This is a genomic window from Arthrobacter sp. B1805 (assembly GCF_002929745.1).
Lineage (GTDB): Bacteria > Actinomycetota > Actinomycetes > Actinomycetales > Micrococcaceae > Arthrobacter_D.
The window spans coordinates 1-56,869 of sequence record NZ_PJIQ01000009.1 but is presented as its reverse complement, the minus strand read 5'-3'; the positions used below and the strand labels follow the sequence as shown (position 1 = coordinate 56,869).

Sequence of the window (56,869 nt, the reverse complement as noted above, 5' to 3'; positions counted from 1 at the left end):
GCAACGATGTGCACGTCGGCGGGCGCGACGTTGCGGGGCCAGATGATGCCGCGGTCGTCGTGGTTGGACTCCGCGAGTGCTGCGAGGGCACGCGTCACGCCGATACCGTACGAGCCCATGGTCACGGTGGCGAGCTTGCCGTTCTGGTCCAGGACCTTGAGCCCGAGCGCTTCGGCGTACTTGCGGCCGAGCTGGAAGATGTGACCCATCTCGATGCCACGAGCGGCGACGAGCGGCCCCGATCCGTCGGGAGCCTCGTCGCCCTCACGCACCTCGACGGCCTCGATGACGCCGTCCCAGCCGAAGTCCCGACCGGCGACCAGGCCGAAGACGTGCTTGCCCTGATCGTTGGCGCCGGTGATCCAGGTGGTCCCACTGACCACGCGGGGATCAACGAGGTACCGGAGGCCGGTCGAGGCTTCGATTCCGAGGACTGCGGACCCGACAGCGAGGCCGGGCCCGATGTAGCCCTTGACGAGGCCCGGGTGCTTCTTGAGGTCCTCCTCGTTCGCGGCTTCGACCGCCACCTCCCCGCCCGTCTCGAGGTGCCCCGCGATGTTCGCCTCGATCCGCTTGAGGTCCACCGTGCGGTCGCCGGGCACGCCGACGACGACGATCTCGCGCTCACCCGTGGGCAGCACCGCGGCGAGGACGACGTTCTTCAGGGTGTCCGCCGCTGTCCAGGGCCGGTCCTCCCGCGGAGCTGCAGAGTTGGCATGCTCCACCAGCGTGTCGATGGTCGGGGTGTCAGGTGTATCCCTGACCTCTGCCGCGGGCGCGTCCGTGAAGTCGATGGCGTCCGGGACGACGGTCGTGACGGCCTCGACGTTCGCCGTGTAGCCTCCGGCCGAGCGGACGAAGGTGTCCTCGCCGATGGGGGTCGGGTGGAGGAACTCCTCGCTCTTGGAACCGCCCATCGCACCCGCGGTGGCCGTCACGGGGACCACCTCGAGGCCGAGCCGTTCGAAGATGCGCAGGTACGCGGCGCGGTGGAGCTGATAGCTCGCCTCCAGCCCCTCGTCGTCGACGTCGAACGAGTAGGAGTCCTTCATGATGAACTCGCGGCCGCGGAGCAGCCCGGCGCGCGGGCGGGCCTCGTCGCGGTACTTGGTCTGGATCTGGAACAGGCTCACGGGCAGGTCTTTGTACGAGGTGTACAGGTCCTTGACGAGGAGGGTGAACATCTCCTCGTGCGTCGGCGCCAGCAGGTAGTCCGCGCCCTTGCGGTCCTTCAGCCGGAAGATGCCGTCGCCGTACTCCGTCCAGCGGTTGGTCGCCTCGTAGGGCTCCTTGGGCAGCAGGGCGGGGAAGTGCACCTCCTGTGCACCCATCGCCTCCATCTCCTCGCGCACGATCGCCTCGACCCGGGCGAGGACCTTCAGTCCCAGCGGCAACCAGCTGTAGATGCCCGGGGCCGCACGCCGGATGTAGCCGGCACGCACCAGGAGGCGGTGACTGGCCACCTCTGCATCGGCTGGGTCTTCACGCAGGGTGCGCAGGAAAAGGGTCGAGAGTCGTAAGACCACGCGGTGTCCGTTCGTATCGGTACTGCCATTCATCTCCCCGCCGTCCGGCGGGAAACAACAGGTACCAATCTAGCCGGTCCGTCCACCGCCGACCCGTCACGCAGCCGCCTGCGGTGCCTCCGCGCCTAGAAGAGGATGGTGGCGAAGGTGTCGACCTGCGCGAAGCCGACGCGCTTGTACGCGGCGATCGCCCGGGCATTGTAGGAGTTCACGTAGAGGCTCACGGTGGGAGCCAAAGAGCGCGCCGCGACGACGACGCCGGCCATGTAGGCAGCGCTGAGGCCCTCGCCGCGGCGGTCCGGGTGCATCCAGACCCCCTGGACCTGGACGGCCTGGGACGACACCGTGCCCAGCTCGGCCTTGAAGACCACGTTGCCGGCGTCGTCGAAGGCCGCGAGGGAGTATTTCCTGCTGATGAGGGATGCCACCCGGCGACGGTAGTGCTCGGACCCGCCGATGAACGGCGAGTAGCCGACCTCCTCCTCGAACATGGCAGCGCAGGCCGGGAGCACGCGGTCGAGTTCGTCCGGATGCGTGAAGCGCAGGTCCGCGGCAGGCTCGATCAGGGGATCGGTGTCGATGGTCATGAGCGGCTGGGTCGGACGTACGTCGAAAGGCTCCCCGCTGTAGTCCTCGAGCGTCGACCAGATGTCCATGACACCTTCGGACAGCCCGAAGATCGACGAGAAGGTCCGCCCCGACCGCCCGAGGTGATCACCGAAGATGGCGCCTGTCTCGTCGGTCACGCCGATCGGTACGAGGTTCACCCCCGCCCAGCAGGCCGCGCGCAACTCGTCGTGCCGGAACATCCCGATGATCTCGCCACCCGACATCGACGGCGCCGCACTGCCGACCGACTCGAGATGGGAGGCCACGAAGACATTCGCCACCGGGTCCTCGTTCACGATGGTCCAGAGGTCCCTCGTATCAGCCTCACCGAGCACGCGGAAGGACCAGGGGCCCTCCGGATCAGGCTGGGGTCTAGCTAACGGTAACCATGGGGCCACCCTGGCCAGCAGTTTCGCCATCAGCCTCACCCATTTCCTCTGCTAGCCGCATCGCTTCCTCGATGAGTGTCTCAACGATCTGGTCCTCCGGGACAGTCTTGATGACCTGCCCGCGAACGAAGATCTGCCCCTTGCCGTTACCGGAGGCGACGCCGAGATCGGCTTCGCGGGCCTCGCCGGGTCCGTTCACGACACAGCCCATGACGGCGACGCGCAGGGGCACCTCCATGCCCTCCAGGCCGGCCGTGACCTCTTCGGCGAGGGTGTAGACATCCACCTGCGCCCTTCCGCAGGACGGGCAGGAGACGATCTCCAGCTTCCGCGGCCGCAGGTTGAGCGACTGCAGGATCTGGTTGCCGACCTTGACCTCCTCGACCGGCGGAGCGGAGAGGGAGACGCGGATGGTGTCGCCGATACCCTTCGACAGCAGCGCTCCGAAGGCGGTGGCGGATTTGATGGTGCCCTGGAAAGCGGGGCCCGCCTCGGTGACACCGAGGTGCAGGGGCCAGTCGCCACGTTCGGCCAGGAGCTCGTAGGCCCGGACCATGATGACGGGGTCGTTGTGCTTCACCGAGATCTTGAAGTCGTGGAAGTCGTGCTCCTCGAAGAGCGACGCCTCCCAGACCGCGGATTCGACGAGCGCCTCCGGCGTGGCTTTGCCGTACTTCTCCATGAGCCGAGGATCGAGTGAACCGGCGTTGACACCGATCCGGATCGAGGTGCCCGCAGCCTTCGCGGCCTCGGCGATCTGCTTGACCTGATCGTCGAACTTCCGGATGTTGCCGGGATTCACGCGGACAGCGGCACACCCCGCGTCGATCGCCGCGAAGACGTACTTCGGCTGGAAGTGGATGTCGGCGATCACCGGGATCTGGGACTTCTTCGCGATGATCGGCAGCGCCGCGGCGTCATCGGCGGACGGGCAGGCGACGCGCACGATGTCACAACCCGTCGCCGTCAGCTCGGCGATCTGCTGCAGCGTCGCGTTGATGTCCGTGGTCGGCGTGGTGGTCATCGACTGGATGCTGATCGGCGAATCGGATCCGACTCCCACCGACCCGACCTTGATCTGGCGGGTCTTGCGCCGGGGGGCGAGGACGGGCGGGGGTGCTGCTGGCATTCCTAGGCTGACCGAGGTCAAAACTTCCTCCATGCTGGCGGTCATGACCGCACGTCTTTGGGATTCCTGATTTCATTATCCACCCGGTCAGACGCTTGAGGGGTCCCGGGGGATACAGGTCACACGTGGTGGCGGAAGGCCCCGATGACGGGGTTCCATCCTGTTGTCTTGACGGCGGAGATGGCACCCACCCGGGCAAAGGGGTCCTCGCTCACCAGCTGGTTGAGGTCCGCCTCCGAATCGGCGACGAACACCAGCAGCGCGCCCGTCCCGTCCGTGAACGGTCCGGAGGCCAGGACGGCGCCCTGGTCCACGAGCCCCTCGAGCCACGCCCGGTGTGCCGGGCGGTGCTCCGCCCGGAGGTCGTCGTGGTCGGGGTTGTATACGTACTCGACGGCGAAGATACTCATGATTCTCACCCTACGTGACGTGTAGCAGGTACACCTTGATGATGGTCGCCACGCCGGCTGCCCAGAGCATCGAGGCGAGCGTGCCGATGATGAAACGCTCCGACGCTGCGGGCGTCTCCTTGAGTTCGGCATACCTCCCGAGCGCCTTGACCGCGACCACGTAGGCGATGGCGACCGGCTGACCGCCGAGAATGGCGACGGTCACCGCCAGACGCTCGAGCACCCCGATGACGAGCCCGCCGCGAAGGACCCCGGGCGGTAGCGCATCGACCGGTGCCCTGGGCGGCTCCGCGGGAGGGTCCGGCATGTCGAGCTGGGGCTGGTCCGCGGGCTCCGGCAGTTCCTCCCGACGCCGTTCGGCGGTGTCCACCGAACGCGCGAGGCGCAGCACGAGCATGGTCACCGGAGAACCGACGCCACCCGCGACGACCAGGGCTACCGCTATCCAGAGCGCGTCCACGCAACCTCCTCCGTCTCCGATCGGCGGCGCCGATCCTGCTCCATGTCTACAGCACCGCGCCCCCATCGGGCGGCGGAGGGAAGGCTCCGTCCACCCAGGCCAGCAGGCGCGCGGCCGCGGGACGGACGGCCTGTTCCTCGTGCCAGGCTGCGCGGGCCGCGGCCTTGCTCACGGCCTGCGGGCTGATACCGAGGACGCGCGCCACCGCCGTCTGGGTTCCCCGCACCCCGGGCTGCAGCAGATCGAGGATGCGCCACTCCGCGTCCGAGCGGTCCATGACGTGTCGACCGAGCAACGCCAGGACCCCTTCCGCCTCTGCAGCCCCGCGCGCGCCGTCGGGTCCTTCGACGGCGAGCGGGGCCCGGTCCCCCGTCTTCTTCGCGCGGTCGACGGCCTTCCGCGCGGCGACGAAGGCGGAACCTCGCCCTTCGCGCGGTGACGCGGGCAGCGGTCGCTCGACCTCGCCGATGCCGACTCCGACGTACCAGCCACCATCGCGCAGGCAGAGGAGCACGGCGTCCACGACGTCGGCGGCAGCCGCCACGACTCCCTGCGCCTCGTCCCCCACCGAGCGCTCCCACGGGAGCACCGCGCTGATGGGCTGCAGGAGGTCGAGCAGGTCGGGGACGCGGTCCCGGGTCGAGCGGCTCCCGGCCTGGTCGATCGTGAGGACGAACATTCTTCAACCGTATGGGGTTGAATTTTGATTTACAACCACTTAGCCGAACAGATCGACCGGCTTCACGATGTCGGCGTAGATCAGCAGAACACCCATCCCCATGAGCAGGATCGCGACGGCATAGGTCAACGGCAGCAACCGGGCCATGTCGAACGGTCCCGGATCCGGCCGTCCGAACACACGGGCGACGCCGCGGCGGAATCCTTCCCAGAGCGCACCCGCCACGTGCCCTCCGTCGAGCGGCAGCAGAGGGATCAGGTTGAAGACGAACAGCGCGAGGTTGACGCCCGCGACAAGCCCGATGAGTGTCGCGGCTCGTGACGCCACCGGTATCTCTTCCATCGCGGAGATCTCCCCCGCGATCCTTCCGACGCCCACGACGCTGATCGGCCCCTCGGGATCACGCGGAGCATCCGAGAAGGCCGCCTGCCCCACCTCGACCACGCGCTGCGGGAGGTTCAGCACCACTCCGGCCACCCGGGCCAGCGAATCGCCGACCGCCGGCAGCACCTCGCTCGCGGGTTGCGGGACGAGCTCCTGAGTGGAGCCGACACCGATGAACCCGACCTCCTGCGTCACGGCGTTGCCGTCGTCGTCGACCTCGGCCGTACCGTCCGCGGTGGCGACGGGCCGCTCCGTCAGCAGCGGCGTGATCCTGGAGTCGATGGTCTCGCCGTCGCGCACCACGGTGATGCCGACCTCGCGGCCGGCCGCATCCCTGATCCAGCCCGACAGTTCGTTCCAGTCGGTCACCTGCCGACCGTCGAAGGCGATGACGCGATCCCCTGGCAGCAGGCCCGCCTCGTAGGCAGGTGCGGCGGGATCATCGGGCGTGCACTCGGTCTGGCCGGTCGCGGCCTGCTGGCTCGCCGGGACGACGCACTCGGACACGGACGCGATCGTGGTGGTGGCCTGCGCGGTGCCGAATCCCATGATCAGCACCGCGAACAGCACCGTACCGATCAGGAGGTTCATCAGCGGTCCGCCCAGCATGATGATGATCCGATTCCAGATGGGCAGCTTGTAGAAGACGCGGTCCTCGTCCCCCGGCTGCAGCTGCTCCGCTGCCGCCTGCCGCGCATCCGTGACCAGTTGCTGGAAGACGCCGGTGCTGGACTGCCGTACGGTACCGGTCTCCGTGGTGGCGGGCGGGAACATGCCCACCATGGAGACGTACCCGCCGGCCGGGATCGCCTTGAGTCCGTACTCGGTCTCGCCGCGCCGCCTGGACCAGAGGGTGGGACCGAACCCGACCATGTACTGCGTCACGCGGACACGGAAGAGCTTCGCGGGCACCAGGTGTCCCACCTCGTGCAGTGCGATCGACGCGCCGATCCCGACGACGACGAAGAGCACTCCGGCGATGAACAAGAGAACAGTCACAGCTTTTCCTTCTGGCCTTCCGAACCGGCTACCGCAGCGGGTAGCGGCGACTCCACGAGGCCACAACGGACCCGGGCGCTCCTGCGTGCCCAGCGCTCCGCCTCGAGGACGGCGTCGAGGCCGAGCTTCCTGCCCGCGTCGCTCGCAGCCTCGCTCGCACGCTGCTCGTCGACGACGGCGGACACCGTGTCCACGATGTCATTGAAACCTATGGCTCCCCTGTGGAAGGCGTCGACGGCCTCCTCGTTCGCAGCGTTGTACACGGCCATGCGCGTGCCGCCCTCGGCGGCGGCCCGCTTTGCCAGAGCGATCGCGGGAAATGCCTGCTCGTCCAGAGGCTCGAAGGTCCATTCGGCCGGCCGCGTCCAGTCGCAGGCGCGCGCTGAGCCCGGAACGCGGAACGGCCAACCGATGCCCAGGGCGATAGGGAGGCGCATGTCCGGCGGCGAGGCCTGGGCCAGCGTGGAGCCGTCGATGAACTGGACCATGGAATGGATCACGGACTGCGGATGCACGACGACGTCGATGCGGTCCAGGGGGATGTCGAAGAGGAGGTGCGCCTCGATCACCTCGAGCGCCTTGTTGACCATCGACGCCGAGTTGGTACTGATAACGCGCCCCATGTCCCAGGTGGGGTGCGCGAGTGCCTGGGCCGGGGTGACGCGCTGCAGCTGAGAGCGTGTCATGCCACGGAACGGGCCACCGGAGGCCGTCAGGACGAGCCGGTCCACCTCGTCCGCTGTTCCGCCACGAAGGGCCTGCGCGATCGCGGAGTGCTCGGAGTCGACCGGGACGAGCTGCCCGGGGGCCGCCGCCGCGCGCACGAGCGCTCCCCCGGCGATGAGCGATTCCTTGTTGGCGAGTGCGAGCAGGTGACCGGCCGCGAGCGCGGCGAGGGTCGGTTCCAGGCCGATCGATCCGGTGATGCCGTTGAGCACGACGTCGGCGTCGGGCCAGGCCGCCACCCTCGCTGCGGCGCCGTCGCCCGCGAACAGGTCCGGGGTGTACCCCGACACACCGGCGTCGTCCGCGGCCTGTCCGATCGCGCGCTCGAGCTCAGCCTCCGACGCGGAGGCCACACCGACGGCGGGAGCCCGGACGGCGACGGCCTGCCGCGCGAGGAGTTCCAGGTTCCGCCCGCCGGCGCTGAGCCCGGCAACACTGAAGCGCTCCGGTGCCGCCGCGATGACGTCGAGCGCCTGGGTACCGATGGAGCCCGTGGAACCGAGGATGGAGACGCGCCGGTGCTGCCGGGAGGGGTTGCTGAAATCCATGGCCCCAGTATCCCGCAGTTCACCTCCCCGCTCGTCCGTTTCGGGCGATGCCCGCGGTGGACGACGGCGAAGAGCAGAGGACGGTGGTCGGCGGAGTGGACAGCGCTAAGCGCCCGCCCTCGCGATGATGCTGCGCGCGTGGCGGAGGATCGGTTCATCGACCATGCGCCCCTGGTACGTGAAGACGCCGCGCTCGCTCTCGGCGGCTGCCAGGAGGGACCTCGCGTGCTCCACCTCGGCCTCGTCCGGGGCGAAGGCGGCGCGGATCGCGGAGACCTGCGCGGGATGGATGCAGGCCTTGGCGGAGAAACCCGAGGCGGCGGCGTCGTCGGCTTCCTCCTCGAGGCCCTCGATGTCCGCGATGTCCACGTAGACGGCATCGATGGCGCCCCTCCCCGCCGCTCCCGCCGCGAGGAGTACCTGCGAGCGCGCCTGGAGGGCCACGGCCCGGTAGGTGCCGCGCGAGGTCCGGCTCGACGTCCCGCCGAGCGAGGCGACGAGGTCCTCCGCCCCCCACATCAGCGCGGTGACGCCGTCGGCCCGGGCGATGTCGGCGGCCTGGACGACACCGCGTGCCGTCTCGCACAGGGCGATCACCCCGACGTCACCGAGTGCGGTCCGGACGGCGGCGATGTCCTCGGGCGACTCCGTCTTGGCGAGCATGACGGTGCGGTATCCCGTCCGGCGGAGAGCGGCGCAGTCGAGCGCGAAGTCGGCACTACCGGCGGCGTTGAGGCGCACGACGGTCCGCTCGGGATCGAGGGCGGAGCCGGCGAGCGCCGCGCGGGCCGCCTCCTTGGCGGCGGGTGCGACGGCGTCCTCGAGGTCGAGGATCACGGTGTCCGCGCGATCGGCGGCCTTGGCATAGCGCTCCGGCCGGTCGGCAGGGCAGAACAGCAGGGCCGGCCCAAGGACGGTCCCGCTCATGCCGTCCCCTCCCGCTGTGCGGTCGACGGTGTGGTCGACGACCACATGAGCACGGACCGGGTGGCCGTCGCCACGACGTCGCCGTGCTGGTTGCGCCCCGTGTGGGACATCGACACGACGCCCTGCCCCGGCCGGGAGGACGAGGGGCGGACGGCGATGATCTCGGTCTCGGTGTACAGGGTGTCTCCGTGGAAGAGCGGCTTCGGGAAGGCGACGTCGGTGAGACCCAGCTGCGCCACGATGGTGCCCTGCGTGAGCTGGGTGACCGACTGGCCGACGAGCGTGGCCAACGTCAGCATCGAGTTGACGAGGCGCTGCCCGAAAGGTTGCTCCGCCGACCAGGCTGCGTCGAGGTGCAGCGCCTGCGTGTTCATCGTCAGGGTCGTGAACAGGACGTTGTCGGCCTCGGTCAGCGTCCGCCCGGGGCGGTGGGCATACACGGCTCCCACCTCGAGCTCGTCGAAGTACAGCCCCCTCTGCTCGATCACGCGACGCCCACCCGGACCGTGACCACTCATGCTGTCGCGTCCCCGAGATCGATCCGCAGGGGCGCACCGGTTGCGGCGATGACTTCCTCGACGGTGACGCCGGGCGCGGTCTCGCGCAGCACCAGGCCGTCGGGCTCGACGTCGATCACCGCGAGGTCGGTGACGATCCTGTCGACGCACCCCTTCCCCGTGAGCGGCAGCGAGCAGGACTCGACGATCTTCGGACGACCCGCACGGTCCACGTGCTCCATCATGACGATCAGGCGCTTGGCCCCGAAGACGAGGTCCATGGCCCCACCCATCCCCTTGACCATCTTGCCGGGGACCATCCAGTTCGCGAGGTCTCCGTTCTGCGCGACCTCCATGGCTCCGAGCACCGCGACGTCGACGTGCCCGCCGCGGATCATGCCGAACGATGCCGCGGAGTCGAAGAAGGCGGCTCCCGGATTGGCCGTGACGGTCTCCTTGCCCGCGTTGATGAGGTCGGGATCGAGGGCCTCCTCCGCCGGGTACGGTCCGACGCCGAGGATCCCGTTCTCGGAGTGCAGCACCACCTCGACACCCTCGGGGACGTAGTTCGGAATGAGGGTGGGCATCCCGATGCCGAGGTTGACGTACTGGCCGTTCTCCAGCTCCCGTGCCACCCGGGCTGCGAGCTCGTTGCGGGTCAGCGCCATGGTCATGCTCCTTCCGGCGTGCGGTCGGCGGCGAGCGAGACCGTGCGCTTCTCGACGCGTTTCTCGGTGTCGGGCGCCACGACCACCCGCTGGACGAAGATGCCGGGCGTGTGCACCTGCCCGGGATCGAGATCGCCCGGTTCGACGAGCTCCTCCACCTCCGCGATCGTGATCCGGCCGGCCTGTGCGGCGAGCGGATTGAAGTTCATCGCCGTCGCGCGGAACACGAGGTTCCCGTGGCGGTCGCCCTTCCAGGCGTGCACCAGTGCGTAGTCCGGCCGCAGGGACTCCTCGAGCACGTACTGCACCCCCTGGAAGGACCGCACCTCCTTCGGCTTCGACGCCACCGCGACCTTGCCGGCGTCGTCGTACCGCTGGGGCAGCCCGCCCTCGCTGACCTGGGTTCCCACTCCTGCGGTCGTATAGAACGCGGGGATGCCCGCGCCTCCCGCGCGGAGCTTCTCGGCGAGGGTGCCCTGCGGCGTGAGCTCGACCTCGAGTTCGCCTGAGAGGTACTGGCGCGCGAACTCCTTGTTCTCCCCCACGTACGAACTGACCGTCCTGCGGATGCGGTGGTCGGCCAGCAGGATGCCGAGCCCCCAGTCATCCACGCCGCAGTTGTTGCTGACCGTCTCGAGGTCCGTGGTCCCCTGCGCGTGCAGCGCTTCTATCAGGGCCACCGGGATCCCGCACAGTCCGAAGCCACCGACGGCGAGGGATGCGCCGTCGGGTATGTCCGCGACCGCCTCCGCCGCGCTACCAACCACCTTGTCGATCACTGCTCCTCCTCCGCCGTGCCGATGTCCCGAGGTCGCCGCCCGTAGGCCGCAGCAGGCTAGAGCCCGAGTTCCCGTGCGATCAGCATGAGCTGGACCTCCGTGGTCCCCTCGCCGATCTCGAGGATCTTCGAGTCACGGTAGTGCCTGGACACCACGAACTCGTTGATGAAACCGTAGCCGCCGAAGATCTGCGTGGCGTCGCGGGCGTTGTCCATCGCGGCCTCGCCGGCCACCAGCTTCGCGATGGAGGCCTGCGTCTTGAACGGCTTACCCGCGAGCATGCGCGACGCGGCGTCGTAGTAGGCCAGGCGCGCAGTATGGGCGCGGACCTGCATGCGGGCGATCTTGAACTGGATGGACTGGTAGGCGCCGATGGTGCTGCCGAACGCCATGCGCTCGCCGGCGTACCTGATGGACTGCTCCACGCAGCCCTGCGCCGCACCGGTAGCCAGCGCCGCGATGGCGATGCGGCCCTCGTCGAGGATCTGCAGGAAGTTGGCATAGCCCCGACCACGCGTGCCGAGCAGGTTGGCCTCGGGGACCCGGACGTCCTTCAGGGTGAGGGGGTGCGTGTCGGACGCGTTCCAGCCCACCTTGTTGTAGGCCTTCTCCGCCGTGAAGCCGGGAGTGTCGGACGGCACGAGGATGGTGGAAATCTCCTTCTTGACCGTGCCGTCGGGCCGTTCGGACGTGCCCGTGACCGCGGTGACCGTGACGAGGGAGGTGATGTCGGTCCCGGAGTTGGTGATGAATTCCTTCGTGCCGTTGACGACCCACTCGGCCCCGTGCGGGCCTTCCTCGAGCACCGCGGTCGTCTTCGTACCCGACGCGTCCGAACCGGCCTCGGATTCCGTGAGGCCGAAGCCGCCGAGCGCCGTCCCCGCGGCGAGCGAGGGCAGCCACTGCTGCTTCTGCTCCTCCGTGCCGAAGCGGTACACCGGCATGGCGCCGAGGGAGACCCCGGCCTCCAGGGTGATGGCCACCGACTGGTCCACGCGGGCCAGTTGCTCGAGCGCCAGGCACAGGGCGAAGTAGTCGCCGCCCATGCCCCCGTACTCCTCGGGGAACGGAAGCCCGAAGAGCCCCATGTCCCCCATCTGCTTCACGACCTCGTACGGGAAGCTGTGCTCGGCGTCGTGCCTCGCCGACACCGGGGCCACCACTTCGTCCGCGAACTCGCGCACGGTGTCCACGAGGTCCTGGTATTCCTCACTCAGTTCGAAGTTCATGCTGCGTTCCCTTCCGTGGGACTGGCTGGAGCACCGGCTGGAGGACGTGCTGTCGAGGAGCTCGCGCCCGGAGTGGGGTCGATGGCCGCGACGACCTGCTGGGCCCTGACGAGGTCCCCCGGCTTGAGGGACAGGCGGACGACGCCGGACACCGCGGCAGTGAGCTGGTGCTCCATCTTCATGGCCTCGACGGCGAGGAGGACGTCCCCCGCCTCCACTGTGGCGCCCTCCTCGACGGACACGGACACGACGGTCCCCGGCATGGGACTGCGCACCAGTGGATCGGCAGTGCCCTCCTCGCGGGTGATGCGTGAGAGAGCCGCGTCGAGGAGTTCGCGCCTCCCGGGGCGGCGCAGCCGGGAAGACCAGCCGGCCTGAGCCAACCAGACGGTGTCGCCGTCGACGTGGTGCTGGCTGCTTGAGCGCACGCCGTCGATCGTGGCGCCACCGTGCTCGTCGACCCGGACGCTCAGCGATCGTCCCCCGACGGTCGCGGTCCATCCCGTGCCTGACGCCACGAGTTCCACCGTCTCCGATCCGCCCTGGAATTCGAGCGGCACGGCACGCGGACGCACCGCGCCGATCCGGAAGCCGTTCCCGCGGTGCCACGGTGACCCGCTGCGGACCGACGGTGTCGATTCGACCAGCAGGACGGCGGCGAGCGCGAGGTCGGGCGCGGTGATGGGCCTGAACGCGAGGTCCGGGAGCTTGCGTTCGATCAGGGTGGTATCGAGCCGCGCTGAGCGCACGTCGTCGTCGTTCAGGAGCAGGCGCAGGTACTCGATGTTCGTGTCCACCCCGAGCACCACCGTGCCGGCGAGCGCTGCGTCCAGGCGCTCCAGTGCCTCCGCGCGATCCGCCCCCCAGGCGACCACCTTGGCGAGCATCGGATCGTACGACGACGAGACGGCCCCACCGGGCAGCAGGGAGCTGTCGACGCGGATGCCGTCCCCCGTCGGTTCGGACAGTGCCAGGATGCGGCCCGTGGACGGGAGGAAACCGCCCTCGGGGTTCTCGGCGTAGACGCGCGCCTCGACGGCGTGACCCGAGAGGACGACGTCGTCCTGCGCGAGTGGCAGCCTCTCGCCGGCGGCGATGCGGATCTGCCATTCGACGAGGTCCACACCCGTCACGAGCTCCGTGACGGGGTGCTCCACCTGCAGGCGCGTGTTCATCTCCATGAAGAAGAATTCGTCCGGCGCGGTATCGGAGACCAGGAACTCGACCGTCCCGGCTCCCGTGTAGTCGACGCTCCGGGCGGCGTTGCACGCCGCCTCGCCGATTCGGCGGCGTGTGGACTCGTCCAGCAGGGCCGACGGCGCCTCCTCGATCACCTTCTGGTGGCGGCGCTGTAGGGAGCACTCGCGCTCGCCGAGGTGGATCACCGTGCCGTGGCTGTCGGCCAGTACCTGCACCTCGATGTGCCGCGGCCGTTCGATGAGCCGTTCGAGGAACAGGGTGTCGTCACCGAAGGCGCGTGCGGCGACGCGTCGGGCGGTTCCGAGCACCCCCGCGAGGTCCTCCGCCCGGTGGACGGCGTGCATGCCCTTTCCACCTCCGCCTGCCGAGGGCTTGATCAGCATCGGGAAGCCGACGTCGCCGGCCGCGCGCAGGAGATCGTCGTCGGTCAGGCCGGGTTCGGCGATGCCTGGCACCACGGGCACCCCGGAGGTCGCGACGTGGTTCTTGGACCGGATCTTGTCCCCCATCACGTCGAGCGCGTGCACGGACGGGCCAATGAAGACGATGCCGGCCTCCTGCAGGGCTGCCGCGAAGGAGGCGTTCTCGCTGAGGAACCCGTAGCCCGGGTGAACCGCTCCCGCCCCTGTGCGGCGGCAGGCCTCGACGACCGCAGGGATGGACAGGTAGCTCTCGGAAGGCGCTGCACCACCGATCCGTACCGCGAGATCTGCCTCGAGGACATGGCGGGCTCCGGCATCGGCGTCACTGTAGACGGCGACCGAGCGCAATCCGAGTGCGCGGACGGAACGGATGACACGGCATGCGATCTCCCCCCGATTGGCGACCAGGACGGTGTCGAAGGGCCACGAAGCGGTGGTCCGGGACTCGCTGTCCGTCATCGGATCGGGTTTCGTCTGGTGGGGTGTCATCGAGTCACATCCGGAAGAGGCCGAAGGAGGTATCGGGCAGGGGTGCGCCGGCGCAGACGTCCAGCGCGAGACCGAGGACGGTCCTGGTGTCGGCGGGGTCGATGACGCCGTCGTCCCAGAGCCGTGCCGTCGAGTAGTAGGGATTGCCCTGGGCCTCGTACTGGGCGCGGATCGGGGCGCGGAAGGCGTCCTCGTCCTCGAGCGACCACTGCTCCCCGCGGGCCTCCAGCTGGTCCCGTTTCACGGTGGCCAGGACGGACGACGCCTGGCTCCCTCCCATGACGGAGATACGGGCGGCGGGCCACATCCACAGGAAGCGCGGGGAGAACGCGCGGCCGCACATCGAGTAGTTGCCGGCGCCGAAGGACCCGCCGACGACGACGGTCAGCTTGGGCACCCCGCAGGTCGCGACGGCGGTGACCATCTTGGCACCGTTCTTCGCGATGCCGCCGGCTTCGTAGTCCCTGCCCACCATGAAGCCGCTGAGGTTCTGCAGGAACACCAGCGGGATGCCGCGCTGGTCGCAGAGCTCGATGAAATGCGCCCCCTTGAGCGCGGACTCGCTGAACAGCACGCCGTTGTTCGCGACGATGCCGACCCGGTGACCGTGGATCGTCGCGAATCCGGTGATGAGCGTGGTGCCGTACTCGCGCTTGAACTCGTGGAAGAGGGATCCGTCGACGATGCGCGCGATGATCTCGCGGGCGTCGTAGGACGCGTTGACGTCGATCGGGACGGCACCGTACAGCTCCTCCGGGTCGACGGCCGGTTCCGTGACCTCGACGGGCGGGATCGCCAACGAGGGAGCAGGAAGCGTGGCGATGATGTCCCGCACGATCTCCAGCGCGTGCTGGTCGCTCTCCGCGAGGTGGTCGGTGACGCCGGAGATGCGCGAGTGGATGTCGCCCCCGCCCAGCTCCTCCGCGGTCACGACCTCGCCGATCGCGGCCTTCACGAGGGGTGGACCGCCCAAAAAGATCGTGCCCTGGTTCCGGACGATCACGGTCTCGTCGCTCATCGCCGGTACGTACGCTCCTCCGGCGGTGCAGCTTCCCAGCACGGCGGCGATCTGCGGGATCTTCCGGGCGGACATGGTCGCCTGGTTGTAGAAGATGCGCCCGAAGTGGTTGCGGTCGGGGAACACCTCGTCCTGGCGCGGCAGGAACGCACCGCCCGAGTCGACGAGGTACACGCATGGAAGGTGGTTCTCGAGCGCTATCTCCTGCGCCCGGAGGTGCTTCTTGACGGTCATCGGGTAGTAGGTGCCGCCCTTGACCGTGGCGTCGTTCGAGATGACCAGCACATGGCGGCCGTGCACGAGGCCGATACCGGCGATGACACCGGCACCCGGGCACTCGTCGTCGTACATGCCGTTCGCGGCGAGCGGGGCGATCTCGAGGAAGGGACTGCCGTCGTCGAGCAGCTGATCGATGCGCTCGCGGGGAAGCAGCTTGCCGCGGGCTACGTGGCGCTCGCGCGACGCCTCCGGCCCGCCCAGGGCGGTGGTGGCGAGGCGACGCCGCAGGTCGTCGATGAGTTCAGCCTGCGCCGCGTGGTTGGCGGTGAATGACGGTGAGAGCGGATCGACCTTCGAAGTAAGGGTCTCCATCGACTACTTCCTCAAGCACTGATCGGTTAGCGATCGTTAACTGAACTCAGGTTAGTGGTCATTAACCTGGATGTCCATCAGAATGAGGGGATCACTCCCCTGCCGACGACGAGGACCTGCATGGAGGCACCGCCCACGGAAGACCGCGTGACCGGCCGAAGCCTCGCGAAGGCCAGCCGGCGCGCGGCACTCCTCGACGCTGCGGCCCAGCTGTTCGCCGACCGCGGGTACAACGGGGTGTCCATCGAGGACCTCGGCGCCGCTGCCGGGGTCAGCGGACCGGCTGTCTACCGCCACTTCACCGGCAAGCCGTCGGTGCTTTCCGCCCTCCTCACGGGGGTCAGTGAGGACCTGCTCGTTGGTGGGAGGAGCGTAGCCGCCGACGCCTCCTCCCCCGAGGACGCGCTTCGGGCGCTCATCCGCTTCCAGGTGGAGTTCGCCCTGAACAACGCCGACGTCATCCGCGTGCAGGATCGTGACCTGGCATCCCTGCCGCACGACGACGAACGAACGGTGCGTTCGCTGCAGCGCAGTTACGTCCAGGTATGGGTGGACCAGCTCGCCGACCACCTGCCCGACGCCGACCGTTCCCTCCTGCGGCGCAAAGTGCATGCAGTGTTCGGCCTCATCAACTCGACCCCGCACACCGCGCACGGCACCGGGTCGGGACGGGAACTGGCGCAGCTCCGGGATCTCCTGCAGGACATGGCTTGGGCTGCACTGACCGTATGACCCCCGCGCGCGGCCTGCCTCCGGGGAGGCCTGGCTGCCTAGTACGCTGAACCCACGAGAAGTTCCGGCCTCGCCGACCGCCCGGCCACTCCACCGACTGAAAGTACCGCTGTGATCACGCTACGTCCCGTTGAAGCTTCCGACCTCGACGAGTTCTTCTCGCACCAGCTGGACCCCAGCGCCAACCACATGGCCGCGTTCGGCGCGAAGAACCCGTCGGACCGTGGAGTCTTCGACCACCACTGGCAGGACATCCTCAATGACAGCAGGATCACGGTGCGCACCATCCTCTCCGACGGCGACGTCGTCGGCAGCATACTGGCGTACAACGATGACGAGACCCCCGAGATCAGCTACTGGATCGACCGCTCGCGCTGGGGCCAGGGCATCACCACGGCCGCGGTCGGGCAGTTCCTCAACGAGGTGACCCAGCGGCCGATCCGAGCGCGGGCGGTCGCCGACAATGTGAGCTCGATCCGTATCCTCGAGCGCTGGGGCTTCCGGAAGGTCGGTGAGACGCAGGGATTTGCACCTGCACGGGGTGCGGTCGTCCGGGAACTCATCCTCGAACTGCCGTAGGCACTCCCGCACGATGCGGAAGCGCCCACCCGCTCGTGCGGCGGCGTGCTGCGCCTTCAGACCATCGCCAGCACCATCGCCGGGTTCCGCAGGATGGTGCCGACGTCGGCCAGGAAACGTGACCCCTGCTCGCCGTCGACGAGACGGTGGTCGAAGGACAGGCTGAGCGTCAGGACGGACCGGAGGGCGACAGCCCCCTGGTACTCCCACGGCGTCCTCCGCACGGCTCCCATGGCGAGGATCGCGGCCTCGCCGGGATTGAGGATCGGCGTACCGGCATCGATTCCGAAGGTGCCGATGTTGGTGATCGAGATCGTCCCACCCGCAAGATCGGCGGGAGGCGTCCTGCCGGCACGCGCCGTCTCGGTCAGCGAGCGTAGAGCCACCGCGAGGTCCGTCAGCGTCATGGCGTGGGCCGATGCGATGTTCGGCACGAGCAGTCCGCGCGGTGTCGCCGCCGCGATGCCCAGGTTCACGTACGGGTACTGCACGATCTCCTGCGACTCCTCGTCCCACGACGAGTTGAGCGTGGGGTTCCGCGCAACGGCGATGCACACCGCCTTCGACACGATGGCGAGGAGCGTGATCCTCGTCCCCTCGAATGCCCTGCTCGATCTCAGTTCGGCGAGCAGGTCCATGGTCGGCGTGACGTCGATGGTCAGGAACTCGGTCACGTGCGGTGCCGTGAAGGCACTGGCGACCATAGCTGCCGCCGTGTGCTTCCGCATCCCCTTGATCGGGGTGCGCGTCACGCCCGGTGACGACCGCCCGGCCTGTGGAGGTGGCGGCGCTGTCGGTAGCCCGGCGACTGCAGGGTCGCTCGACATGGCTGACGGGATGGTCGCGGAACCTGCCAGCGTCGGGGCTTCCGGTCCACCGGCCGTGCCCTGGTACGCAGCGAGCACGTCGGCGCGCTTGATCAGGGAACCTGGACCGCTGCCGGTGAGCACGTCGAGGGAGATGCCGAGATCGCGCGCGAGCTTCCGGACCGGCGGAGTGGACCGTGGCCGCTCTCCGTTCCGTCGACCGCGCTCCTGCTGCCCCGGCGCGGACGACGACGGCGCGTGCGCCTGGCACTGCACCCGCTCGGGCAGCTGGGCGGACGCGATGGACGCGATCGTACGGCTCCGTCGCTGAGGACGCCCGCCCTGCTCCACAGCCGCCCCGTACCCCACGAGGTTCGGCTCGCGCCTCGCAGGCACTTCTCCGCCGCGTGCACCCGACGGCGGAACAGGACCGACGCCCGCGACCGGATGCGGACCAGGTACCGCACCGTCGACGTCCCCGGCGACGTCGAACGAGACGATCGGCGACCCGACGTCGACCACGGTCCCTGCCGCCACGTGCAGGCGCACCACCTTCCCGGCATACGGGGACGGCAACTCCACGACGGCCTTGGCGGTCTCGACGTCGGCGATGATCTGGTTGAGCACGACGGTGTCGCCCTCGGCGATGTGCCACCGGACGATCTCGGACTCCGTCAGTCCCTCCCCGAGGTCGGGTAGGCGGAATTCGCGGACCGGAACGGCCGGTCCCTTCGTCGCTCCGGCCGCTCCGGCGCCTGTCACCACACCCGTCATAGCGTCCGTCGAGGCACTCATCGCTGCACCGCCGCATCGGCGTCGAGTGCACTGAGTGAGTTCGGTCGACGCAGCACGCGGTCCACGCCGTCGAGGATCCGGTCGAGGTCCGGCAGATGATGGAACTCGAGCTTGGAGTACGGATAGGGGATGTCGAAGCCGGTGACGCGCACGGGTGCGTGCTCCAGGTAGTCGAAGCACCGCTCCGTGATGCTGGCGGCGATCTCCGCGCCGAGACCGCCGGACTGGGCGGCCTCGTGCGTGATGACGAGCCGGCCCGTCCTCCGGACGGACGCCTCGACCGTCCGGAAATCGATCGGCGCGAGGGAGCGGAGATCGATCACCTCGACCGAGATGCCGTCGTCCGACGCTGCGATGGCGGCGTCGCGGGCTGTGGAGACGAGCGGACCGTAGGCCACGAGCGTGACGTCGGTGCCTTCGACGACCACCCGCGCGTCACCCATGGCCGACGACGGCGGCGCCGCCTCGTCCACCTCGCCCTTGACGTGATAGCGGCGCTTGGGCTCGAAGTACAGCACGGGATCGTCGCTCGCGATGGCCTGCTGGATCATGGTGTAGGCGTCCTGCGGGTTCGAGACACTCACCACGCGCAGGCCTGAGGTGTGCGTGAAGTAGGCCTCGGGGGATTCGGAGTGGTGCTCGGGCGAACCGATGCCGCCGCCGAAGGGCACCCGGATGGTGATGGGCATCTTCACGGCCCCCTGGGTGCGGTAGTGCAGCTTGGCAACCTGGCAGACGATCTGGTCGAAGGCCGGGTAGATGAACCCGTCGAACTGGATCTCGACCACCGGGCGGTAGCCGCGGTAGGCCAGCCCGACCGCGGTACCCATGATGCCGGCTTCGGCGAGCGGAGTGTCCAGCACGCGGTGTGCCCCGAAGTCCTTCTGCAGTCCGTCCGTGATGCGGAAGACGCCTCCGAGCTTCCCGATGTCCTCACCCATCAGGACCACCTTCGGATCGTCGTCCATCGCGCGGCGAAGGCCTGCGTTGATCGCTCGGCCGAAAGTCATCGTGGGCATCAGCGGGACCCTTCCTGTGACGCCTGGGCGAAGGAGGCGAGATACCGTTCGTAATGGTCCTGCTGGCGGTCGAGCCAGGAGTTCGGCTCGCTGTAGACATGCCTGAAGACGTCCGACGGCGCCGGCTCCGGCATCGCCAGGCAGCCCTCGCGCAGTGTCGCGGCGGTGGCGTCCGCCTTGGCCTTCACCGAATCGGCGTAGTCCGCGTCGAGCAGGCCGAGGGAATCGAGCAGGGCCGCGAGCCGTGCCAGCGGATCCCGGGCCGCCCAGTCCTCGAGCTCGTTCGGGTCGCGGTAGCGGGTCGGATCATCCGCCGTCGTGTGCGGGCCCATGCGGTAGGTCACGGCCTCGATGAAGGTGGGACCGCCACCTGCGCGCGCACGGGCGAGGGCCTCACGCGTGACAGCCAGGCATGCGAGGACGTCATTGCCGTCGACACGCACGGAGGGAATGCCGAAACCGGGCGCCCGGCGCGCGATCGGCACGTGGGCCTGGAGACCCACAGGCTCCGAGATGGCCCAGTGGTTGTTCTGGCAGAAGAAGATGACGGGCGCCTGGTAGCTCGCGGCGAACACCATCGCTTCGTTGACGTCCCCCTGGCTCGTTGCTCCGTCGCCGAAGTAGGCGACGGCGACGGAATCCGCGCCGTCATGGATGATGCCCATGGCGTAGCCGGTGGCATGCAGCGACTGGGCTCCGATGATCACCTGCGGGGTCGCCATGTTGATGGAGTACGGGTCCCATCCGGACGAGGCGTTGCCGCGCCAGACCCGGAGGATGTCCGTCAGATCGACTCCCCGGCAATACGCCACGCCGTTCTCGCGGTAGCTGGAGAAGACGAAGTCGTCGGCCCGCAGTGCGCGACCGGACCCGATCTGCGCGGCCTCCTGCCCCAGCAACGGTGGCCAGAGCGCGAGCTCGCCCTGGCGCTGGAGAGCGGTCGCCTCCGCATCAATGCGACGCACCACCACCATGTCCTCGTAGAGTCGCCGCAGGGCCGGACCGTCGACATCGGCCACGAGCTCGTCATATCGAACATCTGCGTGGCGTACGCCGTGGGGATCGATGAGCTGGACGAGTTCGTCCGCGCCCTCGTGGGCCGCGCCCGGATGGACTGTTCCGGACGCCGGTCCGGAGCCGTGGTCACCGCTGGTTGATCCCGATCCTGGCCGGGCTTCGTCCTGGGCCATTGCACGCAACCTTCGCATTCGCAGACAACCCTCCGCCGGCTGTCCGCACGGCTGGGAGGGCTCCGGGCGCCATTACCCGAAGTGGTTGTGACCCTACTCACAGGCAGCAGGTGGCACAACTGTTATCTCTTCGACTGAGCATCTTGCTCTATCCGCACGACAGTCCCCGTGTTAGCGTTGCGCACTATGCAACCCCTGGACCTCACCGACACGCGGCTCCTGCAGGCCATCTCGAAGGACCCACGGCGCACCGTCGTCGCCCTCGCGCAGAAGCTGGGACTCTCCCGGAACACGGTGCAGGCAAGGATGGCGCAACTCGAGAAGAAGGCCGTATTCCTTTCGTTCGAGCGGCGGATCAACACCGTGTCGCTGGGCTATCCCCTCATGGCCTTCATCCATGTCCATGTGCAGCAGCAGAAGCTGGCATCCATCACGCACAGTATCGCCGCCATTCCCGAGGTCATCGAGGCGTTCGGACTGACGGGTCAGGCGGACATTCTCGTCCGCGTGGTTGCCGTGGATGCCGAGGATCTCTTCCGCATCAACGGCAAGATCCTGGCGTGCGACGGTGTGGAGCGCTGCGATACCTCTCTCGCGATGGGAGAGCTCATCCCGTTCCGCGTGGAACCGCTGCTCGCACGCGGACCGCGCACGGCGTCCTGACCTCCCCGCCAGAGAGGCCGGCACACCGGGTTCGGTGGGACGTGATTCCTACTCCCCGGCCCCCTGCCGCCTGCCCCTACACTCGACGCATGGGCACAAAGGCGCAGGGTACCTATGCCAAGGGCATCGAGCGACGACGCGAGCTGCTGAGGATCGCCGCCGAGGTGTTCATCGCCGAGGGTTTTGAAGGCACCACCCTGAAGCTCGTCGCGGAGCGGGCAGGCATCAAGGAAGCAACGCTGTTCCACTACTTCAGCGGGAAGCAGGACCTGCTCACGGCCGTCCTCGCGGACCGCGACGAGCAGACCACCGCCAGGCACGGCGGCACGACGGCGTCCCTCGCGGACCTTCCGGACATCGCTGCACACAATGAGCGACATCCCGGGCTGACGGCACTCTTCGCCGTGGCGTCAGCGACAGCCACGCGGCAGGGCCACGCTGCGCGGGACTACTTCCGTGAACGCTATGCCTGGCTCATCGAGACGACGGCGAATGACATCTCCGCTGCACAGTCCCGCGGGGAGATCCGCTCCGACATCAGTCCGGAGGACGCGGCCCGCATTATCATCGGCGTGTTCGACGGCATCCAGCTCCAGTGGCTGTACGACCCGTCGGTGAGCATGCCGGCCGCCCTGACCAACGTTCTCAGGCTCCTCGACGCGCGTCCCTGACCAACACGCGCAGGCCCGTCCGGATCAGGACCGGACAACGGCAGAGACCGCCCCTCCTGTCGGTGGGACGGTCTCTGCGCGTGGAACGGGTGGAGCGGTCGGGAGGGGTCGACGACGCCTAGTGGTCGGTCGCCTTCTCGGCGCCGACGCCTGTGAGCGAGCGGACCTCCATCTCGGCCTGCTTCATCGGGTCCTCCTTCGTGCGAGAGAGCGTGGTGCCCAGCCACCCGAGGAAGAACGCCAGCGGGATCGAGACGATGCCCGGGTTGCTGAGCGGGAACACAGAGAAGTCGGCGCCCTGGATCATCGACTTCTCGCCGCCGGAGACGACAGGCGAGAGGGCGATCAGCAGGATGGCCGAACCCAGTCCGCCGTACATGCTCCAGACCGCACCCTGGGTGTTGAACTTCCGCCAGAACAGCGAGTACAGGATCGTCGGCAGGTTCGCGCTGGCCGCGACCGCGAAGGCGAGTGCCACGAGGAACGCGACGTTCTGGCCCTGGGCGCCGATGCCGCCGAGGATGGACAGCAGGCCGATCACGACCACCGTGCGCCGTGCGACCTTCACCTCGCCGTCCGGGTTGACCTTGCCCTTGCGGATCACGCTCGCATAGATGTCGTGGGCGAAGGACGCCGCGGCCGTGATCGTCAGTCCCGCGACCACCGCCAGGATGGTGGCGAACGCTACGGCCGAGATCAGCCCGAGGAGGATGGATCCGCCCAGCTCGAAGGCCAGCAGCGGTGCAGCCGAGTTCACGCCTCCCGGTGCGGCCAGGATGCGCTCCGAACCTATCAAGGCACTGGCGCCGTAACCGAGCACCAGGGTGAAGAGGTAGAAGGCACCGATGAGCCAGATGGCCCAGACCACGGAGCGTCGGGCCTCCTTGGCCGTGGGAACGGTGTAGAAGCGCATGAGCACGTGCGGCAGCGCCGCGGTGCCCAGCACGAGCGCGAGGGCGAGGGACAGGAAGTCCAGGCGTGTGATGGCACTGAGGCCGTACTGCAGGCCCGGGCTCGTGATCGCCTCGTTGCCGGAGGTCTCGATGGCGGCACCCAGCAGCGTCGAGAGGTTGAAGCCGTGCAGCGCAAGGACCCACACCGTCATGATGAACGCACCGGCGATCAGGAGGCAGGCCTTGATGATCTGCACCCAGGTGGTGCCCTTCATGCCGCCGATCAGCACGTACATGATCATGAGGACGCCGACGACGGTGATGACGACGGACTGGCCGAGGCGGTCGTTGATGCCCAGCAGGAGCGAGACGAGTCCGCCCGCACCCGCCATCTGGGCGAGGAGGTAGAAGAAGCAGACGGCGAGCGTGGTGATGGCCGCCGCGATGCGTACGGGACGCTGCTTGAGGCGGAAGGACAGGACGTCGGCCATCGTGAACTTGCCGGTGTTGCGCAGCAGCTCCGCAACCAGGAGAAGGGCCACGAGCCATGCGACGAGGAAGCCGATGGAGTACAGGAAGCCGTCGTAGCCGTTGATCGCGATCGCGCCGACGATACCGAGGAAGGACGCCGCCGAGAGGTAGTCGCCCGCGATGGCCGTGCCGTTCTGCCCACCCGTGAACGAGCGACCGGCTGCGTAGTAGTCGGCGGCCGTCTTGTTGTTGCGGCTGGCCCGAAGGACGATCACGAGCGTGATGGCGACGAACAGCCCGAAGATCGCGATGTTGAGCAGAGGCGATCCGACGGTCGTCACCTCGGTGGTCTGCAGCGGCACGTGGACGGCCGCACTGGTGATGGAAGTCATTTGTTTCCGCCTGCTGGGTCGATGAATGCTTCGGGTGCCGCTTCCTCGAGCTCATGGCGAATGTTCGCCGCGATGGGGTCGAGGCGCCTGTTGGCGTAGCTCACGTACCACATGGTGATAGCGAAAGTGCTGACGAACTGCAGCAGCCCGAGGATGATGCCGATGTTCACGTTGCCGATGACGGGCGTCGCCATGAAGTCGTGGGCGTAGTCCGCCAGCAGCACATAGGCGAAGTACCAGAGCAGGAAGAACACTGCCATGGGGAAGACGAAACTGCGGTGGCGCTTGCGCAGTTCCTTGAACTGCTCGGTCTGCTGGACTTCGGTGAAGTCGACGGCAGCACCGGAGCCGGCGACCGGCTCTACTGGGTGCGAACCCATTGTTCCTCCTTCGTTCGGGATGTCACCCAGCCGCCGCGCGGCGTCGTCGCCGCGCGGGGAAGGCACGTCACTGTGACTCCCATCACTTTGAGGTACGACGACGCACTCCGCCAGCCGCGCGCACCATGGTGTCGGTGAGCGCGCAGCAGGGTGCGGTGAACGGTCGGTGGGTGCGCCGGATGACCGGGACGAGCAGCCTTCGGTGGCCGCTACTGTGGATCCATGTTCAGCGCCGCCGTCGATACCGCCCTGGTGTGCGCCGTCGCGATCATCACGCTCGCCGTCGTCGCGTCCCTCGGGTTCCGCCTCTCCCGCTCCTACCGCGACCTCGGATCCGACGCCGACCGGGCGACCTACGCCACCCTCCATACCGCGGCCCTCGCGTCCGAGCACCTGCGCGAGGGACTGACGCCCGCCGGCGCGACGAAGGCGAGCCGCCACCTCCGCGGACTGCTGCGCTGCGACATCCTGATGATCAGCGACGACGCCGGCGTGCTTGCCTGGGACGGCGGGCGTGGCACCCCGCCGGACGTGATGCCGCTCGTACGCCAGGTGCTCGACAGCGGGCGGACGCAGATCGTTCGCCGCCAGCGGCTGGACAACGTCGGGCTGACCGAGCTGGGCGAGCTCGTGCTGTCTCCGGTGCGCGTCGACGGACGCGTGGTGGGCACCGTCGGCGCGTTCGCGAGCGACGTCAATGCGGGACTCGTCCGGGCCACGAACGAACTCGCCGGGTGGGTCTCCACCCAGGTGGAACTCGCGGAGCTCGACTCCTCCAGGCGGCTCCTCGCCGAGGCGGAGGTACGGGCGCTCCGCGCGCAGATCAGTCCGCACTTCATCTACAACTCGCTGAACGCGATCGCATCCTTCATCAACACCGACCCGGCGCGGGCGCGTGAGCTCGTGGTCGAGTTCGCCGACTTCACCCGATACTCGTTCCGTCGTCACGGCGACTTCACCACGGTTGCCGAGGAACTGCGCAGTATCGACCGTTACCTCCTCCTCGAGCGCGCGCGCTTCGGTGACCGGCTGAAGGTCAGCCTCGAGATCGGGCCGGAGGTCCTCAGCACCGTCATCCCCTTCCTCAGCCTCCAGCCGCTCGTCGAGAACGCCGTGCGGCACGGACTCGATTCGAAGGACGGCGTCGGGAACATCACGATCACGGCGCACGACGTCGGTCCCTTCGCCGAGGTGACCGTCGAGGACGACGGCGTCGGGATCGAGCCCGAGCACCTCCGCTCGGTCCTGGCCGGACACACCGAGGGGGTGCACGTGGGGCTGCGGAACGTCGATTCCCGCCTGCGCCAGGTGTACGGCGACGACTACGGTTTGATCATCGATACCGCGCCCGGAGCAGGCACGCTCATCACGATGCGCGTGCCCAAGTCGCAGCCCGACCACCAGGCATGAGGCGCGTAACCTAGGAACCATGGTCAATGTTGTCATCGCCGACGATGAGCTCCCCGCAGTCGAGGAGCTGGCCTTCCTGCTCCGCAAGGACGCCCGCATCGGAACGATCCACCGGGCATCGAGTGGAGCCGAGGCGCTGGGCGTGCTCGAGCAGCACAGCGTCGACGCACTCTTCCTCGACATCCACATGCCGTCGCTCTCGGGGCTGGACATCGCCCGCGTCATCTCCCGCTTCAACCGGCCGCCGGCCGTCGTGTTCGTCACCGCGGACGAGGACCGGGCGCTCGAGGCGTTCGAGCTCCGAGCCGTCGACTATCTCCTCAAACCCGTCCGGACCGAGCGGCTGGCCGAGTCCGTCCGGCGGGTCTGCGAACTCATGGAGGGCGCGACGGCGGCGCCCGAGGTCATCACGGTGGACCAGGGCGGCGTCAGCCGCATGATCAGGCGGGACGACGTCCGGTACGTCCAGGCGCAGGGCGACTACGCACGCCTGCACACGTCCGAGGCGAGCTACCTCATCCGGATCCCGCTCAACGACCTCGAGCGCCAATGGGCGGAGGCCGGCTTCCTCCGCACGCACCGCTCCTACCTCGTCGCGATGGACCAGGTGCAGAAGGTGCGCATCGGCGCCGGCCGTGCAAGCCTCTTCGTCGGGGACGCGGAGCTGCCGGTCAGCCGCCGCCATCTACCCGACGTGCGGGAGAAGCTCGAAGCCACCCGACTCCGCCCGAGCCATTGACGGCGCACCGCGTGCGCCTGCTGCTGCTCCGTCCGGATCGTTCCGGCGGAACCGTCCTATGATCCCGGGGCCCTCCGGACCGCCCCGCCGGATCCGGGTGACCGCTCCCAGGACCGCTGCCCGTGCGACGGGAGCATCCTTTCCCGTGGCTCGGGAGATGGCGGAGCAGTCGGAGGTGGGCCAGTTGTTCGTGGAGTCGCTGATCAGGTCGCAGCTGCGGTTGGCGCTCGTGGTGGCCGGGGGTTTCCTGGTGATCCTCATCGGGATCCCGGTGCTGCTCGCCGTGTTCCCCGACATCAACGGCGTCACGATCCTGACGGTACCGATTCCGTGGCTGCTGCTGGGGCTGGGCATCTATCCCCTCGTCATCGGGTGCGCCGTCCTCTACGTGCGCAGCGCCTCCCGGAACGAGCGGCACTTCCAGGACCTCGTGGACGATGACTGACGCGTTCCACAACGGCGCGCTGCAGCTGAGCCCGGCCGTCGGCTACACGGCGCTCGTCCTGGTCGCACTGAGCACCGTCCTGATAGGGATCTACGGGCTGCGCATCTCCCGGACGACCGGCGACTTCTATGTCGCCTCGCGTACGGTCCGCCCGTGGTGGAACGCCTCGGCCATCGGAGGAGAGTACCTGTCCGCCGCGAGCTTCCTCGGCGTCGCCGGCCTCATCCTCATCTCCGGCGTGGACGCGCTGTGGTTCCCGATCGGCTACACCGCCGGCTACCTCATGCTCCTGCTGTTCGTCGCCGCTCCGCTCCGGCGATCAGGCGCGTACACCATCCCGGACTTCGCCCAGGCGAGGCTCGACTCGCTCCTGGTGCGCCGGGTGACCAGCATGCTCGTCGTCGTCGTCGGGTGGCTGTACATCGTCCCGCAGCTCCACGGCGCTGCGCTGACCGTCCGGATCACCACCGGGCTGCCCTCGTGGGTGGGTCCGCTCGCCGTCGTCGTCGTGGTGTGCCTCAGCGTGGTCACCGGCGGCATGCGCTCCATCACCTTCGTCCAGGCCTTCCAGTACTGGCTCAAACTCACGGCCCTCGCCGTCCCGGTGGCGTTCATCCTGTTCCGCCTCGGTGCCGACGGCCGGCCGATCACGGCGGGCGGGAGCGCCTTCACCGCGGACCTCAACACGACGGCCGAAGCCTCCCTGTACGGCACGATCTCGCTCGTCATCGCGCTGCTGTTCGGGACGCTCGGGCTGCCCCACGTCCTCGTGCGCTTCTACACCAACCCCGACGGCGCATCGGCGCGCCGGACGACGCTCATCGTCCTCGGGCTCCTCTCCGTGTTCTACCTCTTCCCCACCGTCTACGGCATCCTCGGGCGGATACACACTCCCGAACTGGCGGCGGAGGGATCAGCGGACGCCACCGTCCTCCTCCTGCCCGGGCGCATCTTCGACGGAATGACGGGTGACGTGCTGTCCGCCCTCGTGACGGCAGGCGCCTTCGCGGCGTTCCTCTCGACGACGAGCGGACTCGTCGTCTCCCTCGCCGGCGTGGTGAGCCAGGAATTCTTCCAGGGCAGCGTCGCGGGATTCCGGCGGGCGGCGCTCCTGTCGGCGCTCATCCCCCTCGTCATCGCCCTGCTGACCGACAGCCTCGCGCTCGCGGGAAGCGTCGGGTCGGTTTTCGCCTTCACGGCCTCCACCATCTGCCCGCTGCTACTGCTGGGCATCTGGTGGCGCGGCCTCACCGACGCCGGCGCGATCGCCGGCATGCTCGCCGGCGCAGTCCTGTGCGGCGGAGCGATCGCGGTGACGGCGCTGATAGGTCCTGGTACAGGGGACGACCGGGTGTGGCTGGGACAACCGGCCCTGTGGACGGTGCCGACAGCTTTCATCACCATGGTGGTGGTATCGCGGGCGACGGCAGGACGGAAACCGGCATCGGCGTCGCGCGTGCTGGCACGCCTCCACACTCCCGAACCCCGGTAGGAGGGCCTGGGGCGGCACGCGGCCGGGCGCGGGCGGTACGCGTCCGTGGGTCAGTCGATGCCGGCCATGAGTTCGACGACGCGGTCCAGGAATCCGTCGACCTGGTTCTCCTCGTACCCGTCGGCGCCGCGCGCCTCACGGAACACCGCGCGGCGGACGACGTCGACACTCATGGGCAGGTCGTCCTCGAGGTACTGCAGGAGCTGATCGCAGAGGCGGTCGACGTCCTCGATGTCGTAGCTCGGGCTGTTCCTCTTCGTGGGACGGCGGAAGCGCTCTCCGGGCGGGCGGTGGAGGCGGTTGCGGAGGACGGCCGCGGTCCGGCCGATCTCGCGCAGCCAGGCATCCTCGCCCTTCGTGCTGATGAGGTGGTCGCGTTCCCGCTGCGCGAAGACGTCCTCGAGCCTGTCCAGGGCGGCGTCGACCGCTTGTGGCTCGTACCCGCCCTTCACAGGGTCGAACGCCATGGCGCGGACGTCCCTGCTCGTGATGGCGTCCCCGTCGGGGTCCTCTGCGTTGTAGTGCGCGCGGGCCTTCGTCAGGAAGCGATCGACCTGACGGGTGTTGTAGCCGAATTCGCGGCGCCCGACACGCGCGAAGGGGGAGCTGCCCGGGCGAGCCACGTCCATCGATGAAAGTCCTTCTGCTGAATCCTCTGAGTGCCTGCGGAGCCCTGTGCCTCCGGCGGGTCGTGCCGCTGACCTGCGGCTACAGCAACCCCGGTACCAATGTAGCGGACAGCAGGTACGCCACCGGGGAGGCGAGGACGATCGAATCCAGGCGGTCCATCACTCCCCCGTGGCCGGGCAGGATCGTGCCCATGTCCTTCACGCCGAGTTCCCGTTTGACCATCGATTCCGCCAGGTCCCCGGCCGTGGCCGACGCGACGATCGCCACGGCGAGCACCAGGCCGATCCACAGCGGCTGGTCCAGCAGGAGGACCGCGCAGAAACCCCCGACGACGAACGCTCCGCCGATCGAACCGCCGAAGCCCTCCCACGATTTCTTCGGGCTGATCTTCGGCGCCATGGCGTGCTTGCCGAAGAATGCCCCGATCAGGTATCCGAAGGTGTCGTTCGCGACCACGAGCAGCAGGAGCGTGGCGATGACGAGGAACCCGCCCTCCGCGCGCATCAGCAGCATCGCGAAGCTCAGCATGAAGGGGACCCACAGCACCGTGAACGTGCCTGCCATGAGGCTCTTGGCCGCATCCGGCGCAGGGTCCAGCGATCGCCAGAGGAAGAGCCCGAGAATCGAGAAGACGGCAGCGACGGCGAGCCCTTCGGCTCCTCCGAGATAGGCCGAGAACGGAAGGACGAGTGCCCCGGCCAGGGTGGGCACCACCGGCACGGAAATGCGCCGGAGCTCCAGCGCCCGGCAGATCTCCCACACCCCGACGGCCCCGAACAGCGTGACGATTCCGACGAAGACGATCGGGAAGAACAGCAGTCCCACCAGGACGGGGATCAGGAGGCCCGCGCCGACGCCGATGGCCGCCGGTAGGTTGCGCCCGGCACGTGACGGCGTTCCGGGCACCTTGGCAGGACGGCGGCGCTTGAAGAGGCCGTGGCCGGTTGCCCCTGACGCGCGAGCGGCTCGGATCGCCCTGCGCGACCCAGGGACGGGCGTCGACCCGGTCTCCGCGTGCGGACCGGCGGCTACCGCTGCATCCTGCGTGGCGGCGATGCCCGTCCCGGCGTCGACCGGGCTAGCATGCGGACGCGCGGCATCGGGGGCGACGACGACGCGCGTGTTGTCTGTTCCGGCGGCAGGCGTCGATGGCTGCCCGGGTGCCGCACCGGGAGGATCGTGGTCTGCCATCAGACCTCGAGCAGCTCCGCTTCCTTGCGCTTCAGCAGCTCGTCGATGAGGTCCACGCGTGACTTGGTGAGCGCATCGAGCTCCTTCTCGGCGCGTGACCCCTCATCCTCGCCGGCGTCGCCGTCCTTGACCGCCCTGTCGATGCCGTCCTTGGCCTTGCGACGGATGTTCCGGATCGAGATCTTCGCGTCCTCCGCCTTGGTCTTGACGACCTTGACGTATTCCTTGCGGCGCTCCTGCGTCAGCTCGGGCAGGACCACGCGGATCACGTTGCCGTCATTCGAGGGATTGGCGCCGAGGTCGGACTCACGCAGCGCCTTCTCGATGTCGTTGAGAACGGCCCGGTCGAAGGGCGTGATGAGCAGCGTGCGTGCTTCCGGGTTCTGGAAGGATGCCAACTGCTGCAACGGGGTGGGAGCACCGTAGTACATCACCACGACCTTCGAGAACAGGGACGCATTGGCGCGGCCGGTGCGGATCGTCGCGAAATCGTCCTTTGCAACCTCCACGGCCTTGTCCATCTTGTCGGTGGCTTCCAGCAAGGTCTCTTCGATCACAATGTCTCCTTCGCTCTGCAGTCGGCTGCCCGGCAACCGTTCCAGTGGTCAATCCTAGTTCACCCCGGTGCGCCGTCCCGGCACCGGCAGGGCGGCGTTGCCCTGTCCGCTCCGAGCGGCTAGGCCGTGACGAGCGTTCCCAGCCTCTCACCGCGGATAGCACGCGTGACGTTGCCCTCGCCCTCCATGCCGAACACCACCATCGTCAGGTTGTTGTCCTTGCACATGGTCATCGCGGTCTGGTCCATCACGCGGATGTCACGGCGCAGCGCCTCGTCGTAGGACAGGGTGTCGAGCTTCTCCGCCGTCGGATCCTTGTGGGGGTCCGCGGTGTAGACGCCGTCGACGCCGCTCTTGGCCATGAGGACCTCGTCGGCGTGGACCTCCAGGGCTCGCTGGGCCGCGACCGTGTCGGTCGAGAAGTACGGCAGGCCCGCTCCGGCGCCGAAGATCACGACGCGCCCCTTCTCCAGATGGCGGATGGCCCGCCGCGGAATGTAGGCCTCGGCGACCTGGCCCATCGTGATGGCGCTCTGCACCCGTGTCTCGACCCCGGCCTGCTCGAGGAAGTCCTGCAGTGCGAGACAGTTCATCACGGTGCCGAGCATTCCCATGTAGTCGGCTCGGGAGCGGTCCATGCCGCTCTGGGAGAGCTCGGCCCCACGGAAGAAGTTGCCACCGCCCACGACGATCGCGACCTCGACCTCACCCACCGTTGCCGCGATCTGCTGCGACACGGACCGGACGGTCTCGGGATCGACGCCCAGCTTGCCGCCGCCGAATACTTCGCCGGAGAGCTTGAGGAGGACACGACGCCGCGCCTGGGCACCACCCGTCGGAGCAGTGGAAGTGGTGTCCATGAAATGCCTCCCGGGCGTTGGCTGGTGGCCGCTCCTGGTCGGGCGGCCGGTTGTACGAGGTGCGGGGTGTTGCCGGACCCGTTACAGGATACGGCGCGCCTCCCGGGCGCAGGAAAGGGCGGCCACCGGCTGGCGGCCGCCCTTCACCTTCGTGCTGCGGAGCAGGCTCCTGGCCTAGGCTCCGACGCGGAAGCGTGCGAACGCGGTCGCGTTCGCTCCGGCGTCCGCGAGGACCTTGGCGACGGACTTCTTGGCGTCCTTGGCGAATGCCTGGTCGACCAGGACACCCTCCTTGAAGAAGCCGGTGAGGCGTCCTTCGACGATCTTGGCGAGAGCCTGCTCGGGCTTGCCCTCTGCGCGGGCCGTCTCATCGGCGATGCGGCGCTCCGACTCGACGAGCTCGGCGGGAACATCCTCACGGGTCAGGTAGGTCGGCGAGTACGCAGCGATGTGGACCGCGACGTCGTGCGCTGCCTCCACTGCGGCGTCGCCCGAGCCCTCGACGGCGAAGAGCACGCCGACCTGGGCGGGAAGGTCCTTGGACGTCTTGTGCAGGTACGCGTCCACGATCTGGCCCTCGATGCGAGCGATACGACGAACGTCGACCTTCTCGCCGAGCAGTGCACCGGCTTCGATGACGTGCTCGGACACCGGCTTGCCGTCGAGCTCGAACGCGAGCAGGCTCTCGACGTCGGTGGCGCCGGACTGGATGGCCGCGGCGAGCACCTTGTTCGAGAAGTCGATGAACGGTCCGGCCTTCGCGACGAAGTCGGTCTCGCAGTTGACCTCCACCATGACGCCGACGTTGCCGTCGACGCGAGCTGCGACGAGGCCTTCGGCAGTCGAGCGTCCCTCGCGCTTCGTCGCGCCCTTGAGGCCCTTGATGCGAATCAGTTCCAGGGCCTTGTCGGCGTCGCCGTCGGCTTCGTCGAGGGCCTTCTTGACGTCCATCATGCCGGCGCCCGTGCGCTCGCGCAGGGCCTTGATGTCAGCGGCAGTGAAATTTGCCATACGAACTCCTAAGTTGAAGTGGATCTACGAAGAGCTTCCGTGGGCCGTGGCCCCCGGTGCAAGCGTCATGCGATGAACACCTGCGGAACATGCGTAAGGGGCGTGGTTCGACCCACACCCCTTACGCAACGGGAACTACTTGGTGTCGCTGGCGGAGACTTCCTCAGCAGGCACGTCGGCTGCTGCAGGCGCTTCGGCGGCGAGCGCCTCGGCCTCGGCCGGAGCCTGATCCGGGGCCGGCGACTCGGAGGTCGCAGGAGCGGTTGCCTCGGTTGCGGCATCGCCCTCGAGCAGTTCGCGCTCCCACTCGGCCATGGGCTCCTCGGCTGCAGCAGCATCGTTACCGCTGGCGCGGTTGTTGCGTGCAATGAGGCCTTCGGCCACGGCGTCGGCTACGACGCGTGTCAGCAGGTTGACGGCGCGGATGGCGTCGTCGTTGCCCGGGATCGGGAAGTCGACCTCGTCGGGATCGCAGTTGGTGTCGAGGATCGCGACGACGGGGATGTTCAGCTTCTTCGCCTCGTCGATGGCGAGGTGTTCCTTCTTCGTGTCCACGACCCAGATGACGGAGGGGGCCTTCGTCAGGTTGCGGATGCCGCCGAGGTTGCTCTGGAGCTTGGTGAGCTCACGCTTCAGGAGCAGGAGCTCCTTCTTCGTGTGTCCCGAGCCGGCGACGTCGTCGAAGTCGATCTCTTCGAGTTCCTTCATGCGCTGGATGCGCTTGGACACCGTCTGGAAGTTGGTGAGCATGCCACCGAGCCAGCGCTGGTTCACGTAGGGCTGGCCGACGCGCGTCGCCTGGTCGGCGATCGCTTCCTGTGCCTGCTTCTTCGTGCCGACGAAGAGGACGGTTCCGCCGTGGGCGACGGTGGCCTTGACGAACTCGTACGCGCGGTCGATGTATCCCAGCGACTGCTGGAGGTCGATGATGTAGATGCCGTTGCGCTCGGTGAAGATGAAACGCTTCATCTTCGGGTTCCAACGGCGGGTCTGGTGACCGAAGTGGACGCCGCTGTCGAGCAGCTGGCGCATGGTTACGACTGGCATGTCATGCCTTTCTTCAGCAGGGCTTCAGCGCTGTGCGCTGCCTCTGCTTGTTGACGGTTATCTCGGTGCAGACCAGGGTGGTCGGCACTTCCTGGTACCTGGTCGTCGCGGGGACGTCCCCTCCCCTACCGGACTCAGCCGGACCGCGGGGTGGACACTTTGGCAGCCCTCGTGGGCTCCGAATCGCAGGCACGCGTAGTCAGCCCGGAGATCCCATGCCGCATCGATGCCGAAGGCGGGTGCACATGGGAGCAGCAGGCTGCTGGAACAAGTGTACTACAGCGGATGGGCGCGCCCCGGCGGGAACGACGGCCCAGCGGCTCCCCCCGCAGGGCGGGGGAGCGGCACTTTTTCCACATGGATGCTGCGGACGCCCCGGCGCCGGTCGATGACGGGCAGTGTCGATGCATGCCTGTCGCCACGTCGCCGATCGCGCGCACGGCCCGCGCTCCCCGCAGCCGGCCGAGCCACCCCTGCCACCATCCCAGCCACCATCGCCGGCTCTTCGCCCTCGTGCTCTGTCTGGCAGCCGCGTTCGTCAGCGGTTCCGCAGGCCCGGCCACGGGTTCGCCGCCTTTCCCCGTCACCGGGTGGCCCGGCTCTTCCACGCTCCCGGAGCAGCGCGGTCCGGAGGTGTTCGTCCCTGAGTGGTCGTGGCCGCTGGAGCCGGTACCGACGGTGCTGCGAACCTTCGAGAAACCACCCCGGACGTGGCAACGGGGTCACCGTGGCGTGGACCTCTCCACCGGCGCGGAAGAGTCAGCGGCCATCCTGAGCCCCGCGGACGGCGTCGTCTTCTTCGCAGGCACGGTCGTGAACCGTGGTGTGCTGTCGATCGATCACGGCGGCGGCCGGATCAGCAGTTTCGAACCGGTCGAGACGGCCCTGCTGAAGGGTCAGCGGGTCGCGGCGGGCGACGTCGTCGGGGCCCTCGCCACAGCGACGGGCGAGGCCCGGGGGCACTGCGGATTCCCGTGCCTCCACTGGGGCGTGCGGGCGGACGGCGAATACGTCGATCCGCTGTCCTTCGTCATGGACCGCCGCCCATCGGTGCTGCTGCCGCTTGCAGGGTGACCGACAATCCTGCTCAGCCATCCAGCGGGGCGCCGGGTCGGATGCGCCGCAGGTATTCGTTCCTAGACGAAGGCAGCAATCCCTGTGATCGACCTGCCCGCGACGAGTGTATTGATCTCCTGCGTGCCCTCGTAGGAGTAGATCGCTTCCGCGTCGGAAAAGATCTTCGCCATCCCGTAGTCCGTGACGATCCCGTTGCCACCCAGGATGTTGCGCCCTGCCGCCACGCTCTCGCGCATCCTGGCCGTGGTGAAGGCTTTCGCCAGTGCCGACTGTTCATCCTTCGCCTTGCCTGCGTCCTCGAGCTGGGACAGGCGGACCATCATGCCCATCGAGCTCATCGCGTTGCCGAGGATCTGGACGAGCTGCTGTTGCACCAGCTGGAAGCTCGCGATCGGCCGGCCGAACTGCTCGCGTTCGACGGCGTAACGGCGGGCGACGTCGAAGGCGGCGAGCTGCTGGCCCACGGCCTGCCAGCCCACGGCGAGCCTCGTCACCTTGAGGACCTTGTTGGTGTCCCGGAAGCTGTTCGCACCCTTGAGGTGGAAGTCGTCGGACACCACCACGTTGTCGAGGACTATGTCGGCGTTCTCCACGGCGCGCAGGGCGATCTTGTTCTCGATCTTCGTCGAGGTGAAGCCCGGCGTGGTGGTGTCGACCATGAAGCCCTTGACCTGGTTGTCCTCGAGGTCGCGCGCATAGACGACGACCCAGTCGGAGAACGTGGCATTCCCGATCCAGCGCTTTGCCCCGTTGAGTACCCAGGACGTTCCGTCGCGCCGCGCCGTCGTCCGGGTACCTCCGGCGACGTCGGAACCGCCGAGGGGCTCGGTCAGGCCGAACGCCCCGATCTTCCTCATGGCGTAGATGTCCGGCAGCCATTCCTCCTGCTGCTCCCTGGAGGCGAGCGCCTCGATGGAGCCTGTGAACAATCCGTCGTGGACGCCCATGAAGGTGGCGATCGAGGTGTCCGCCCTGGTGAATTCCGCGTGCGTGATGCCGGCGAACAGGTTGGAGTAGCCCTGACGATGGACCGGGCTCACAGGATCCAGTTCGGCGATCCTGGGGATGAGGTCCTTGGGGAACACGCCCTGGTTCCACCACTCGACGGCGTTCGGCCGCACCTCGCGGGCGAGCCAGGCACGGATCTCCTCCAGCCGCGCGCGCTCCTTGTCGGAGAGCAACTCCTCGAACGCATAGAAGTCGCCGCCGGGATACGGGAGGTTGTTGACATCGATCGACGTCTTGCTCATCGGGATTCCTTCGCTCTGGTCATCGGCGACCAGCACTTTCCAGTGGACCGTTGACGAGCGCTCGAAGCGCTCATGGCCCTAGGTTACTCGCCGGTAACTTAGGGCGCCAGTGGATCGAGCGGAGGACTCGGGTCGGGGAATCCCCCGAAACGGACGATGCGCCGCCCGCTGTGAGCGGACGGCGCATCGCGAGGGTCAACCTCGCCGTAGGGCTGCTGGGGCTTGAACCCAGGACAAACGGATTATGAGTCCGCTGCTCTAACCAGCTGAGCTACAGCCCCGAGGAACCGACGGTTCCCGCTGCGCTGCTGCCGGCCTACGCCAGGCATCGAACGCGAGTCCTATTGTATGCGGACGGCAGCGTCCTACCCGCTGAAGGCGGTCCCACTGGGCTCTCGGGCGGCTTCGGCGGTGGAGGAGCCGGCATGGAGGTCGGCGCGGAGCGTCCCGTAGTACAGGCCCTCGAACGTCGCGAGAGTCGCAGAGATGTCGTGCTTGCCGACCAACTCGCGACTCGCGGCTCCCATCTTCCGCTGGTCCTCCTGCGACAGCTCCAGGATCTCCGTGATGCGGCGGCCGAGCTCGTCGGAGTCCCCTGGGGTGAACAGGTAACCGTTCTCGCCGTCGGACACGAGGTGTGGAAGCGCCATGGCATTGGCGAGGAGTACAGGGGTGGACGCGGACATCGCCTCGAGCGTGACGAGCGACTGCAGCTCCGCGGTGCCGGGCTGGCAGAACACCGACGCCCGGATGTAGCTCTTGCGCAGCTCGTCGTCGTCGATCAGGCCCCTGAAGACGACACGGTCACCGATGCCGAGCCGGGCAGCCTGCGCCTGCAGCGCCGGTTTCACCTCCCCGCCTCCGACGACCTCGAGATGGACTCGGAGGTGTTCCGGGGTCTTGGCCACGGCGTCGATCAGGACGTCGATGTGTTTCTCCTCGGCGAGACGGCCGACGAAGAGCACGGTGGGGTGCTCGTGGGGCTCGATCACCTCACCCGGCCGGAGTTCGTACCCAGCCGAGTCGATGCCGTTCGAGACGGGCAGCACCTCGCGCAGGAAAGCGTGGTCGTGCATCGCCTTGGCCGCGAGGGGAGTCGGTGTGGTGACCGCTGCGGCCTTGCTCATCACCTTGCCCATGTCCTTCCAGGAGTTCTTCGCGACGATCCTCTTCAGCCACGCGGGGAACGGCAGGAAGGGATTGAGGTTCTCCGGCATGAAGTGGTTCGTGGCCACCACGCGGATGCCACGCTTCACGGCCTCGTACAGCGTGTACTCGCCGACCATGTAGTGGCACTGGATGTGGACGACATCGGGCTGGACCTGGTCGAAGAGCAGGCTGATGTCCCGCTTGATCTCCCAGGGAAGGCAGATGCGCCAGTAGTCGTGCGTCGGCACACTGTGCGAACGGAGGCGGTGCACCGTCCAGTCACCGCCCGGCTCGGTGTAGCTCCTGCCGTTGGACGCGCGCGGAGCGAGCACGTGCACTTCATGACCGCGTCCCGACATCCCCTTCGCCAGGCGGTAGCCGAACTGGGCCGCACCGTTCACGTTGGGCGGATAGGTGTCCGCAGCGATCAGGATGGTCAGAGGCTTGGAATCAGCCGGGTAACTCACGCGTGGATCCCCTGGGTCGGTGTACTGGGCGGAACTGTGGTGGGTTGCATCAGCGCTGCCTCTTCACGACATCGGGATGATGGCGGGACAGGGCGACGACCCCCACAATAGCAATGAGGGCCGCCGCACCCATCCCCAACGCGGTCACGGTCCGCACATCCGGCTGGAGTTCGTCGAGGATCGTGATGCCCACCGCGATGCCGACCATCGGATCGATGACCGTGAGACCGGCGATCACGAGGTCGGGGGGACCCGTGGCGTAAGCGCTCTGGACGAACCATGCTCCGAGAGCGACGGCCGCCACGAGTGCGACCAGGGTGAGGGGCGGGACATTGAGCAGGAGGCGCCCGTTCGGGTCGAGCAGATGGACGGCGACGATCTTGGTGAGCACGGCAACGAATCCGAAGAGGACTCCGGCTCCCAGGATGTAGGCGAAGGCATTGAGTCGGTGCCTCCCGACGACTGCGAGCGACCCGAAGAGCGCGACGGCGGCACCCAGCAGGAGCACCACGGACAGTTCCTGCGCCGGATCGATGGCGTGGTTCTCCCGCGTGACGTTCACGGCGAGCACGACGAAGAGGGCGCTGCCGGTCACGCACGCGGTGATGGCGGCAACGGTCGGCCGGTTGATGCGGATGCCCTGGTCGCGGGAGTTGACGATCGTCGTGATCACCAGCGCGATCGCCCCGATGGGCTGCACGACGGTCAGGCTTGCCAGGCTCAGGGCGACGACGTTGAGTGCGGTTCCCGCGCCGAGCAGGAACAAGCCGAACAGCCAGCGCGGATTGGTGAGGAGCCGGGCGAACCCGGAAGAACTGAGCGACAGGCCGCCCGTGTTCGCCCGCACGGCGCTACCCTGGCGTTGCGCTCCGAACGCGAGGAAGACCGCCCCCAGCAGGGCCAGCGCTATGGCTACGAGGGGCACGACTGCTGTTCGGCCCGCTCCAGCCGGTACTTGCGGTGGGCTGCGGTGAAGTAGGCGTAGAAGGCGACGAGGTGCAGTACGCACCCCGCGCCGAGCAATCCCTGCGCCACCACGAGGATCCAGTCCTGGCCGAAGCCCTGCACGCGGTGGAGGAGTAGCAGGGGCGCTCCGACGAGCAGCATCGCCGTCCGGATCTTGCCGACGGTCACCACCGGAAGATGCAGTGGCCCGCGGAAGAGGACCAGGGCATTGATGATGAGGACGATGTCCGGGATGACGATGGACCACACCAGCCATGCCGGTGCGATGCCGTCGACGACGAACGTGACGGCGATGACGATGAGAGCCGTCCGATCCGCGACGGGGTCGAGCCACATGCCCACGGTCGACACCTGGTTCAGGCGCCGAGCCACGTAGCCGTCCACCCAGTCGGTGGACCCGATGACCACGAGCGTGAGGACGGCGGCTCCGTACCTCTGCTCGCTGATGAACCATACGAACAACGGGACGCCCAGGAACCGGATGACCGTGATGAGGTTCGGCAGGGTCCACGCCGTCGCGAGTTTAGTGCCCTCGTTACCGGGCCGCGCTCCAGCCCCGATCAGTCTCATCACCCGTGCCTCCCCACCCCATTATGCAGCCAGGCGGTCGCTCCCCCGTGAGGTCCCCCGCGGCGTGCGGGTCCGATCACGGGCGAGCGGCCACCCTTCGACCGTGCCGGGGTCTATCTGCTGAGGAGTCGTCGCAGCATCACGAGCATTGCCGCAACGGACGCAGCGAGGACACTCAGCGGCTTCCAGCGGTCGGCCAGGCTCGTATTGTGCGGGACCTCACGGCGTGCTGCGACCGCAGCCGTCGTGCCGTTTCCCTTCGAGCCGCCGGCCTGTCCTCCGCCCTGTGCCGAGCGGTGCTTCGCCTTGCCGAAGCGCGACTTCACGTCCACGCGGGCACCGAGGGAGTCCCTGGCTTCCGCGATGTGCGTACGGCGCTCGCCCGAGCGTCCGCGCAGTTCCTCGTAGGAAGGAGTCGGTTCCTTGGGCTTGCTGTCCTTGGCGTCCTTGCCGTCGTCGGTGATGCCCGAGTCCTCCTTGGGCTTCTTGACGTCCAGCGTCGCCGGGTCGAAGCTGCGGCCCTCCTTGAGCACGCCGAGGTCGTAACGGATACCGCGGATCGCGTCCTGCGGTACGAGCGGGAGCTGCTTCTTGAGCCGCGAGACACCGATCAGGGCGAGGACCCCTCCGATGACGAGCAACAGGAGGGCGACCAGCAGCGCGGCGAGCCATGCCGGCATGATCTCGGCGAGGCCCATGATTGCTGCGACCACGAGTGCGACGGCGAAGAACAGCACGAAGACGAGGGCTACGACGAGGAACGCAGCCGCGATTCCCGCCTTGATGCCTTTCTGCTTCATCTGCGCGATGGCGATCGAGACCTCATCGCTGACCTGGCGCGGCGTCAGACGGACCAGGAGCCTGATGAGTCCAAACAGCGACAGCGAGCCCGTGGACCGCTTGCCGCGCGTACTAGCCGAGCTGTTCATAGGCCCTGCCTCCATTCGTGAGTGTGTTGCTGGGATTGGCTGAACCAAAATTACCACCGGGCTGCGGTCGGGGCTCCGGTTCCCCGGTCCTGCTCGTGGACAGGACCACGGGCTCGCTGTGCGCTAGGGATATCCTCGGGAAGCGATCAGGCCGGCGTCAGTTCCGCATTGTCCTCGAGGTCCTTGCCCGCGAATTCGGGAAGTTTCGTCCGCACGAAGACGAAGGAGAGCACGGCGAACACGGTGAAAGCCGCGTACATGGTCCAGAGCCCCAGGTTCTCGCTCACCCAGGGGAACGTGAGCGTCACGATGAAGTTGAAGATCCAGTTGACCATCGTGGCGACACCGAGCGCGATGGAGCGGATCCGGTTGGGGAACATCTCTCCGAGGGTCACCCACATCACCGGACCCCAGGTGGCCGCGAAGAAGATGACGAAGAGGTTCGCGCCGACCAGTGCGACGGGCCCCCAGACGCCGGGGAGGGCGATGTCCTCGCCGGATCCGTCGGCCTGCAGGAACGCGGCTGTCGCGGCGAGGAGACCGACGGCCATGCCGATCGAGCCGATCAGGAGCAGTTTCCGCCGACCTACGCGGTCCACGAAGAAGATCGCCACGAACGTCATGACCACGTTGATCACCGACGTGATGACCGACGTCGTGAAAGAGTCGCTCTCACTGAAACCGACGGACTTCCAGAGCGTGGTCGAGTAGTAGAAGATCGCGTTGATGCCCACCAGCTGCTGGAGTGCGGCGATGGCCATGCCGACCCACAGGATGGGCTGCAGCCCGAAGGAAGGTCCCCGCAGGTCGCGGTAGCTCGCGCGGTCCTCGCGCTCGAAGCTCTGGCGGATCTGCCCGATCTTGCGCGTGGTGTCGCTGACGCCGGACACCCGCGACAGGACGCGAGCAGCTTCTTCGTCACGGCCTGCCCGGATCAGGAATTGTGGCGACTCCGGGATGATCAGCGCCAGGACGCCGTAGACGACGGCAGGGATCACACCGACGAGGAGCATCCAGCGCCACGCGGACAAACCCCACCAGAACTCGTTACCGGCGCCACCGGCCGCGCTTGCGAGGGAGGCATCCGACAGCAACGCGGCGAAGATGCCGACCGTGATCGCCAGTTGCTGCACCGACGCCAGCCCCCCGCGCCACTTCGACGGTGCGATCTCGGCGATGTAGCCGGGCACGATGACCGAGGCGATACCGATCGCGAGCCCGCCGACGAGCCGCCAGGCCATGAGGTCCCACTCCGAGAAGGCGTAGGCCGACCCGGCGGAGTTCACCGCGAAGAGGATCGCTGCGGCGACCATGACTTTCTTGCGACCCCAGCGGTCGGCCAGTCCCCCGGCGAACCAGGCGCCGGCAGCACACCCGAGCAGGGTGATGGCGACGGTGAATCCGAGGACGCTCGAGCTCAGCTCGAAGTCCGCCTGGATCGAGTCGACCGCCCCGTTGATGACAGCGGTGTCGAACCCGAACAGGAGCCCTCCGACGGCGGCGGCAACGGTGATCGCGATGACTCTCGCGAGGTGCCGCGGGGATTGCACTGTCTCCGGACCGGCGTCGTGCTCGCTCATGTTCAGCTCTTCCTGCTTGTTCGATTTTTCTTCACCCTACGTCAACCCGAAGCGTGCTTAGCAGCAGCCCCCATCCATCCCGATTCCCCGCTTGCATCTCCGGAGGGTTGACGGTGGACATAGGATAAGAGGGTCATTGATTCGCCCCAGCAACCAAATCGTGCCACGTCGGACGGGCGGTTGCACACTGGAAGCCGCTCCGCCGTCGTCGCCGGGCCGCCCTTGCAGTCGATGCCACCCCCTCGCATCATGTCTCCACGTGATACACCGGCAAGCACCTTCCGTTCGTTAGGCAGCATCTTGAGCACCATCACCCATCCAGGCGACAGCCTCTCCCGCCGCGAGAAGATCATCTACGTCTTCATCCTCGGGACCCTCACGGCACTAGGTCCGTTCACGATCGATCTCTACCTGCCGGCGTTCCCGGCCTTGCAGTCCGATTTCGGCGTGTCCGAAGCCGCTGTCCAGCTGACCCTGACGGGCACGATCATCGGCTTCGCGGGCGGGCAACTGCTCGTGGGTCCGCTCAGCGACAAGATCGGTCGGCGCCTGCCCCTCATCCTGGCGACCACCCTGCACGTCGGCGCCTCGATCGGGGCCGCGTCCTCCGAGGACATCAGCATGCTCATGCTGTTCCGCGTGCTCCAGGGCATCGGCGCGGCGGGCGGGGGCGTCGTCGCGATGGCGATGGTGCGGGATCTCTTCGGCGGCTACACCCTGGTGCGCATGCTGTCCTACATGGCCCTCGTCAACGGCATGGCGCCCATCTTCGCGCCGGTCATCGGTTCACAGCTCCTGCTGCTCTTTCCCTGGCCCGGCATCTTCTGGTTCCTCGCCTGCTACGGGGTCCTGGTCATCCTCGCGGTCGCGATGTTCATCATCGAGACGTTGCCGAAGGAGAACCGCCGCCAGTCAGGGCTGACGGTGGTGCAGCGCTACCGGGCCGTGCTGGGGGACCGCATCTTCATCGGCATCCTGCTCGTCGGCGGGATGAACTTCTCCGGGCTCTTCTCCTACCTCTCGGCGTCGCCGTTCCTGTTCCAGGGTCCCTACGGACTCAACGAGCAGCAGTACGGCCTGTTGTTCGCCATCAACTCCCTGGGCATCGTGGCCGGAGTCCAGATCAGCTCCCGCGTACTGAGGCGGGTCGGCCCGCAATGGGTCATCGCGGCGGCCACGGTCGTGCAGCTCGTCATGGCGATCCTCATCATCGCCTTCGATCAGCTCGGTCTCGGTTTCTGGGGAACCGCCCTCCCGCTCTGGTTCTACATCATGGCGACGGGTTTCATCTTCCCCTGCGTGCAGGTTCTCGCCCTGATCAACAACGGCGCGCAGGCCGGCACCGCAGCGTCCCTGCTCGGTGCCGTGACCTTCGGAACCGCTGGTGTCATCTCGCCCCTCGTCGGGCTCCTGGGCGAGGGCATCGAATCCGCGGCGCCGATGGCGGGTGTAATGGCAGCATGCATCGCCCTGGGCATGGTGTTCCTCTGGACCGTGGTCCGTCCGCGGAAGGTGCCGGCCCTGCAGTAACCGGCCCTCCAAGCAGTGACCCGGCGTCGTAGTCGTCGACGCGGCGGGCTACGCCGCTGCGGACCCGGAGTCCGCCGGAAGGGCCTCGGCCGTCTTCGCTATGTTTCGCGCCATCGATTTGAAGATGAAGCCGTGGAAGGGCAGCACCGCGAGCCAGTACAGGCGTCCGGACAGGCCCTGAGGGAAGAACACGGCGCGCTGGTAGTAGGAACTGCCGGAACCATCGGGCTGCACCGCGAACTCGAGCCATGCGCGGCCGGGCACCTTCATCTCCGCCCGCAGCCGGAGTCGCTCCCCGTGCACGAGCTCCTCGACGCGCCAGAAGTCGAGCGCTTCGCCGGTGAGGAGTTCCTGTGCGTCCCTCCTCCCCCGACGCAGGCCCACCCCGCCTGCCAGCTTGTCCATCCAGCCGCGCGCGGCCCAGCCGACCGGCCACGAGTACCAGCCGTTCTCACCTCCGATGCCCTCGACGACGCTCCACAACGTCTCCGGGGACGCGGTGGAGCTGTACGTCTGCACATCGGTGAACACCGTGTGGCCTGCCCAGTCGGGGTCCGAGGGCAGCGGGTCCGCCTCGCTGTCGACCTGCGTGGCCCCGGCCCAGCTCGTCTCCACCTCTCCCCCGCGCATCTTGCCCAGAGCCAGGTCCACCGACCGCCGATAGCCCGTCAGGCCGCCCTCGGGGGCGGCGATGTGGTCGTCGATGTCATGCTCGGAGGTGACGGCGTCATGCTGCAGGGACTCGATCAGCGGCATCGCCATCGCCCTCGGGATAGGGGTGACCAGATTGACCCAGTGCCCTGCGAGGCGCGGAGTGAGCACCGGGAGTGCGAGGATCCTGCGGCGCGGGAGGCCGGCGGCCTCGGCGTACTGGTTCATCATCTCGGCGTAGGTCAAAACCTCGCGGGACCCGATGTCGAACGTCCTGTTGAGTCCTCCCGGAAGATCGAGTGCTCCGACGAGGTAGTGGATGACGTCTCGCACTGCAATGGGTTCGATGTGGTTGAGGACCCACTTCGGCGCAGGCATCACGGGCAGGACGTCGGAGAGGTGCCGGATCATCTCGAAGGACGCGGAGCCGGAACCGATGACGACGCCGGCCTGGAAAGCGATGGTCGGAGTACCGGAGTCCAGCAGGATCTTCCCGACCTGAGTGCGCGAGCGCATGTGGGTGGACAGCTCGACGCCCTCCGGGTGGAGACCGCCGAGGTAGACGATGCGCCGCACCCCTGCATCCGTCGCGGCTTCGGCGACGGTCGCTGCGATGTCTGCCTCGCGCTTGTCGAAGTCCCGGCCCGATCCCATGGAGTGCACGAGGTAGTACAGGGTATCGACGCCCTGGCTGACCGCACGCATGGTGGCACTGTCCTGCAGGTCCCCCTCCACGATGTCGACGGAACCGGACCAGGGGACGTCCTTGAGCTTCTGCGGGGACCGAACGATCACGCGCACCGTGTGCCCCGCGGCGATCAGCTTCGTGACGAGCCGGCCCCCGATGTAGCCCGTGGCACCGGTCACGAGGATGAGCTTGCCGTCGGTGCCGTCAGTATCCATGCGCTTCAGCCTACGCTCGTGCCCCGCGCCGTCGGGGGCCGGCGCGTCCTCCACCGGCCGCGCTCGCCGGCGCGCCACCCTTCAGGGAGCCCGGGAAAAGGAAACGCCCCTGACCGATGTTTCCACAGGTCAGGGGCGAATTTGCTCCTCCGACTGGACTTGAACCAGTAACCCTTCGATTAACAGTCGAATGCTCTGCCAATTGAGCTACGGAGGAAAGCGCAGGTATTACATTACATACCTTCCGGGGCGAAGTGAAATCGGGCGCCGGCCTACTCCTCGCGGAGTTGCCGCCGTTGCATCTCCAGCTCCATCAGGTCGCGCTGAAGCTGGTTGTAGAGTGCGGGATCATCGGCCGGGTTCATGCGCTGCAACTGCCCGAGCTTGTCCGCCTTCTGCTGCGTGATGCGAAGCTCGGTCAGGCGGTTGAGGATGTCCCGGCAGTAGTTGACCATGGCGTCGGCGTCCTTGGCGGGTAGCGGCCGGACGGCGAGTTCGCTGACCAGGGGACGCAGGACGTCCGGTACCCCCTCCCGCACGGATTCCACCCAGCGTGACAATTCCGTCCCGGCTGCCCCTGCCGCAAGCACAGCAGTGTGCAGCGCCTCGTAGACGGGAACCGTGAACCGTGAGGTCGAGAAACTCTCCCACTGGGCGGCCGTGAGGAGCGTGGGCTGCTGGAGCACCACCTCGAGCGCCTCGCGCTCCATGCGGGCGATAGGGTCACGCGGATCGGGCCGCTCGAAATACGGCTCGTCGGACGAGGGAGCGCCGGGCCCGGCGACTCCGGACGACGCGGGGAGTGGCCGGCCAGGGCCTCCCTGGTGTCCCTGTACGCCCTGCTGCCTGCCGTTCGACGAGACAGCGGAGGCACCGTCCCGGCGAGCGGCTGCAGCGACCGCTCGCGCCACCTGGTCCTCCCCCACGTACTGCATGCCGAGCCAGCGTGAGAGCTCGCGCGTATAGGTGGAGCGGAGTGATACATCCCGTATCTGCGCGACGATGGGGGCCGCGTGGCGCAGCGCCTTCACCTGCCCCTCGCCGGAGGACAGGTCGAAGTTCTCGAAGGACGCCTTGATGGCGAACTCGAACAGGGGACGACGCTCCGCGATGAGCGCACGCACCGCATCATCCCCTCTGGTCTGGCGCAGCTCGCAGGGATCCGCGCCGGAGGCCTCGACTGCTACGTACGTCTGCGAGGTGAACCTCTGGTCCTCCTCGAACGCGCGGAGGGCGGCCTTCTGCCCCGCCGCATCGCCGTCGAACGTGAAGATCACCTCGCCGCCCGTGCCGTCGTCGGACAGGAGCCTCCGCGCGATCTTGATGTGGTCGGCGCCGAAGGCCGTACCGCACGTGGCGACGGCGGTTCCGACGCCGGCGAGGTGGCAGGCCATGACGTCGGTGTAGCCCTCGACCACGACGAGCTGCCTGTTCCTGGCGATGTCCTTCTTGGCGAGGTCGATGCCGTACAGCACCTGGGACTTCTTGTAGAGCGAGGTCTCCGGTGTGTTGAGGTACTTGGGACCCTGATCGTCCTCGTGGAGTTTCCGCGCGCCGAAGCCGACGGTATCGCCGGTGATGTCGCGGATGGGCCAGATCAGGCGGCCCCGGAAGCGGTCGTAGAACCGGCCGGGGTTGCTCGACGAGGCACTGAACATACCGGTCAGCTTCAGCTCGTCCAGCGTGAAGCCCCGCCCGGTCAGGTGGTTGAGCAGCGTGTCCCAGCCCTGCGGGGCGTAACCGACACCGAAGTGCTCGGCTGCGTCGCGGTCGAAGCCCCGCTCCTGCAAGAACTGCCGGGCCGTGCCGGCGCCCTGGGTCAGGAGCTGGTCCCGGAAGAACTCGGCTGCGATCTTGTGCGCGTCCAGGAGGCGCTGACGCTTGCCCACGTCCTCGCGCCGCGGCCCCGTCCCGCCGTCCTCGTAGTGCAGTTCGAAACCGATACGAGCGGCGAGCTTCTCGACCGTCTCGCTGAAGGAGGTGTGGTCCACTTTCTGGACGAAGGAGATGACGTCGCCGCCCTCACCGCAGCCGAAGCAGTGGTAGGAGCCCATCTGCGGCCGGACGTGGAACGAGGGCGACCGCTCGTCGTGGAACGGGCACAGCCCCTTCCACGAGCCGATGCCGGCAGACTTCAACGTGACGTAGGCGTCGACGACTTCCTTGATGTCCGTGCGCTGGCGTACCTCATCGATGTCTTCACGCTTGATGAGTCCGGCCATGGCATTCAGTTTATGCCTGCCCCACGGACACCCTGACCGTGGCTGGAGCAGGTGTGCCCAACGCCTCCCTGACCGGGGGCGGTTCCGGGTACGGGCCGTAGGAACCTCCCGGTGCCGGTTCCTACCAGAGTGCCGGAACCGGTCCGACGATCCGCTCGTGAAGGCTCAGTGCGGATGCGTCCGTCAGCGACGCCACCTGGTCGATGACCACGCGTAGGCGAGCGTCGTCGTCAGAAGCTTCCCGCCAGTCGGCCGCGAACATCGGCTCGAGGTAGCGGTCGCCGTCCGCATGGATCTGCGCCACGAGGGACGCCAGGACCTCGCGCTGGCGCTCGTAGAGCGGCTGGCGGTGGTCCGTGGTCATCACATAGGTGGTCGCCAGTCCCTTCATCACGGCGATCTCCAGGATGGTCTCCTCGGGCACCACCATCTCCGCGTTGTAGCGCGTCAGGGAGTCAGGCCCGTAGATGGCGCGCGTGGACTGCATGGCGCTCAGGCAGAAGCGACCGATCAGCTGGCTGGTCATGTTCTTGAGGGCTGCCATGGACCGCCGCGTACCGTCGGCTTCCCGCACCCAGACGGGGGTGCGCTCCAGGCGCGACAGAGCGGCATCGACGGCGGCGGGGTCGCTGCCCGGCAGGTACCACTGCTGTGTATAGCCGACCACCCGCGCGCGGGCGTCCGCGCTGTCCATCCACCTGAGCTGGAGATGCCCGGCCACGATCGCGTCCTCGACGTCGTGCACGGAGTAGGAGATGTCATCGGCGAGATCCATGACCTGCGCCTCGAGGCACGAGCGGCCTTCCGGCGCGCCGTCCCTGAGCCAGTCGAAGACGGGGAGGTCGTCGTCGTACGCACCGAACTTCGTGGTGCGCTGACCGCTGATCACGGGCGCCGCGGCTGCTGTCCAGGGGTACTTGCACGCAGCATCCAGGCTCGCCCGCGTGAGGTTGAGGCCCGCAGGCCCGCCGTCGGCCTGCAGGACCTTGGGCTCGAGCCGCGTGAGCAGGCGCAGGGTCTGCGCATTGCCCTCGAACCCGCCGATGCCGTGCGCGATGTCGTTGAGCGCCGACTCGCCGTTGTGGCCGAAGGGAGGATGACCGAGGTCGTGCGCGAGGCAGGCGGTGTCCACGATGTCGGGGTCGCAGCCGAGAGTCCTGCCGAGCTCGCGGCCGACCTGCGCCACCTCGAGCGAGTGCGTGAGGCGCGTCCGGACGAAGTCGTCGGTGTCCGGCGCGACGACCTGTGTCTTCGCACCGAGCCGTCGGAGCGCGGAGGAGTGCAGCACGCGGGCACGGTCCCGCTCGAAGTCGGTGCGGTGCGAGCTCTTCGGCGGCTCCTTCACCCATCGTGCTGTGTCCGCGGCGCTGTAGCCGGTGGTGGCGGACAGTTCGGGGAGACTCATGATGCCTTTCTAGCGCAACTGTGAAGGAAGGGCCTGCCCGCTCCGGAGCATGTGGAGCACGGGAGCCCGGACCACCGCGCCGGCGGGAGAGCGCCGGGCACGCGGGTCAGCCGCCGGATACGTCCACCTCGGCAGCGGCGATGTCCGCCTGCTGCGCGGAGTTGAGGACGCGGCCCTCGAGCCAGCGCTCCGGCAGCGCCGTCTTCTTCGGCGAGCCGGCACGGCCGCGGGGTCCCTCCGCATCCTGGCCCGGGTAGGGCGAGTCCTTGTCGAGTTCGTCCAGGAGTCCGCGCAGCACCTCGAGCGTGGGCACGGTGGCAAGCCTGGCTCTCAGGTCGCCGCCCACGACGTAGCCCTTGAAGTACCAGGCCATGTGCTTCCTGATGTCCCTGAGCCCCATCATCTCGCTGCCGAACGTCTCGACCAGGAGTTCCGCATGCCGGTACACGGTGTCGGCAACCTGCCCGAGCCCTGGACGGTACCGCGACGCGCTGCCCTCAAAAGCGTTCATCAGGTCGCCGAAGAGCCATGGACGGCCCTGGCAGCCCCGCCCGATGACGACGCCGTCGACGCCGGTCTGCCGCACCATGCGCACGGCGTCCTCCGCGCTCCAGATGTCACCGTTGCCGAGCACCGGGATATCCGGCAGGGCCTCGCGCAGTTCGGCGATCGCGCTCCAGTCGGCCTTGCCCGAGTAGAACTGGGACGCCGTGCGTCCGTGGAGGGCGACGGCGGCGACGCCGCTGTCTCGGGCGATACGACCGGCCTCGCGGAACGTGAGGTGGTCCTCGTCGATGCCCTTGCGCATCTTGATGGTCAGCGGGATATTCCCCCTCGATGCCTCGCGCACGGCGGTCTGCACGATGGCGGTGAAGAGGTCGAGCTTCCAGGGCAGGGCCGCTCCCCCGCCCTTGCGCGTGACCTTGGGGACCGGGCAGCCGAAGTTCAGGTCGATGTGGTCGGCGCGGTCCTCCTCGACGAGCAGCCGGACGGCAGCGCCCACGGTCTTCGGGTCGACACCGTACAACTGGACGGACCGCACCTTCTCGTCGTCGTCGTGCGAGATGATGCGCATCGACTCCGGGCTGCGCTCGACGAGCGCGCGGGAGGTGACCATCTCGGAGACGTAGAGCCCGCCGCCGTACTCACGGCACAGCCGGCGAAAGGCCTTGTTGGTGATACCCGCCATCGGCGCGAGGATCACCGGCGTGTCCACGGTGATATTGCCGAGCGTGAGCGGCGGAAGGTCGAGTTTGAGCGCGCCGTCGGACGCATCCGGCAGGGCGCCTCCGGTGTCCTCGCGGGTGGCGCCTCGCGTGTCGTCGTGGATGTCGTCGTGGAGGGCGTCGCGGCCACGGTCGCCGGTCGCCGAAGCTGGAAGGGTCGATACTGCAGTCACCCCTCCATTGTCGCAAGGGCCCGCAAATCCGGCGGCGGTGTTCGCTGTCCGCCTCTTCTCCTTGCCGGCCTTCCGCCATGCATTCGCCATGGTTCGTCACGCCTCCGGTTCCGCGGCACGCCGGGCACGCCGCTCGCCGAGTGCCACGAGGCGCTCTCCCGGCGCGAGAGCATGTGCCTCCGCCGTCGCCAGTGCAGCGGGGGTCACTCCGCCGCTGGTGCCGTCGTCGTGCCGCCCACCCATGGCTCTCGGGCCGACCGCCTTGACCACGAGCACCGCGAGGAGGGTGGTCAGCGGGATGGCGAGCACCAAGCCGATCGAGCCGACGAGCGTCCGCACCACCTCCTCCGCCAGTTCGCCGCTCGTGAGCGTGTCGATCAGCGCGCGGTCGTAGAGGGAGACGAGGATCAGCACCGGCAACGCCGCCCCGGCATAGGCGAAAGCGATCGTGTACACCGTCGAGGCGATATGGTCGCGCCCGATCCTCATGGCGGACGCGAAGAGTCGCCGCGCGGAGGTGTTCGGTGCGAGCTCGTACAGTTCCCACACGGAGGAGGACTGGGTGATGGTCACGTCGTTGAGCACCCCGAGGCCCGAGATGATGAGGCCGCAGAGGATGATCGAGGAGATGCTCAGCTCGTCGGACGCGTTCACGAGCGTGTACGCGTTCTCGTCGCCGACCCCGGTCAGGTGGGCTGCATCCGTGGCCCAGGCGGCGAGTGCCGCTGTCACCCCGAGTCCGAACACCGTGCCGAGCAGCGCCGTCGACGTCCTCGCGGAGAAGCCGTGGGCGAAGTAGAGGACGCCGTACATGATGACCACCGAGCCCACGAGCCCGAGCAGCAGGGGCGGCTTGCCCTCCACCAGCCCGGGCAGGATGAACTGCGCCAGGATGACCAGCGCACCGACCAGGCCGATCATGGCTCGCAGGCCCCGCCAGCGGGCGACGGCGATGACCACGACGGCGTACGCGACCGCGAGCGCCATGATCGGGACGGAACGGACGAAGTCCACGAAGACGTAGGGGGCGGCGCCCTGCATGACGTTCGCGAGATTGAGGTAGCGGATCTCGTCCCCCGCCTGCACCGCGTTGGTCTTCGCCAGCTCGGGCGTGACCTCCACGGGGATGATGTCGCCGCCCAGCGTGGGCTGCGTATACGCGATGGTGCACGTCATCGCGGTGCCGCCGGCGTCCACCGTCGTCTGTGAGGACGGGCAGTCGCCCTCGCCCACCTCGCGGACCGTGCCCCGGTCGAAGCTGACCCCTTCCGCCGTCGCGTAGGGATTGGCGACGGACAGCGAACTGCGGTCACCGCTCGGCCAGAGCAGCACCATCGCGATCAGGGTCACTACCCCGAGGGGAACGAGAATGGCCGAGAGCAGCAGGGTGGCCCGTTTGCGCGTAGCGATCGCGGAAGCGGACGGTTGCGACTCGGCGGCGTGGAGGTGGTTGTGGCCCACGGGCATCCCTCGGGTGGTCAAATGGTGGGTGGACAGGACGTAGGGCTCGGCGGCGATGGACCTCGACGAGGCGCACCGGGCACCCTCCGGATTGTACGCAGGATGACGCGCGGAGCCCGGGCGGCGGCAACCTGCAGCGGCGACAGGCGCGTCGTCGGCGGCGATCAGGCCCTCCGGGCGGAACGGACGGCACATGGTACGGCAGGAGAACTTCCCGACCAGCCCCGGTGAACCCTCGGTCGTGATCGGCGGTGCTGGCGCGGGCGTGCGGGGCGTAGCACTCGTCCTCCACGGTGGCCGGGCGGACAGCCTCGACGCGGTACGACCGCAGCACCTCAGTCCGCTGCGCATGCGTCCCTTCGCTGCACTACTGGCAGCAGGAGGAGGCACTCAGGGCCTGGCCGTCTGGTCGCTCCGCAACCGTGTCAGGGGGTGGAACGGCACGGACCAGTCCGCGCTGAAGGACGCCCGATGGGCTCTCGACCGGATTTCCGCAAACCATCCCGGAGTGCCCGTCTACCTTCTCGGTCATTCCATGGGGGGCCGAGCAGCTCTCGCTGCGGCGGAACACCCTCAGGTCCGCGCCGTCGCTGCCCTCGCACCCTGGCTGGAGCCCTCCACCCCGGTGACGCCGGTACGCGGCCGCAGTGTCCTCATCATGCACGGGGACGTCGACCGGTGGACTAGCCCGAGGGCGTCACTGTCCTTCGCTCAGCGGGCCGTGGGCGTCGCACGGGACGTCCACTACGTGCGCATGCTCCGTGCGGGCCACTTCATGGCCCGCAGGATCCCGGTCTGGCATGGCCTCAGCACCTCGTTCCTCCTCCGGCACTTCGCCGAGGACACCGGCGCAGCCGTCGCGGCAAGGGCTCTGGCGCCCTCCGACCCGTTGTATCGGGCACCGAATCCGCTCGGCATGACCGCGTGATCCCGAGTGGCCCTGCCGACGGCAGGTCGACCAGCCCACTGCGCTCGATGGCGAGCAGCCGCCCCCGGTGCTGACAACTCGGCCGTAACCGGCCGACCATGAAGCGCAGGTGCAGCCTGCCGGGGTACAAAGGGTAGAGGAGTGGCACCAGTGGGTTCTCCCAGTGTCCGCGGTAGCTTCGAAGCAGGCCTTGTACGGGCCGGAGAAGGACAACGAGTATGGGATGGAAACCGCGTCAGAACGACCGCATGTACCGGTTCGTCGTCTATGCGGGCAAAACGGTGTTCGCTGCCCTGCGCCTGCCGGTCGTCGTCTCCGGGGCGGAGAACCTGCCTGCCCCTGACCCGCTGAACGGGCGCTCCCGGCGGGCGGTGCCCGGGCGCGGCGCCGTCGTCGCCATCACGCACTTCGGCTATCTCGACTTCGCCTTCGCGGAACTGGTCCTGTGGAACCACGCCCGCATCCAGGCGCGCTACCTCATCTCCAAGCGCGCGGCGGACCACTGGTTCGTCAGCCCCTTCGTGTTCGGCCTCGGGCACGTCGTCACGGACCGGAAGGCGGGGGCGGCGGCCTACGACGACGCCCTCGCGAAGCTGCGCGCCGGGGAGTACGTCGCGATCCTGCCCGAGGCCGGCGTGTCCCGCAGCTACACCGTCCGCTCCCTCAAGACAGGACCCGTCCGGCTCGCGGCCGAAGCGGGTGTGCCCGTCATCCCGATTTCCGTCTGGGGCTCCCATCGGCTGCTGACGAGAGGCCACGGGTTCTCCCTCAAACGCGCCTGGAAGTCGCCCATCCGTGTCCACGTCGGTCCGGCCATCCACCACGAGCCCGGCGTCGACGTCGCCGAGGAGACCGAGAAGCTGCGCCAGGAACTGCAGGACGGCATCGACGCCTGCATCGCCGATTTTCCCGTCACTCCCGAGCCCGGGGCATGGTGGATGCCGGCGCGCCTCGGCGGCGGAGCGATGACGGACGCCGAGCGCGAGGCCGCGGACATCGCCGACAAGAAGGCCGGACGACACGACCGCGGCTGAGCAGCCGGCTGCGCGGAAGGGCCGCCCGTTCTGGGGAGCGTGGCGGCCCTCGCGTCGGAGGCGGCGCCGTGCAGCAGGCACCAGGGTGCGAGCCCCCGGTCCAGCCGGTTCCGGCTCGGCCCGTCGCGGATGAGCCCGTCGCGGCTCGACCGATCGCGGATCAGCCCGTCGCGACGACGAGCGTCTCGGGCGCGGCGAGCCTCGCGGACCCCGTGGCGAGCAGGGGTTCGACGACGGCCACGAGTGCCTCCATCGAGTCATCCAGCTCCAGCTGGATGGGGTACTGGTGCACGAGCATCGCGATCATGCTGGCGACCGCGGCCTGCTGTTCCGAGGGTGACAGCGCGGTGTCGTAGCCCAGCAGCACGTCAGCCGGGTCCTCGGTGCGGGCCTGTGTGTAACTGATGGCGAAGGCCGCGATCGTGCCGCCGTCGTCCTTCGGCTTGTCCCGCAGCACGATCGCGCCTCCGGCGCCGCTCGCGTCACCGAGGAAGAGCTGCTGCGCGCGTCCGAGGGTGATGTCTGCGCGGTCCCAGGCGTGGACGGTCTCGTAGAAGGACGCGAGGGCTCGCGTCAGTTCCACCGATCCCGTGGCCGCTTCCTCGAGCTGGGGCCCTCCGGCATCGTCGAAGGCGGGAGCGGCGAGGGCTCCGGGTGCGACGACGACGAGCCGCGAGCGCTGCAGCGTGCTGAAGCCGGTGGCCTCGGCGAACGCGGCCCCGGTGGTTCCGGGCGTCACCTTCGACCGCAGGGCTGTCACTCCCGACGGCGACGCCGCGGCTTCGTGCTGCAGCATCGTGAGCAGCGTCGAACCGATGCCCGCCCGCCGGTGGTCCTCGGCCACCTCGATGTAGCACCACAACCGGTCCGGATGCAGCGCGGCTCCGTAGACGCAGCCGGCCGCCACCGGGACGCCCTGGTCCACGACCGTGATGCAGCGGTTCCAGGGGTTGTCGGACGGCGTGCGGAAGGAGCCGCGGAACTGCTCGGCGACCGCCGATTCTGGGCCGCCCCAGAGCTGGATGAGCTCGAGGTCGTCCCCCTCCTGCCAGGCGCGGTATTCGAGGGCCATCAGGCTCCGATCAGGCGCGCGGCGAGGTATCCCTGCACCTGGTCGAGGGACACGCGCTCCTGCGCCATGGTGTCGCGCTCACGGATCGTCACCGCCTGGTCCTCGAGGGTGTCGAAGTCCACCGTGATGCAGAACGGCGTGCCGATCTCGTCTTGGCGGCGGTACCGGCGGCCGATCGCGCCTGCGTCGTCGAAGTCGATGTTCCAGCCCTTGCGAAGCTGGGCTGCGAGGTCCTTGGCCTTCGGGGAGAGATCCTCGTTGCGGCTCAGCGGCAGGACGGCGGCCTTGACCGGGGCCAGCCGCGGGTCGAGCTTCAGCACCGTGCGCTTGTCCACGCCGCCCTTCGCGTTGGGCGCCTCGTCCTCGGTGTAGGAGTCGACGAGGAACGCCATGAAGGAGCGCGTCAGGCCGGCCGCGGGCTCGATCACGTACGGCGTGTAGCGCTCGTTCGTGGCCTGGTTGAAGTACCCGAGGTCCGTGCCGGAGTGCTTGGAATGGGTGGAGAGGTCGAAGTCCGTGCGGTTGGCGATGCCCTCGAGCTCACCCCACTCGGATCCCTGGAACCCGAAGCGGTACTCGATGTCCGTGGTGCCCTTCGAGTAGTGGCTCAGCTTCTCCTGCGGGTGCTCGAAGAGGCGCAGGTTGTCCGGGTCGATGCCGAGGTCGGTGTACCAGGAGAACCGCTCGCCGATCCAGTACTTGTGCCATTCCTCGTCGGTGCCCGGCTCGACGAAGAACTCCATCTCCATCTGCTCGAACTCGCGCGTGCGGAAGATGAAGTTGCCCGGCGTGATCTCGTTGCGGAAGCTCTTGCCGATCTGGCCGATACCGAACGGGGGCTTCTTGCGGGCAGTCGTCAGGACGTTGTTGAAGTTCACGAAGATGCCCTGCGCCGTCTCCGGGCGCAGGTAGTGCATACCTTCCTCGGAAGCGACGGGACCGAGGAAGGTCTTCAGCAGTCCGGAGAACTCCTGCGGCTCCGTCCACTGACCCTTGGTCCCGCAGTTGGCGCAGGTGATGTCCTGCAGTCCGTTCTCGGGCGCGCGTCCCTTCTTCTCCTCGTACTCCTCCTCGAGGTGGTCCGCGCGGTACCGCTTGTGGCAGGAGAGGCATTCCACGAGCGGGTCGCTGAACACCTCGACGTGCCCGGAAGCCTCCCAGACCTGACGCGGCAGGATGACAGCGGAATCGAGCCCGACGACGTCGTCGCGGCCGCGCACCATCGTCTGCCACCACTGGCGCTTGATGTTCTCCTTCAGCTCCGCGCCGAGGGGTCCGTAGTCCCAGGCCGAGCGGGACCCGCCGTAGATCTCACCCGACTGGAACACGAAGCCGCGCCGCTTGGCGAGCGAGATGATGGGATCGAGTGCGGACTTGGCTGCTGCCATGGTGTTTCTTCTCCAGTTCTGTGCAGGCCGCTGGGTGCGGTCCGCCGGTGGGGGGCGCGTTCTGCAGTCTGTTCCGCCGGGCTTGCAGGCGGGAAGCTACGCCGCAAGCCTACCGGGTCCGCTTCCTGCGGCTTCAGCTGATACCGGGCTGCGGAGGAGGAATTCGCCGTCGTCGCTCGGCGTCAGGTCCTGGGTCGTCCAGGCCACGGCAACGTCGTGAGGATGATGGCGGCCAACGTCAGCAGCGTCCCGGCGACCGTCGCGAACACCACGATCGTCCCGGGAGCAGGAACCACCAGATCGAGCAGGAGTGATCCGACGAGCTGTCCCCCGATCATGCACAGGCCGGTGAGCAGGACCCCGAGGCTCCTGACGAGCAACGCACCGAGGGCGATGAAGACACACCCCATGGGTCCGCCAAGGTAGTACCACCACTCGGAGGGCAGGGGGTTGCCGGGCCCGGCGATCGCAAGCTTGACGAGCCAGGCCGCCACCAGGACGACCGTGCCCGCGATGAAGTTCATCAGTGTGGCCGCGAGGGGCGTCCCGTAGTGGAGCGACGCCGTCCCGTTCATCGCCTGCTGGAAGCTCATCAGCACCCCGGCTGCGACCGGGAGGAGGACGGGGATCAGCCAGCTCGACATCTCCCCTGCTGCTCCGAATCGGGGGGACACGGCCCAGACGACGGACAGTACCGTCAGGACGACGCCGATCACGCGCATCGGTGTCGCTGCGCGCTTGCCCCCGGGCCCGATGCCCGCGCGGTCGACCAGGAGGCCGCTGAGCGACTGCCCCATGACGGCTGCCACGGTGAAGAGGGCGACGCCGAGGACGCCGATCGTCAGTGACTGCGAGAAGACGAAGAACGCGCCGATCGCTCCAGCCGCCACGTAGTAGGGCGGGAAGCGGCGCTCGCGCACGGAAGGGATGATCTGCCGCGCTCCGGCGCGGGCACCCGGCAGGACGAGCGTGATCGCGACCATCAGGATCAGGCCTGTGCCGAAGCTGATCAGCGCGGCGGCGATGCTGTCGTCGAGCACGGTGCCGAGCGCGCCGTTGATCCTGCCCTGCACAGGCATCGCGAGCCCTGCGGCGAGGGCGAGGGGAAAACCGACTACCGGAGGGACCACTGGCGCATCAGACACCCGTACAGCCTAGTTGTACGGGGTCAGGACGTTGGTTGCAGTCGGCTGATCGGGGGGTTGCCTCCGAGGGCTGAGTGGCGTCGTCCAGTGT

At 68.1% G+C, this 56,869-nt stretch carries 52 protein-coding genes and 2 tRNA genes (1 of these 54 cut by a window edge); 12 read left to right on the top strand and 42 right to left on the bottom strand.

Annotated elements, in window-relative coordinates; genetic code table 11:
* The 15 genes from CXQ96_RS11535 to CXQ96_RS11465 form a co-directional block, all read right to left on the bottom strand.
* Positions 1–1,526, bottom strand: partial view of a proline--tRNA ligase gene (locus CXQ96_RS11535; protein ID WP_104118273.1) — the 5' portion only. 274 nt of this gene lie to the left of the window's left edge; 1,526 of the gene's 1,800 nt are visible here — the first part of the coding sequence; it begins with the start codon at positions 1,524–1,526; the stop codon falls past the left edge of the window.
* A gap of 125 nt (positions 1,527–1,651) precedes the next feature.
* A complete protein-coding gene (locus CXQ96_RS11530; RefSeq protein WP_258059069.1) occupies positions 1,652–2,470 on the bottom strand; it encodes a GNAT family N-acetyltransferase in 819 nt (272 codons plus the stop codon).
* Positions 2,471–2,507: 37 nt separating this feature from the next.
* Entirely contained in the window at positions 2,508–3,674 is a 1,167-nt protein-coding gene (gene ispG / locus CXQ96_RS11525; protein WP_104118272.1) for a flavodoxin-dependent (E)-4-hydroxy-3-methylbut-2-enyl-diphosphate synthase, read from the bottom strand.
* Positions 3,675–3,772: 98 nt separating this feature from the next.
* A complete protein-coding gene (locus CXQ96_RS11520; RefSeq protein ID WP_104118197.1) occupies positions 3,773–4,063 on the bottom strand; it encodes a YciI family protein in 291 nt (96 codons plus the stop codon).
* Positions 4,064–4,073: 10 nt separating this feature from the next.
* On the bottom strand, positions 4,074–4,523 hold the full coding sequence (locus tag CXQ96_RS11515; RefSeq protein ID WP_104118196.1) for a hypothetical protein: 450 nt from the start codon (positions 4,521–4,523) through the stop codon (positions 4,074–4,076).
* Positions 4,524–4,569: 46 nt separating this feature from the next.
* Positions 4,570–5,202: a MarR family transcriptional regulator gene (locus CXQ96_RS11510; protein ID WP_104118195.1), complete on the bottom strand. Its 633-nt coding sequence runs from the start codon at positions 5,200–5,202 to the stop codon at positions 4,570–4,572.
* 39 nt (positions 5,203–5,241) lie between these two features.
* Entirely contained in the window at positions 5,242–6,585 is a 1,344-nt protein-coding gene (locus CXQ96_RS11505; protein ID WP_104118194.1) for an RIP metalloprotease, read from the bottom strand.
* Entirely contained in the window at positions 6,582–7,859 is a 1,278-nt protein-coding gene (dxr, locus tag CXQ96_RS11500; protein ID WP_104118193.1) for a 1-deoxy-D-xylulose-5-phosphate reductoisomerase, read from the bottom strand. The genes CXQ96_RS11505 and dxr overlap by 4 nt, the downstream gene beginning before the upstream one ends.
* Before the next feature lie 105 nt (positions 7,860–7,964).
* The gene (locus CXQ96_RS11495; RefSeq protein ID WP_104118271.1) at positions 7,965–8,786 is read right to left on the bottom strand and encodes a CoA ester lyase; all 822 of its coding nucleotides are present in this window, start codon (positions 8,784–8,786) and stop codon (positions 7,965–7,967) included.
* Entirely contained in the window at positions 8,783–9,304 is a 522-nt protein-coding gene (locus tag CXQ96_RS11490) for a MaoC family dehydratase (protein WP_104118192.1), read from the bottom strand. The genes CXQ96_RS11495 and CXQ96_RS11490 overlap by 4 nt, the downstream gene beginning before the upstream one ends.
* A complete protein-coding gene (locus tag CXQ96_RS11485) occupies positions 9,301–9,951 on the bottom strand; it encodes a CoA transferase subunit B (RefSeq protein WP_104118191.1) in 651 nt (216 codons plus the stop codon). The genes CXQ96_RS11490 and CXQ96_RS11485 overlap by 4 nt, the downstream gene beginning before the upstream one ends.
* Before the next feature lie 2 nt (positions 9,952–9,953).
* A complete protein-coding gene (locus CXQ96_RS11480) occupies positions 9,954–10,730 on the bottom strand; it encodes a CoA transferase subunit A (RefSeq protein ID WP_104118190.1) in 777 nt (258 codons plus the stop codon).
* Between the two features lie 56 nt (positions 10,731–10,786).
* Positions 10,787–11,959 (bottom strand): acyl-CoA dehydrogenase family protein, encoded by a 1,173-nt coding sequence (locus tag CXQ96_RS11475; protein WP_104118189.1) that lies wholly within the window; start codon positions 11,957–11,959, stop codon positions 10,787–10,789.
* Positions 11,956–14,040 (bottom strand): biotin carboxylase N-terminal domain-containing protein, encoded by a 2,085-nt coding sequence (locus CXQ96_RS11470; RefSeq protein ID WP_258059082.1) that lies wholly within the window; start codon positions 14,038–14,040, stop codon positions 11,956–11,958. Before CXQ96_RS11470 ends, CXQ96_RS11475 begins: the two co-directional genes overlap by 4 nt.
* 34 nt (positions 14,041–14,074) lie before the next feature.
* Positions 14,075–15,679, bottom strand: a complete 1,605-nt coding sequence (locus CXQ96_RS11465; RefSeq protein ID WP_104118187.1) for a carboxyl transferase domain-containing protein — start codon at positions 15,677–15,679, stop codon at positions 14,075–14,077.
* 120 nt (positions 15,680–15,799) lie between these two features.
* Here CXQ96_RS11465 and CXQ96_RS11460 point away from each other — a divergent pair, with 120 nt between their 5' ends.
* Both CXQ96_RS11460 and CXQ96_RS11455 read left to right on the top strand, forming a co-directional pair.
* Entirely contained in the window at positions 15,800–16,411 is a 612-nt protein-coding gene (locus tag CXQ96_RS11460) for a TetR/AcrR family transcriptional regulator (protein WP_104118186.1), read from the top strand.
* A 111-nt stretch (positions 16,412–16,522) separates the two neighbouring features.
* Positions 16,523–16,990 (top strand): GNAT family N-acetyltransferase, encoded by a 468-nt coding sequence (locus CXQ96_RS11455; protein ID WP_104118185.1) that lies wholly within the window; start codon positions 16,523–16,525, stop codon positions 16,988–16,990.
* 56 nt (positions 16,991–17,046) lie between these two features.
* Here the strand turns inward: CXQ96_RS11455 and CXQ96_RS11450 are convergent, their stop codons facing one another.
* Genes CXQ96_RS11450 through pdhA form a run of 3 tightly spaced genes read right to left on the bottom strand, consistent with a single transcriptional unit; the run spans position 17,047 to position 20,800 of the window.
* Positions 17,047–18,570, bottom strand: a complete 1,524-nt coding sequence (locus CXQ96_RS11450) for a dihydrolipoamide acetyltransferase family protein (RefSeq protein ID WP_104118184.1) — start codon at positions 18,568–18,570, stop codon at positions 17,047–17,049.
* Positions 18,571–18,587: 17 nt separating this feature from the next.
* Positions 18,588–19,610 (bottom strand): alpha-ketoacid dehydrogenase subunit beta, encoded by a 1,023-nt coding sequence (locus CXQ96_RS11445; RefSeq protein WP_104118183.1) that lies wholly within the window; start codon positions 19,608–19,610, stop codon positions 18,588–18,590.
* Positions 19,610–20,800: a pyruvate dehydrogenase (acetyl-transferring) E1 component subunit alpha gene (pdhA, locus tag CXQ96_RS11440; RefSeq protein WP_104118182.1), complete on the bottom strand. Its 1,191-nt coding sequence runs from the start codon at positions 20,798–20,800 to the stop codon at positions 19,610–19,612. Before pdhA ends, CXQ96_RS11445 begins: the two co-directional genes overlap by 1 nt.
* Positions 20,801–20,986: 186 nt before the next feature.
* On the opposite strand from pdhA, the gene CXQ96_RS11435 reads away from it, so the two are divergent.
* The gene (locus CXQ96_RS11435) at positions 20,987–21,463 is read left to right on the top strand and encodes an Lrp/AsnC family transcriptional regulator (protein WP_104118181.1); all 477 of its coding nucleotides are present in this window, start codon (positions 20,987–20,989) and stop codon (positions 21,461–21,463) included.
* A gap of 89 nt (positions 21,464–21,552) precedes the next feature.
* The gene (locus tag CXQ96_RS11430) at positions 21,553–22,134 is read left to right on the top strand and encodes a TetR/AcrR family transcriptional regulator (RefSeq protein WP_104118180.1); all 582 of its coding nucleotides are present in this window, start codon (positions 21,553–21,555) and stop codon (positions 22,132–22,134) included.
* Between the two features lie 118 nt (positions 22,135–22,252).
* Here CXQ96_RS11430 and CXQ96_RS11425 read toward each other — a convergent pair whose 3' ends face one another.
* Positions 22,253–23,890: a cation acetate symporter gene (locus CXQ96_RS11425; protein ID WP_104118179.1), complete on the bottom strand. Its 1,638-nt coding sequence runs from the start codon at positions 23,888–23,890 to the stop codon at positions 22,253–22,255.
* Positions 23,887–24,270: a DUF485 domain-containing protein gene (locus tag CXQ96_RS11420; RefSeq protein WP_104118178.1), complete on the bottom strand. Its 384-nt coding sequence runs from the start codon at positions 24,268–24,270 to the stop codon at positions 23,887–23,889. The genes CXQ96_RS11425 and CXQ96_RS11420 overlap by 4 nt, the downstream gene beginning before the upstream one ends.
* Positions 24,271–24,492: 222 nt before the next feature.
* Here CXQ96_RS11420 and CXQ96_RS11415 point away from each other — a divergent pair, with 222 nt between their 5' ends.
* The 4 genes from CXQ96_RS11415 to CXQ96_RS11400 all read left to right on the top strand — a co-directional run bounded on the left by CXQ96_RS11415 (position 24,493) and on the right by CXQ96_RS11400 (position 28,356).
* Entirely contained in the window at positions 24,493–25,680 is a 1,188-nt protein-coding gene (locus CXQ96_RS11415; protein ID WP_104118177.1) for a histidine kinase, read from the top strand.
* Between the two features lie 19 nt (positions 25,681–25,699).
* A complete protein-coding gene (locus CXQ96_RS11410; protein WP_104118176.1) occupies positions 25,700–26,419 on the top strand; it encodes a LytTR family DNA-binding domain-containing protein in 720 nt (239 codons plus the stop codon).
* Between the two features lie 97 nt (positions 26,420–26,516).
* A complete protein-coding gene (locus CXQ96_RS11405; RefSeq protein ID WP_258059065.1) occupies positions 26,517–26,864 on the top strand; it encodes a DUF485 domain-containing protein in 348 nt (115 codons plus the stop codon).
* A gap of 25 nt (positions 26,865–26,889) precedes the next feature.
* Positions 26,890–28,356, top strand: coding sequence for a cation acetate symporter (locus CXQ96_RS11400; RefSeq protein WP_104118270.1), 1,467 nt, complete (start codon positions 26,890–26,892; stop codon positions 28,354–28,356).
* Positions 28,357–28,406: 50 nt separating this feature from the next.
* On the opposite strand, the gene CXQ96_RS11395 is transcribed toward CXQ96_RS11400, so the two are convergent.
* The 6 genes from CXQ96_RS11395 to rpsB all read right to left on the bottom strand — a co-directional run bounded on the left by CXQ96_RS11395 (position 28,407) and on the right by rpsB (position 33,652).
* The gene (locus tag CXQ96_RS11395) at positions 28,407–28,985 is read right to left on the bottom strand and encodes a DivIVA domain-containing protein (RefSeq protein ID WP_104118174.1); all 579 of its coding nucleotides are present in this window, start codon (positions 28,983–28,985) and stop codon (positions 28,407–28,409) included.
* A 79-nt stretch (positions 28,986–29,064) separates the two neighbouring features.
* Positions 29,065–30,177, bottom strand: coding sequence for a phosphatidate cytidylyltransferase (locus tag CXQ96_RS11390; protein ID WP_104118173.1), 1,113 nt, complete (start codon positions 30,175–30,177; stop codon positions 29,065–29,067).
* Positions 30,177–30,734, bottom strand: coding sequence for a ribosome recycling factor (gene frr / locus CXQ96_RS11385; RefSeq protein WP_104118172.1), 558 nt, complete (start codon positions 30,732–30,734; stop codon positions 30,177–30,179). The genes CXQ96_RS11390 and frr overlap by 1 nt, the downstream gene beginning before the upstream one ends.
* 119 nt (positions 30,735–30,853) lie before the next feature.
* Complete coding sequence (gene pyrH, locus CXQ96_RS11380; protein ID WP_104118171.1) at positions 30,854–31,594, bottom strand: UMP kinase; 741 nt, start codon at positions 31,592–31,594, stop codon at positions 30,854–30,856.
* A 174-nt stretch (positions 31,595–31,768) separates the two neighbouring features.
* Positions 31,769–32,605, bottom strand: coding sequence for a translation elongation factor Ts (gene tsf / locus CXQ96_RS11375; RefSeq protein ID WP_104118170.1), 837 nt, complete (start codon positions 32,603–32,605; stop codon positions 31,769–31,771).
* A 135-nt stretch (positions 32,606–32,740) separates the two neighbouring features.
* The gene (gene rpsB, locus CXQ96_RS11370; RefSeq protein WP_104118169.1) at positions 32,741–33,652 is read right to left on the bottom strand and encodes a 30S ribosomal protein S2; all 912 of its coding nucleotides are present in this window, start codon (positions 33,650–33,652) and stop codon (positions 32,741–32,743) included.
* A 408-nt stretch (positions 33,653–34,060) separates the two neighbouring features.
* On the opposite strand from rpsB, the gene CXQ96_RS11365 reads away from it, so the two are divergent.
* Positions 34,061–34,726 carry a M23 family metallopeptidase gene (locus tag CXQ96_RS11365; RefSeq protein WP_104118168.1) on the top strand — a complete coding sequence of 222 codons (666 nt, stop codon included), beginning with the start codon at positions 34,061–34,063 and terminating at the stop codon, positions 34,724–34,726.
* A 62-nt stretch (positions 34,727–34,788) separates the two neighbouring features.
* Here CXQ96_RS11365 and CXQ96_RS11360 read toward each other — a convergent pair whose 3' ends face one another.
* The 7 genes from CXQ96_RS11360 to CXQ96_RS11330 all read right to left on the bottom strand — a co-directional run bounded on the left by CXQ96_RS11360 (position 34,789) and on the right by CXQ96_RS11330 (position 41,640).
* A complete protein-coding gene (locus tag CXQ96_RS11360; RefSeq protein ID WP_104118167.1) occupies positions 34,789–35,979 on the bottom strand; it encodes an acyl-CoA dehydrogenase family protein in 1,191 nt (396 codons plus the stop codon).
* Positions 35,980–36,186: 207 nt separating this feature from the next.
* Positions 36,187–36,260, bottom strand: a tRNA-Ile gene (locus tag CXQ96_RS11355).
* Positions 36,261–36,344: 84 nt separating this feature from the next.
* Positions 36,345–37,595 carry a glycosyltransferase gene (locus CXQ96_RS11350; protein ID WP_104118166.1) on the bottom strand — a complete coding sequence of 417 codons (1,251 nt, stop codon included), beginning with the start codon at positions 37,593–37,595 and terminating at the stop codon, positions 36,345–36,347.
* A gap of 49 nt (positions 37,596–37,644) precedes the next feature.
* Positions 37,645–38,520, bottom strand: coding sequence for a DMT family transporter (locus tag CXQ96_RS11345; protein WP_104118165.1), 876 nt, complete (start codon positions 38,518–38,520; stop codon positions 37,645–37,647).
* Entirely contained in the window at positions 38,508–39,131 is a 624-nt protein-coding gene (locus tag CXQ96_RS11340; RefSeq protein WP_181036439.1) for a CDP-alcohol phosphatidyltransferase family protein, read from the bottom strand. The genes CXQ96_RS11345 and CXQ96_RS11340 overlap by 13 nt, the downstream gene beginning before the upstream one ends.
* Positions 39,132–39,244: 113 nt before the next feature.
* Positions 39,245–40,060: a phage holin family protein gene (locus tag CXQ96_RS11335; RefSeq protein ID WP_181036438.1), complete on the bottom strand. Its 816-nt coding sequence runs from the start codon at positions 40,058–40,060 to the stop codon at positions 39,245–39,247.
* A gap of 146 nt (positions 40,061–40,206) precedes the next feature.
* Positions 40,207–41,640 (bottom strand): sugar porter family MFS transporter, encoded by a 1,434-nt coding sequence (locus tag CXQ96_RS11330; RefSeq protein ID WP_104118162.1) that lies wholly within the window; start codon positions 41,638–41,640, stop codon positions 40,207–40,209.
* Positions 41,641–41,940: 300 nt separating this feature from the next.
* Here CXQ96_RS11330 and CXQ96_RS11325 point away from each other — a divergent pair, with 300 nt between their 5' ends.
* On the top strand, positions 41,941–43,170 hold the full coding sequence (locus CXQ96_RS11325) for a multidrug effflux MFS transporter (RefSeq protein ID WP_258059063.1): 1,230 nt from the start codon (positions 41,941–41,943) through the stop codon (positions 43,168–43,170).
* A 48-nt stretch (positions 43,171–43,218) separates the two neighbouring features.
* On the opposite strand, the gene CXQ96_RS11320 is transcribed toward CXQ96_RS11325, so the two are convergent.
* From CXQ96_RS11320 to CXQ96_RS11295, 6 genes are all read right to left on the bottom strand, one after another.
* Positions 43,219–44,724 (bottom strand): SDR family oxidoreductase, encoded by a 1,506-nt coding sequence (locus tag CXQ96_RS11320; protein WP_104118160.1) that lies wholly within the window; start codon positions 44,722–44,724, stop codon positions 43,219–43,221.
* A gap of 144 nt (positions 44,725–44,868) precedes the next feature.
* A tRNA-Asn gene (locus CXQ96_RS11315) sits at positions 44,869–44,941 on the bottom strand.
* 55 nt (positions 44,942–44,996) lie between these two features.
* Entirely contained in the window at positions 44,997–46,946 is a 1,950-nt protein-coding gene (dnaG, locus tag CXQ96_RS11310; RefSeq protein ID WP_104118159.1) for a DNA primase, read from the bottom strand.
* A gap of 121 nt (positions 46,947–47,067) precedes the next feature.
* Complete coding sequence (locus tag CXQ96_RS11305; RefSeq protein ID WP_104118158.1) at positions 47,068–48,351, bottom strand: deoxyguanosinetriphosphate triphosphohydrolase; 1,284 nt, start codon at positions 48,349–48,351, stop codon at positions 47,068–47,070.
* Positions 48,352–48,457: 106 nt separating this feature from the next.
* On the bottom strand, positions 48,458–49,633 hold the full coding sequence (gene dusB / locus CXQ96_RS11300; protein WP_104118269.1) for a tRNA dihydrouridine synthase DusB: 1,176 nt from the start codon (positions 49,631–49,633) through the stop codon (positions 48,458–48,460).
* Positions 49,634–49,846: 213 nt separating this feature from the next.
* Entirely contained in the window at positions 49,847–51,217 is a 1,371-nt protein-coding gene (locus CXQ96_RS11295; protein WP_104118268.1) for a YibE/F family protein, read from the bottom strand.
* A gap of 187 nt (positions 51,218–51,404) precedes the next feature.
* On the opposite strand from CXQ96_RS11295, the gene CXQ96_RS11290 reads away from it, so the two are divergent.
* Both CXQ96_RS11290 and CXQ96_RS11285 read left to right on the top strand, forming a co-directional pair.
* Positions 51,405–52,139: an alpha/beta hydrolase gene (locus CXQ96_RS11290; RefSeq protein ID WP_104118157.1), complete on the top strand. Its 735-nt coding sequence runs from the start codon at positions 51,405–51,407 to the stop codon at positions 52,137–52,139.
* 218 nt (positions 52,140–52,357) lie between these two features.
* A complete protein-coding gene (locus tag CXQ96_RS11285; RefSeq protein WP_104118156.1) occupies positions 52,358–53,173 on the top strand; it encodes a lysophospholipid acyltransferase family protein in 816 nt (271 codons plus the stop codon).
* Positions 53,174–53,333: 160 nt separating this feature from the next.
* Here CXQ96_RS11285 and CXQ96_RS11280 read toward each other — a convergent pair whose 3' ends face one another.
* The 3 genes from CXQ96_RS11280 to CXQ96_RS11270 form a co-directional block, all read right to left on the bottom strand.
* Positions 53,334–54,245 carry a GNAT family N-acetyltransferase gene (locus tag CXQ96_RS11280; RefSeq protein WP_104118155.1) on the bottom strand — a complete coding sequence of 304 codons (912 nt, stop codon included), beginning with the start codon at positions 54,243–54,245 and terminating at the stop codon, positions 53,334–53,336.
* A complete protein-coding gene (locus CXQ96_RS11275; protein ID WP_104118154.1) occupies positions 54,245–55,633 on the bottom strand; it encodes a glycine--tRNA ligase in 1,389 nt (462 codons plus the stop codon). The genes CXQ96_RS11280 and CXQ96_RS11275 overlap by 1 nt, the downstream gene beginning before the upstream one ends.
* A gap of 182 nt (positions 55,634–55,815) precedes the next feature.
* Positions 55,816–56,778, bottom strand: coding sequence for a DMT family transporter (locus tag CXQ96_RS11270; protein WP_104118153.1), 963 nt, complete (start codon positions 56,776–56,778; stop codon positions 55,816–55,818).
* Positions 56,779–56,869 lie beyond the last annotated feature (91 nt).

Excerpts from the sequence above, each read along its gene's own strand:
- CXQ96_RS11520 (WP_104118197.1), bottom strand. The coding sequence starts at position 4,063 with ATGAGTATCTTCGCCGTCGAGTACGTATACAACCCCGACCACGACGAC.
- CXQ96_RS11510 (WP_104118195.1), bottom strand. The coding sequence starts at position 5,202 with ATGTTCGTCCTCACGATCGACCAGGCCGGGAGCCGCTCGACCCGGGAC.
- dxr (WP_104118193.1), bottom strand. The coding sequence starts at position 7,859 with ATGGATTTCAGCAACCCCTCCCGGCAGCACCGGCGCGTCTCCATCCTC.
- CXQ96_RS11495 (WP_104118271.1), bottom strand. The coding sequence starts at position 8,786 with ATGAGCGGGACCGTCCTTGGGCCGGCCCTGCTGTTCTGCCCTGCCGAC.
- CXQ96_RS11490 (WP_104118192.1), bottom strand. The coding sequence starts at position 9,304 with ATGAGTGGTCACGGTCCGGGTGGGCGTCGCGTGATCGAGCAGAGGGGG.
- CXQ96_RS11485 (WP_104118191.1), bottom strand. The coding sequence starts at position 9,951 with ATGGCGCTGACCCGCAACGAGCTCGCAGCCCGGGTGGCACGGGAGCTG.
- CXQ96_RS11475 (WP_104118189.1), bottom strand. The coding sequence starts at position 11,959 with ATGAACTTCGAACTGAGTGAGGAATACCAGGACCTCGTGGACACCGTG.
- CXQ96_RS11470 (WP_258059082.1), bottom strand. The coding sequence starts at position 14,040 with ATGACGGACAGCGAGTCCCGGACCACCGCTTCGTGGCCCTTCGACACC.
- CXQ96_RS11465 (WP_104118187.1), bottom strand. The coding sequence starts at position 15,679 with ATGGAGACCCTTACTTCGAAGGTCGATCCGCTCTCACCGTCATTCACC.
- CXQ96_RS11460 (WP_104118186.1), top strand. The coding sequence starts at position 15,800 with ATGGAGGCACCGCCCACGGAAGACCGCGTGACCGGCCGAAGCCTCGCG.
- CXQ96_RS11450 (WP_104118184.1), bottom strand. The coding sequence starts at position 18,570 with ATGACGGGTGTGGTGACAGGCGCCGGAGCGGCCGGAGCGACGAAGGGA.
- CXQ96_RS11445 (WP_104118183.1), bottom strand. The coding sequence starts at position 19,610 with ATGCCCACGATGACTTTCGGCCGAGCGATCAACGCAGGCCTTCGCCGC.
- pdhA (WP_104118182.1), bottom strand. The coding sequence starts at position 20,800 with ATGGCCCAGGACGAAGCCCGGCCAGGATCGGGATCAACCAGCGGTGAC.
- CXQ96_RS11435 (WP_104118181.1), top strand. The coding sequence starts at position 20,987 with ATGCAACCCCTGGACCTCACCGACACGCGGCTCCTGCAGGCCATCTCG.
- CXQ96_RS11430 (WP_104118180.1), top strand. The coding sequence starts at position 21,553 with ATGGGCACAAAGGCGCAGGGTACCTATGCCAAGGGCATCGAGCGACGA.
- CXQ96_RS11425 (WP_104118179.1), bottom strand. The coding sequence starts at position 23,890 with ATGACTTCCATCACCAGTGCGGCCGTCCACGTGCCGCTGCAGACCACC.
- CXQ96_RS11420 (WP_104118178.1), bottom strand. The coding sequence starts at position 24,270 with ATGGGTTCGCACCCAGTAGAGCCGGTCGCCGGCTCCGGTGCTGCCGTC.
- CXQ96_RS11415 (WP_104118177.1), top strand. The coding sequence starts at position 24,493 with ATGTTCAGCGCCGCCGTCGATACCGCCCTGGTGTGCGCCGTCGCGATC.
- CXQ96_RS11410 (WP_104118176.1), top strand. The coding sequence starts at position 25,700 with ATGGTCAATGTTGTCATCGCCGACGATGAGCTCCCCGCAGTCGAGGAG.
- CXQ96_RS11395 (WP_104118174.1), bottom strand. The coding sequence starts at position 28,985 with ATGGACGTGGCTCGCCCGGGCAGCTCCCCCTTCGCGCGTGTCGGGCGC.
- CXQ96_RS11390 (WP_104118173.1), bottom strand. The coding sequence starts at position 30,177 with ATGGCAGACCACGATCCTCCCGGTGCGGCACCCGGGCAGCCATCGACG.
- pyrH (WP_104118171.1), bottom strand. The coding sequence starts at position 31,594 with ATGGACACCACTTCCACTGCTCCGACGGGTGGTGCCCAGGCGCGGCGT.
- tsf (WP_104118170.1), bottom strand. The coding sequence starts at position 32,605 with ATGGCAAATTTCACTGCCGCTGACATCAAGGCCCTGCGCGAGCGCACG.
- rpsB (WP_104118169.1), bottom strand. The coding sequence starts at position 33,652 with ATGCCAGTCGTAACCATGCGCCAGCTGCTCGACAGCGGCGTCCACTTC.
- CXQ96_RS11365 (WP_104118168.1), top strand. The coding sequence starts at position 34,061 with ATGCCTGTCGCCACGTCGCCGATCGCGCGCACGGCCCGCGCTCCCCGC.
- CXQ96_RS11360 (WP_104118167.1), bottom strand. The coding sequence starts at position 35,979 with ATGAGCAAGACGTCGATCGATGTCAACAACCTCCCGTATCCCGGCGGC.
- CXQ96_RS11340 (WP_181036439.1), bottom strand. The coding sequence starts at position 39,131 with ATGAGACTGATCGGGGCTGGAGCGCGGCCCGGTAACGAGGGCACTAAA.
- CXQ96_RS11335 (WP_181036438.1), bottom strand. The coding sequence starts at position 40,060 with ATGAACAGCTCGGCTAGTACGCGCGGCAAGCGGTCCACGGGCTCGCTG.
- CXQ96_RS11330 (WP_104118162.1), bottom strand. The coding sequence starts at position 41,640 with ATGAGCGAGCACGACGCCGGTCCGGAGACAGTGCAATCCCCGCGGCAC.
- CXQ96_RS11320 (WP_104118160.1), bottom strand. The coding sequence starts at position 44,724 with ATGGATACTGACGGCACCGACGGCAAGCTCATCCTCGTGACCGGTGCC.
- dnaG (WP_104118159.1), bottom strand. The coding sequence starts at position 46,946 with ATGGCCGGACTCATCAAGCGTGAAGACATCGATGAGGTACGCCAGCGC.
- CXQ96_RS11305 (WP_104118158.1), bottom strand. The coding sequence starts at position 48,351 with ATGAGTCTCCCCGAACTGTCCGCCACCACCGGCTACAGCGCCGCGGAC.
- CXQ96_RS11295 (WP_104118268.1), bottom strand. The coding sequence starts at position 51,217 with ATGCCCGTGGGCCACAACCACCTCCACGCCGCCGAGTCGCAACCGTCC.
- CXQ96_RS11290 (WP_104118157.1), top strand. The coding sequence starts at position 51,405 with ATGGTACGGCAGGAGAACTTCCCGACCAGCCCCGGTGAACCCTCGGTC.
- CXQ96_RS11285 (WP_104118156.1), top strand. The coding sequence starts at position 52,358 with ATGGGATGGAAACCGCGTCAGAACGACCGCATGTACCGGTTCGTCGTC.
- CXQ96_RS11280 (WP_104118155.1), bottom strand. The coding sequence starts at position 54,245 with ATGGCCCTCGAATACCGCGCCTGGCAGGAGGGGGACGACCTCGAGCTC.
- CXQ96_RS11275 (WP_104118154.1), bottom strand. The coding sequence starts at position 55,633 with ATGGCAGCAGCCAAGTCCGCACTCGATCCCATCATCTCGCTCGCCAAG.